General features: G+C 69.4%; 47 protein-coding genes and 1 rRNA gene. 27 read left to right on the top strand and 21 right to left on the bottom strand.

Annotated features, from left to right (window positions below; genetic code table 11):
- Positions 1-97: ribosomal RNA gene (rrf, locus tag C5B96_RS07360) — 5S ribosomal RNA — on the top strand; the annotation flags it as partial.
- A 71-nt stretch (positions 98-168) separates the two neighbouring features.
- A complete protein-coding gene (locus C5B96_RS07355; protein ID WP_146078109.1) occupies positions 169-813 on the top strand; it encodes a hypothetical protein in 645 nt (214 codons plus the stop codon).
- On the opposite strand, the gene pucL is transcribed toward C5B96_RS07355, so the two are convergent.
- Complete coding sequence (gene pucL, locus C5B96_RS07350; RefSeq protein WP_104244437.1) at positions 810-1718, bottom strand: factor-independent urate hydroxylase; 909 nt, start codon at positions 1716-1718, stop codon at positions 810-812. The two genes, C5B96_RS07355 and pucL, sit on opposite strands and share 4 nt — an antisense overlap.
- A gap of 10 nt (positions 1719-1728) precedes the next feature.
- Positions 1729-3291, bottom strand: coding sequence for an allantoinase AllB (gene allB / locus C5B96_RS07345; RefSeq protein WP_104244435.1), 1563 nt, complete (start codon positions 3289-3291; stop codon positions 1729-1731).
- A gap of 46 nt (positions 3292-3337) precedes the next feature.
- Here allB and C5B96_RS18010 point away from each other — a divergent pair, with 46 nt between their 5' ends.
- Entirely contained in the window at positions 3338-4531 is a 1194-nt protein-coding gene (locus tag C5B96_RS18010) for a methylenetetrahydrofolate reductase C-terminal domain-containing protein (RefSeq protein ID WP_304466022.1), read from the top strand.
- On the opposite strand, the gene C5B96_RS07335 is transcribed toward C5B96_RS18010, so the two are convergent.
- The 8 genes from C5B96_RS07335 to C5B96_RS07300 form a co-directional block, all read right to left on the bottom strand.
- The gene (locus tag C5B96_RS07335; RefSeq protein ID WP_104244433.1) at positions 4528-5097 is read right to left on the bottom strand and encodes a pyridoxal 5'-phosphate synthase; all 570 of its coding nucleotides are present in this window, start codon (positions 5095-5097) and stop codon (positions 4528-4530) included. The genes C5B96_RS18010 and C5B96_RS07335 overlap by 4 nt on opposite strands.
- Complete coding sequence (locus C5B96_RS07330; RefSeq protein ID WP_104244431.1) at positions 5097-6422, bottom strand: FAD-binding oxidoreductase; 1326 nt, start codon at positions 6420-6422, stop codon at positions 5097-5099. The genes C5B96_RS07335 and C5B96_RS07330 overlap by 1 nt, the downstream gene beginning before the upstream one ends.
- Positions 6419-7204: a creatininase family protein gene (locus C5B96_RS07325; protein ID WP_104244429.1), complete on the bottom strand. Its 786-nt coding sequence runs from the start codon at positions 7202-7204 to the stop codon at positions 6419-6421. The genes C5B96_RS07330 and C5B96_RS07325 overlap by 4 nt, the downstream gene beginning before the upstream one ends.
- An 83-nt stretch (positions 7205-7287) precedes the next feature.
- Positions 7288-8064, bottom strand: a complete 777-nt coding sequence (locus tag C5B96_RS07320; protein ID WP_104244427.1) for an SDR family NAD(P)-dependent oxidoreductase — start codon at positions 8062-8064, stop codon at positions 7288-7290.
- Between the two features lie 4 nt (positions 8065-8068).
- Positions 8069-9238 carry a nitrate ABC transporter substrate-binding protein gene (locus tag C5B96_RS07315; RefSeq protein ID WP_104244425.1) on the bottom strand — a complete coding sequence of 390 codons (1170 nt, stop codon included), beginning with the start codon at positions 9236-9238 and terminating at the stop codon, positions 8069-8071.
- Positions 9239-9338: 100 nt separating this feature from the next.
- Positions 9339-10223, bottom strand: coding sequence for an ABC transporter permease (locus C5B96_RS07310; RefSeq protein WP_104244423.1), 885 nt, complete (start codon positions 10221-10223; stop codon positions 9339-9341).
- A complete protein-coding gene (locus C5B96_RS07305; protein WP_104244421.1) occupies positions 10220-11005 on the bottom strand; it encodes an ABC transporter ATP-binding protein in 786 nt (261 codons plus the stop codon). Before C5B96_RS07305 ends, C5B96_RS07310 begins: the two co-directional genes overlap by 4 nt.
- 7 nt (positions 11006-11012) lie before the next feature.
- A complete protein-coding gene (locus C5B96_RS07300; protein ID WP_104244419.1) occupies positions 11013-12320 on the bottom strand; it encodes an amidohydrolase family protein in 1308 nt (435 codons plus the stop codon).
- A 182-nt stretch (positions 12321-12502) separates the two neighbouring features.
- Here C5B96_RS07300 and C5B96_RS07295 point away from each other — a divergent pair, with 182 nt between their 5' ends.
- On the top strand, positions 12503-13126 hold the full coding sequence (locus C5B96_RS07295; protein ID WP_104244417.1) for a helix-turn-helix domain-containing protein: 624 nt from the start codon (positions 12503-12505) through the stop codon (positions 13124-13126).
- Positions 13123-14088 (top strand): PDR/VanB family oxidoreductase, encoded by a 966-nt coding sequence (locus C5B96_RS07290; protein ID WP_104244415.1) that lies wholly within the window; start codon positions 13123-13125, stop codon positions 14086-14088. Before C5B96_RS07295 ends, C5B96_RS07290 begins: the two co-directional genes overlap by 4 nt.
- Positions 14089-14166: 78 nt before the next feature.
- Here C5B96_RS07290 and C5B96_RS07285 read toward each other — a convergent pair whose 3' ends face one another.
- Positions 14167-15519: an amidohydrolase family protein gene (locus C5B96_RS07285; RefSeq protein ID WP_104244413.1), complete on the bottom strand. Its 1353-nt coding sequence runs from the start codon at positions 15517-15519 to the stop codon at positions 14167-14169.
- A gap of 67 nt (positions 15520-15586) precedes the next feature.
- Between C5B96_RS07285 and C5B96_RS07280 the strand changes: the two genes are divergently transcribed.
- A complete protein-coding gene (locus tag C5B96_RS07280; protein ID WP_104244411.1) occupies positions 15587-16777 on the top strand; it encodes an XdhC family protein in 1191 nt (396 codons plus the stop codon).
- 24 nt (positions 16778-16801) lie between these two features.
- Here the strand turns inward: C5B96_RS07280 and C5B96_RS07275 are convergent, their stop codons facing one another.
- The 6 genes from C5B96_RS07275 to glp form a co-directional block, all read right to left on the bottom strand.
- Entirely contained in the window at positions 16802-19849 is a 3048-nt protein-coding gene (locus C5B96_RS07275) for a molybdopterin cofactor-binding domain-containing protein (protein WP_104244409.1), read from the bottom strand.
- A gap of 28 nt (positions 19850-19877) precedes the next feature.
- The gene (locus tag C5B96_RS07270; RefSeq protein WP_104244407.1) at positions 19878-20681 is read right to left on the bottom strand and encodes an FAD binding domain-containing protein; all 804 of its coding nucleotides are present in this window, start codon (positions 20679-20681) and stop codon (positions 19878-19880) included.
- A 151-nt stretch (positions 20682-20832) separates the two neighbouring features.
- Positions 20833-21219, bottom strand: a complete 387-nt coding sequence (locus C5B96_RS07265; protein WP_104244445.1) for a molybdenum cofactor biosynthesis protein MoaE — start codon at positions 21217-21219, stop codon at positions 20833-20835.
- A 208-nt stretch (positions 21220-21427) separates the two neighbouring features.
- Positions 21428-22009 carry a molybdenum cofactor biosynthesis protein B gene (locus C5B96_RS07260; RefSeq protein ID WP_199176580.1) on the bottom strand — a complete coding sequence of 194 codons (582 nt, stop codon included), beginning with the start codon at positions 22007-22009 and terminating at the stop codon, positions 21428-21430.
- On the bottom strand, positions 22006-22521 hold the full coding sequence (gene moaC / locus C5B96_RS07255) for a cyclic pyranopterin monophosphate synthase MoaC (RefSeq protein ID WP_104244405.1): 516 nt from the start codon (positions 22519-22521) through the stop codon (positions 22006-22008). The genes C5B96_RS07260 and moaC overlap by 4 nt, the downstream gene beginning before the upstream one ends.
- Positions 22514-23926, bottom strand: coding sequence for a gephyrin-like molybdotransferase Glp (glp, locus tag C5B96_RS07250; protein WP_104244403.1), 1413 nt, complete (start codon positions 23924-23926; stop codon positions 22514-22516). The genes moaC and glp overlap by 8 nt, the downstream gene beginning before the upstream one ends.
- A gap of 97 nt (positions 23927-24023) precedes the next feature.
- Here glp and moaA point away from each other — a divergent pair, with 97 nt between their 5' ends.
- Genes moaA through C5B96_RS07235 form a run of 3 tightly spaced genes read left to right on the top strand, consistent with a single transcriptional unit; the run spans position 24024 to position 26102 of the window.
- Positions 24024-25133, top strand: a complete 1110-nt coding sequence (gene moaA / locus C5B96_RS07245; RefSeq protein ID WP_104244401.1) for a GTP 3',8-cyclase MoaA — start codon at positions 24024-24026, stop codon at positions 25131-25133.
- Positions 25134-25140: 7 nt separating this feature from the next.
- Entirely contained in the window at positions 25141-25380 is a 240-nt protein-coding gene (locus C5B96_RS07240; protein WP_233189060.1) for a MoaD/ThiS family protein, read from the top strand.
- Between the two features lie 8 nt (positions 25381-25388).
- Positions 25389-26102: a 3-keto-5-aminohexanoate cleavage protein gene (locus C5B96_RS07235; protein ID WP_158507136.1), complete on the top strand. Its 714-nt coding sequence runs from the start codon at positions 25389-25391 to the stop codon at positions 26100-26102.
- 10 nt (positions 26103-26112) lie between these two features.
- On the opposite strand, the gene moeB is transcribed toward C5B96_RS07235, so the two are convergent.
- The gene (gene moeB, locus C5B96_RS07230; protein ID WP_104244397.1) at positions 26113-27312 is read right to left on the bottom strand and encodes a molybdopterin-synthase adenylyltransferase MoeB; all 1200 of its coding nucleotides are present in this window, start codon (positions 27310-27312) and stop codon (positions 26113-26115) included.
- A 188-nt stretch (positions 27313-27500) separates the two neighbouring features.
- Here moeB and C5B96_RS07225 point away from each other — a divergent pair, with 188 nt between their 5' ends.
- Entirely contained in the window at positions 27501-31196 is a 3696-nt protein-coding gene (locus tag C5B96_RS07225) for an AAA family ATPase (RefSeq protein WP_104244395.1), read from the top strand.
- 53 nt (positions 31197-31249) lie between these two features.
- Entirely contained in the window at positions 31250-32023 is a 774-nt protein-coding gene (locus tag C5B96_RS07220; protein WP_233189059.1) for a barstar family protein, read from the top strand.
- A 9-nt stretch (positions 32024-32032) separates the two neighbouring features.
- Here C5B96_RS07220 and C5B96_RS07215 read toward each other — a convergent pair whose 3' ends face one another.
- Positions 32033-32314 carry an SHOCT domain-containing protein gene (locus C5B96_RS07215; protein WP_104244393.1) on the bottom strand — a complete coding sequence of 94 codons (282 nt, stop codon included), beginning with the start codon at positions 32312-32314 and terminating at the stop codon, positions 32033-32035.
- A gap of 159 nt (positions 32315-32473) precedes the next feature.
- Between C5B96_RS07215 and ftsY the strand changes: the two genes are divergently transcribed.
- The 4 genes from ftsY (at position 32474) to C5B96_RS07195 (ending at position 37045) form a co-directional block, all read left to right on the top strand.
- Positions 32474-33349, top strand: coding sequence for a signal recognition particle-docking protein FtsY (gene ftsY / locus C5B96_RS07210; protein ID WP_104244391.1), 876 nt, complete (start codon positions 32474-32476; stop codon positions 33347-33349).
- A gap of 12 nt (positions 33350-33361) precedes the next feature.
- Complete coding sequence (ffh, locus tag C5B96_RS07205) at positions 33362-34945, top strand: signal recognition particle protein (protein WP_104244389.1); 1584 nt, start codon at positions 33362-33364, stop codon at positions 34943-34945.
- Between the two features lie 66 nt (positions 34946-35011).
- Positions 35012-36187, top strand: a complete 1176-nt coding sequence (locus C5B96_RS07200) for a siderophore-interacting protein (RefSeq protein WP_104244387.1) — start codon at positions 35012-35014, stop codon at positions 36185-36187.
- Between the two features lie 33 nt (positions 36188-36220).
- Entirely contained in the window at positions 36221-37045 is an 825-nt protein-coding gene (locus C5B96_RS07195) for an LLM class F420-dependent oxidoreductase (protein ID WP_104244385.1), read from the top strand.
- 53 nt (positions 37046-37098) lie between these two features.
- On the opposite strand, the gene C5B96_RS07190 is transcribed toward C5B96_RS07195, so the two are convergent.
- Positions 37099-38235: a glutamate--cysteine ligase gene (locus C5B96_RS07190; RefSeq protein ID WP_104244383.1), complete on the bottom strand. Its 1137-nt coding sequence runs from the start codon at positions 38233-38235 to the stop codon at positions 37099-37101.
- Positions 38236-38459: 224 nt separating this feature from the next.
- Here C5B96_RS07190 and rpsP point away from each other — a divergent pair, with 224 nt between their 5' ends.
- From rpsP to C5B96_RS17095, 5 genes are all read left to right on the top strand, one after another.
- Positions 38460-38891: a 30S ribosomal protein S16 gene (rpsP, locus tag C5B96_RS07185; RefSeq protein ID WP_104244381.1), complete on the top strand. Its 432-nt coding sequence runs from the start codon at positions 38460-38462 to the stop codon at positions 38889-38891.
- A gap of 3 nt (positions 38892-38894) precedes the next feature.
- Positions 38895-39131 (top strand): RNA-binding protein, encoded by a 237-nt coding sequence (locus tag C5B96_RS07180; protein ID WP_104244379.1) that lies wholly within the window; start codon positions 38895-38897, stop codon positions 39129-39131.
- A complete protein-coding gene (gene rimM, locus C5B96_RS07175; protein WP_104244377.1) occupies positions 39088-39798 on the top strand; it encodes a ribosome maturation factor RimM in 711 nt (236 codons plus the stop codon). The genes C5B96_RS07180 and rimM overlap by 44 nt, the downstream gene beginning before the upstream one ends.
- Before the next feature lie 21 nt (positions 39799-39819).
- A complete protein-coding gene (gene trmD / locus C5B96_RS07170; protein WP_104244375.1) occupies positions 39820-40545 on the top strand; it encodes a tRNA (guanosine(37)-N1)-methyltransferase TrmD in 726 nt (241 codons plus the stop codon).
- 167 nt (positions 40546-40712) lie between these two features.
- Complete coding sequence (locus C5B96_RS17095) at positions 40713-40850, top strand: SEL1-like repeat protein (RefSeq protein ID WP_146078108.1); 138 nt, start codon at positions 40713-40715, stop codon at positions 40848-40850.
- Positions 40851-40874: 24 nt separating this feature from the next.
- Here C5B96_RS17095 and map read toward each other — a convergent pair whose 3' ends face one another.
- Complete coding sequence (gene map / locus C5B96_RS07165) at positions 40875-41642, bottom strand: type I methionyl aminopeptidase (RefSeq protein WP_104244373.1); 768 nt, start codon at positions 41640-41642, stop codon at positions 40875-40877.
- A 76-nt stretch (positions 41643-41718) separates the two neighbouring features.
- Here map and C5B96_RS07160 point away from each other — a divergent pair, with 76 nt between their 5' ends.
- From C5B96_RS07160 to C5B96_RS07130, 7 genes are all read left to right on the top strand, one after another.
- Positions 41719-42216 carry a hypothetical protein gene (locus C5B96_RS07160; protein WP_104244371.1) on the top strand — a complete coding sequence of 166 codons (498 nt, stop codon included), beginning with the start codon at positions 41719-41721 and terminating at the stop codon, positions 42214-42216.
- Positions 42217-42399: 183 nt separating this feature from the next.
- Positions 42400-42747: a 50S ribosomal protein L19 gene (gene rplS, locus C5B96_RS07155; RefSeq protein WP_104244369.1), complete on the top strand. Its 348-nt coding sequence runs from the start codon at positions 42400-42402 to the stop codon at positions 42745-42747.
- Between the two features lie 160 nt (positions 42748-42907).
- Entirely contained in the window at positions 42908-43681 is a 774-nt protein-coding gene (gene lepB, locus C5B96_RS07150) for a signal peptidase I (RefSeq protein WP_104244367.1), read from the top strand.
- Complete coding sequence (locus C5B96_RS07145) at positions 43678-44436, top strand: ribonuclease HII (protein ID WP_104244365.1); 759 nt, start codon at positions 43678-43680, stop codon at positions 44434-44436. The genes lepB and C5B96_RS07145 overlap by 4 nt, the downstream gene beginning before the upstream one ends.
- A gap of 12 nt (positions 44437-44448) precedes the next feature.
- Positions 44449-44772, top strand: coding sequence for a DUF2469 domain-containing protein (locus C5B96_RS07140; protein WP_104244363.1), 324 nt, complete (start codon positions 44449-44451; stop codon positions 44770-44772).
- Between the two features lie 103 nt (positions 44773-44875).
- Positions 44876-45232, top strand: a complete 357-nt coding sequence (locus tag C5B96_RS07135) for a YraN family protein (RefSeq protein ID WP_104244361.1) — start codon at positions 44876-44878, stop codon at positions 45230-45232.
- A complete protein-coding gene (locus C5B96_RS07130) occupies positions 45229-46764 on the top strand; it encodes a YifB family Mg chelatase-like AAA ATPase (RefSeq protein ID WP_104244359.1) in 1536 nt (511 codons plus the stop codon). The genes C5B96_RS07135 and C5B96_RS07130 overlap by 4 nt, the downstream gene beginning before the upstream one ends.
- Positions 46765-46864: the final 100 nt, after the last annotated feature.

The raw sequence follows: 46864 nt of genomic DNA, 5'->3' as shown, positions 1-46864 counted from the left end.
GGAAACGCCCGGCAACATTCCGAACCCGGAAGCTAAGACTCGCAGCGCCGATGGTACTGCAAGGGAGACCTTGTGGGAGAGTAGGACACCGCCGGACCCCTTTCAGACAGAATGCCCGACACCCCAACAGGTGCCGGGCATTCTGCGTTTAACACGTACGGTGAGGTAATGGTTCAGAGACAGGTGAAGACCGCGCTGGCGCTTGCCGTCGTCTCCGCCGCAGTGATCGTCGGGGCCACAAGCACCGCCGCAGTGCGGAGCGAGCCGGCGGAGGTGCCGCAGAGCGCGACGGTCGTCAGTCCGTTCCTGCCTCCGACCTCGGCGATGGGTGCTCCGAGTGCTGCGCCCTGGGACCGTCCGGACGATCCGACGGCGCGAGCTGCTTTGGCCGGACTCCGGATGCTCGGAACAGAGGGCACGGCGCTGCATCTGCACGCACACCTCTGCATCACCGTCGACGGTCAGAACGAGACCGTGCCCGCGGAGATCGGTATCGATAACCCCGCAGGTACGGTGTCACCGCTGCACACGCACGACACCACCGGCATCATCCACGTCGAATCCCCGGTGCAGGCCGACTTCACCCTCGGACAGTTCTTCACCGAGTGGAACGTCGCGCTCGACGCCGACCGTATCGGGATGTACACCGAGTCTCAGACCGAGACCTTCACGGTGTTCGTCAATCAGCAGCCGTTCACCGGCAACCCCGCGTCGATCGTCTTCACGAACAAGATGGACATCGAGATCGTGGTGGCTCCGACCGGCACGGGCGTGGCCCCGGGCATCCCGTTCGACTGGCCAGAACAGTACTAGACGAGGCCGGTGTAGCTGTCCCAGGCCTCGGGGGGTGCGGCGGCGACGTCGTCACGCAGCACAGACGCCTGGATGAGCCCGTAGGGGCGATCATCCGCGTTGAACACTTCGTTGTTGTTCTCGACGCCGAAGGGTTCGAGGTTGTAGAGGAAGTGGTGCTTGTTGGGGGCTGAGAAGCGGATCTCGACGATGTCTTCGAACGCTTCGAGCACCGCTCTCCCCATTTCGTAGAGCGTCTGCTGCAGGGCGAGGGAGTGCAGCTGGGCGAAGGTCGACACGAGGAGCTGTTTCACGGCGGCGTAGCGGTCGTTCCAGTCTGCGGGAGCGGCGGTGAAGCGCCACTGCGCGACGAGGGAGGTCGCCATGATGCGGTCATGGGTCGGCTCGAGCACGGTGTAGGGATCTTCGTAGAAGCCGGCGAACTCCGAGCCCGTCGACTTCAGGATGACCAGGTCTTTGAACCCGGCGATGACGGTGGTGGCGCGGGCGTCCCCTCGGCCGGTGACCGTGACGGCTGCGGTTCGCACCTCCTGGCCGGAGCGCAGCCAGGTGTGGTCGTGCTCTGCGCCGTCGACCAGCACCCGCTGCCAGGCGAACTCCTCGATCTCGACCCGCGCGCTGTCGACATGCTCGACGGTGTCGACGAGGTGGCTCGCGAGGGTGGTTCCGTACTCTTCGATCGAGACGATGCCCTTCTCCTTGGCGAACGCGTAGGCGGTCTGCTTCTGGCTGTCGGTGGGCAGCACCTTCGACTGGTCGCCGAAGAGGTGCGCGCCGGCGAAGTCGCCTCGAAGGGCGGTCGAGACGTTGATGTCACGGATCTCGTGGCGCGCGTCGTCGCGGTAGATGCGCACGACGCGGCTCTCTGCTTTGCCGTAGCGGTTGGGGCCAAGAACGATGGACACGGGAGTCTCCTCAGAGTTCGGTGCGGGATGCGGCGGGTGCGGCGGCGCCGGCGGGGGAGCCGGGTGCGGTGGCGCCAGCGGGGGAGCCGGGTGCGTCGGCGCCGGCGGGGTCGGCGGGTGCGGCGGCGACGGCGGGGGAGGCGACGAGCAGCCGGCCTCGAAGCGGTTCCACGGTGACGGCGGCTTCACGGGAGAAGACCGGCACCCCGGCGAGCCAGGTGGCGTGCACCACACCGTGGAGCTCGGCCCCTTCGAAGGCCGTGAGCTTGTTCCTGTGCTGCAGTTGCTCTGCGTGCACGGTGAAGGTCTCGTCGGGGGCGAACGCGATGACGTCTGCGTCGGTTCCGGCGGCGAGCGACCCCTTCTGGGGCAGGTTCACGAGGCGCGAGGTGCCGCCGATCATCCACTCTGCGACGCGTTCGAGCGGGATGCCGCGGGCCCGCGCGGCGGTCCACACGGCGGGGAGGCTGACCTGGAGGCCGGAGATGCCGCCCCAGGCCAGGCCGAAGTCGCCGTCGTGGGCGAGCTTCAGTTCGCGGGTGCTGGGCGAGTGGTCGGAGGCGATCAGGTCGATGTCGCCGTCGACGAGCGCCTGCCAGAGCGCGTCGCGGTTGCTCTCGTCGCGGATCGGCGGACAGCACTTGTACTCGGTGGCTCCGTCGGCAATTCCCTCGGCCGAGAAGCTGAGGTAGTGCGGGCAGGTCTCGACGGTGAGGCGGAGCCCCTCGGCGCGGGCGGCGCGGATGGCGGGGAGGGCGGGGGCCGCCGAGAGGTGCAGGATGTGGGCGCGGGCGCCCGTCATCCGCAGGCCCTCGATGACGTGATCGATCGCCGTGAGCTCGGAGGACTCCGGGCGGCTGGCGACGAAGGCGCCGTAGCCAGTACCGCCGGCGTGCTCGTGCTCGGCGAGCACCGCCGGGTCTTCGGCGTGCACGATGAGCAGGCCGTCGAACGCAGCGAGCTCGGCCAGCGCTTCGTGCAGTTGCGCCGTGCTGAGGTGCGGGAACTCGTCGACGCCCGAGGGGGAGAGGAAGGCCTTGAACCCGAAGACTCCCGCCTCGTGCAGGGAGCGGAGGTGGCCGAGGCTCGACGGGATGGCGCCTCCCCAGAATCCCACGTCGACGGAGGCCTGGCGGGCGGCGGCGGCGCGCTTCTGCTGCAGGGCATCCGGCGTCGTGGTGGGCGGGATGCTGTTCAGGGGCATGTCGATGACGGTCGTGACCCCGCCGGCCGCTGCGGCCCGGGTGGCGCTGGCGAAGCCCTCCCAGTCGGTGCGGCCCGGTTCGTTGACATGGACGTGGGTGTCGACGACTCCGGGCATCAGCACCTGGTCGTCGGGAAGGGTGAGGTCGGTGAGGGCGACGAGGGGCGCGTCGATGTCGGCAACCGCCTGGATGATGCCGTGGTGCACCACGAGGGCGGCGGGGCGGAAGGTTCCGTCGGCCAGAACACGGTGTGCTCGCACGATGAGGTCGTAGGGGGCCGGCTGCGTGTCGGGTGCGGGTGCGGGCGCGTGCACGGCGCCCGGTGCCGGCTCGGTAGCCGGCTCGGTGGGGGTGGAGTGTGGTGCCATAATGCTGGGGATCGCCCTATCTATCGGTCTGAGGAGTGTGCTGCGCGTGACGACTCTGGCGAGCGAAGGGTTCAGCTGCCCGAAGAACATGGAGTACGGGCCCTGCGGCGGGGTCGAGTTCGACGGCAGCTGCGAGGTGTCGGTGCATCGGTGCGTGTTCGTGGATGCGCCCGTCGTGAGGTGGGGTGGCGCGATGCGCGGCAGGGCCGAGGGAGTGGGCGCTGCGGGAGCGGGCGCGGCAGGGGACGGCGCTGTGGGGGACGGCGCTGTGGGGGACGGCGCTGTGGCGGATGGCACTGTGGCGGACGGCTCCGAGGGGGATGGCGCTGAGGGTGCAGGCGGCGGAAGCGCGGGCGGCGCCGCCATGCGGGCGCTGCTCGGGCGACGGCCGATCGTCGTGGCGGACTTTCCGGCGCGGGCCCTCGACATCCGCTCGCTCGAGGCCTGCGCAGACGTTTTGGTGGGGCGGGTCGATGCGGTGCTCGCGGGCGACTCCGGAGCCGAGCGCGTGCAGTTCTCGCCGACCTACCGGGCGTCTCTCATCCAGGCGCGGGGGCTCGCGGTGTTCAGCGGCCTGAACTGCCGCGACCGCAACAGGGTGGCGATCGAGGGAGAGCTCGCGGGGCTCGCCGCCGTCGGTGTGGCGGGCGTGCACTGCGTCACAGGGGACCACACCCGCGCCGGTGGGCGGCCGGATGCTCAGCCGGTGTTCGATCTGGACTCGACGCGGGTCGCGGCTCTGGCCCACGCCGCAGGGCACCTGGTGTCGGTCGGGGAGTCTCCGGCCACCCCGCCGGTGGGTGAGCGTGCGGCACGGCTGGTCGAGAAGGAGCGGGCGGGGGCCGAGGTGGCGTTCGTGAACCACGCGGGCGGGGTGGGGCCGGTGGCGCGCTTCGTGGCCGAGGTGCGGCGGCTCGAGGTGGCGGCCGGGCTGCGGTTCGTCGCGTGTGTGCCGGTGGTCGTCGACCGCGGAAGTGCGGAGCTGCTGAAGACCTTCACCACGCTGGTGCTGCCGGAGGGGTACCTCGACCGCATCCTCGGCGCGCGTGATGTGTACGCGGAGGGGATCGCCGCCGCCGTCGAGCTCAGCCGGGAGCTGCTCGGGATCGAGGGCGTCGCGGGCGTCAACCTGTCGGGCGGCCCGGAGCGGGGACGCGAGGTGGCCTTCGCCGAGGCGCTGGCCGCCATCTCCGCGAGCGTCGGCGTCGGCATCGGTGGCGCGGGGCGCGGAGGGAGTTAGCCCGGCAAGGTTGCGAGGCTCCATGAGCCGTCGGCCTCCCGGGTGTATTCGGTGCGCTGGCTCGCGGTGTCGGGGCGCCCGTGCCAGAAGGTGACGCGTCGGGGGCGGAGGTGGATGCCGGTCCATGTGGCGGGCGGCGTGAGGGTGCCCGTCGGGTGCGCGGCGGTGAAGGTTGCCCACCCGGAGAGCCGGGCATCCAGAGCCTGCGCCGCGAACGACGCATCGTTGAGGTGTGCGAGCACCTGCAGGTAGGGTGACCTGCCGTCGTAGACGCGGGAAAGCTCGGCGTCGTCGGCCTCGCTGGTGTCGCCGACGACGGTGAGCTGGCGGCCGAGCTCCGGCCACGCGATGGTGAAGGATGCGCGGGGAGCGGCCGCGAGCTCGGCGACCTTGCGGGAACGCGCGTCGGTGTGGAAGAAGAACCCGGTCGCATCGAACTCGCTGAGCAGCACGTGGCGCACGTCGGGGTAGCCGTCGAGCCCGAGTGTCGCGAGGGCGACGAGCGGGCGTGCGACCGCATCGTTCGGCGGCAGCCACTCCGCCAGTTCGGCCGCGAAGGGTTCCATCAGGTGACCTTGCCCGCGCCCGCCACCGCCACCTGGCCCTCGGCCGGCAGCTTGCCGGGGTTCAGCAGGCCGTCGGGGTCGGTGTGCACCGCAAGCCGGCGGGTGCGCTCCACCTCGTGGTCGACCTCCCAGTGGTGCGGGTTGTGCGACCCGACGCCGAGCGCGTCGAGGGCGGCGAAGCCCGCGTAGACCTGTTCGGGGCTCTCGTAGATTCCGGCGAGCATCCCGATCGGCCGACCGTGCTGGGCTTCGATGTGGAGCATTCCTCCGTTATATACCGCGTGCACCTCATCGATGCGCTCGACGAGCGCGTCGCCGGCGACTTCGATGTGGAAGTACTTGCCCGGATCGCTCTTCTGCAGCCACTCGATCGGGTGGTTGTAACTCAGCATGCTGATCTTCATCGAGGCCTGCGGGCCTTCGCGCACGTCTTCGATACGCCCGCCGGCGCCGAAGATGAGAGCACTCGCAGCTTCGACCGTCGTCTCGTCGAGGATGGCGCGGAGGCTGGCGCGATCCTTCGGGATGGCGGCATCGTCAGGGAGGGCGTTGGCCAGAACAGGAAGGTCTGCGGAGACGAGGCGCGGGGTGGGTTCGAGGTCACCGATCTCGCGGATGACGCTCAGCGCGTCGTCGAAGGTGTCGAAGCTGGCGTAGAGGCCCCTCCAGTTCTGCAGCGGCTCGAGCTGCAGAGTGGCCCGCGCGATGATGCCGAGGGTGCCGTAGGTGTGCACGTACGGCTCTGCGGCCTCGCCTTCGACGTGGATGAGCCGGGCATCCGGAACCGCGTGCACGACGTCGAGCGCCGTCACGAAACCGGTGTGGTTCGAGCCGTGCTTGATCGAACCGGTACCGCCCGACCCGCCCGAGAGGAACCCGCCGATCGAGGACTGCGCTGTGGAGGGGTACATCAGGATCTGCTGGCCGGCGGCGTTCGCGGCCTGCTCGATCATCACCATGGGAGTGCCGGCCTCGACCGTGATGAAGCCGTCGCCGACCTCGATGACGCCGCGCGCCTTCGACATGTCGAGCACGAGACCGCCCTGCATCGGGATGCCCTGGCCGTAGTTGCCCGTGCCCTTGCCCCGGGGGGTGATGGCGACGTGGTGGCGCACGGCGGCGCCCACGACGGCCGCGATCTGCTCGGCGGAGGTCGGGAAGGCGACGAGGTCGGCGAGGCCGAGAGGAAGCTGGGCCATCAGGATGGGGGAGAGGTAGGCGCCGTCGAGAGAGGCCTTCTCACGGGCGCGGAGTTCGGTGGTGACACCCCTGTCGCCGAGCAGTTCGCGGAGTTCTGCGGCCAGAGCGTCGGTGTTGTCAGTCATTTCGGGTTCCTTGCGTGAGGGGTGAAGCGGGCGATCTCGGCCAGGGCGGCCGCGGCCTGGGCGACGTTGTTCTCGAAGTGGTCCCTGCCGAACTCGGCCGTGGCGGTGGTCGGGTCGCCGACGACGCCGCCGGGTGCGAAGTCGTTGCTGACCCAGCCGAAGCTCACAGGCTTGCCGAAGCCGACGTATTCGTAGTCGAGGAGGTGTTCGGGAACGCTGCGCACGGCGAGGTCCATGTCGACGAGGTCGGGGCGGAGGTGGAGTACGACGCTCGTCTCGACGTGGCCGCCGTGGATGCCGAGGCCGAACTCGGTCTGGCCCGACTTCGCGCCGCCGTTGGCCGGCATCTGGCCGCCGATGAGGAAGGTCTGCAGGCCGAAGCGGCGGCGGAGCTCGCGGCAGGCGACCTGCAGCAGGGCGACGTTGCCTCCGTGCCCGTTGTGGAACACGAGCTTCGTGCAGGGCGTCTCGGCGATCGATTCACCGATCTCGACGATGGTCTGCATCAGCGTCTCCCAGCTGAGCCAGACCGTACCGGGAGCCCAGTGGTGCTCGTCGGACTTGGTGTAGGCGAGACCGGGGAGCAGCCAGGCGTTGACGCCGTCGGCGGCAGCGAGTTCGACGGCCGCCTTCGCGGACTCCTCGGCGATCAGATAGTCGGTGAACAGCGGCAAGTGTGGGCCGTGGTGCTCAATCGCGCCGGTCGGCAGCACGACGATCGAGTCGTCCCGCAGGGCTTCGACGGCGGCGACGCTCGAGAGTTCGACGAGATTGCGGGGCATGGCTTCGATCCTTGGCTGGTGGTGCGGGTGGGGCCTGGTTCGGGGCGGCGGCGTGGCGCGGCGCGCTCCGGGGGCGCGTCTACTCAGTGCATGATCATGCCGCCGGTGACGTTGACCGACTGGCCGGTGAGGTAGTCGGCGTCTGCCGAGGCGAGGAAGGCGGCGACGCCGGCGACGTCTTCGGGCTGCGCCAGGCGGCCGAGCGGCGAGTAGCTCGACCATTCGGCGACCATGGCGTCTGTACGGGTCGCGGCGCCCATCTCGGTGAGCACATATCCCGGGCAGATGCAGTTGGCGGTGATGGCTTCGGGGCCGAGTTCGAGGGCCGTGACGCGGGTGAGGGCGATCACGGCGGCTTTGGATGCGGCGTAGTGACCCTGGCCGGCACCGCCGGTCTTGCCGCCCATGCTGGCCATGTTGATGATCTTGCCGCTGGTGACGACCCCGGGCCGACGGTCGGCGATCATGCGCTTCGCGGCGACCTGGGTGGTGGTGAGCATGGCGCGAGTGTTGATGCGGAACATCTCATCCCACTCCTCTGCCGTGATCTCGAGCAGCGGGCCGAAGCGCAGGATGCCCGCGTTGTTCACGAGCACGTCGATTCCGCCGAGTGCATCTATCGCGTCGGAGAGCACGGTGCGGGTCTCGGTGTCGTCGGTGAGGTCGACGCGATGGAACGAGCCGCCGATGGCGGCGGCGGTGGCGCGGCCCGGCTCGTCGAGCAGGTCGAGGATCGCGACATCCGCCCCCTCACTGGCGCAGCGGCTCGCTATGGAGGCGCCGATGCCGCGGGCTCCGCCGGTGACCACGATACGACGCCCCTGGAGGCGGAGGGCGGGCACCGGCGGAGTCTGGGTCATTGCTCTACTTCATTCCGATGGAGGTGTCGATGAACTCGTTGGTGGCGATGTCAACTGCAGTGAGCCCGGTCTTCACGGCCTTGCCGCCGGCGGCGTAGATCGGGGTGTCGATGTCGATCACCTTCTGGATGTTGGCCGCATCCATGTCGCCGAGCGTGCTGTTGTCGCCGTTGCCGACGATGCCCTTCTCGACCTGGGTCTTGACCGAGTAGTCGGCCATGCCCTGCGAGTAGACCCAGCCGGTGTTGAACTGGGTGACGAGGTCGAGGATCATGCTGTTGACCGCGTCGGGGCTGGCGAAGTAGTCGACCTCGGCCTGCTGCAGCACGGGCACGAGGGCGGCGAGGCAGCCCGAGAGCTTCTCCTTGTCGCCACTGCGGATGGACATGGCGGAGGCGTAGACCGGGTAGCCGGCCTCGTCGAGCGTCTGGTAGGCGACGGGCTTGCCCCAGGCCGGTACCTCGTACTGGTACTGGTACGGCTCAGCGCTGGCGAAACCCTGCTGGCCCGACTTGCCCTGGTCGGCGACGAAGCTCGCGGGGGTGCCGTCGTAGCTGCCGTCGGTGTTCTCCTTCTTCAGGATGCCGGCGCTGATCAGGTACTCCATGTAGGCCGAACCACCGAAGTAGCGAACGACGGCGTCGGTCTTGCCGAGGTCGGCGATGGTCTTGACGTCGGGGTAGGTGGCCGGGTCCCACATGATCATCAGTGGTGTCTTGTCGAGCGGCGCGAAGACGGCGGTCGTCGGCTGGTCGGCGGAGAGCTGCACGGCCTCGTCGGTGGTGACGTAGCCGAGGGTGATGTCGGGGTCGGCGTACATCTGGCTGGTCACGGTCTGGAAGCCGATGGCCGGGCCGCCGGAGCGGATCTCGACGTTCACGCCCGTCGCAGCGCCCTTGGAGTACAGCGGGCCGGAGACCGACTTCTGGTCGGCGTTGACGACCGGGTCGGGGCCGAGCAGCTCGTACAGGTGACCGTGCTCGGCCTCCGGGTTCCAGTCGGTCTGGATCACGACGGTCGCGGGGCAGCCGGCCGCGGCCAAGTCGACTCCGCCGGCGGCGGCGCTCGCCGCGGGCGTCGTGGTGGCGGCACCTGAGCTGCAGGCCGCGAGGGCGGCCATGCTCAGAATGGCGAGACCGCTGGCGAGGGCGATCCTCTGTGTCTTCGTGCGCATGAGTTCTCCTTGGGAAGGTGTGCGGGTGCTGTGCTGATGGTGCGGGTGGAACGGAGGGGGGAGGGATGCCGTGGCCCACGGGCATCCCTTGATGCGGCGATCAGTTGAAGTCGTACCACTTGCCGACAGCGCGTCGACCGATCAGACCGAAGAGCCAGAAGATGAGCACGCCGAACAGAGCTGCGGTGATGATCGTCGCGAACAGCTGTTCGCCCTGCAGGCGTGAGCTGTAGTTGCTGATCAGGATGCCGAGGCCGGGGGTTCCGCGGCGGAAGAACTGGTCGCCGACGATGGCGCCCACCACGGCGAGGCCGGCGGAGATGCGCATTCCGGCGAAGATCGCGGGTAGGGCGGCAGGGAACGAGAGCTTCACCAGGGTGGTGAGGCGGCCGGCGCCCTGCAGCTTGAACAGTTCCCGGTGACCCTTGTCGACGGACTGGAGGCCGAAGAGGGTGTTGTTCACCATCGGGAAGAGGGCGATCATCACGCAGACGAGCACCCGCGACTGGAACTCGTACCCGAACCAGAACCCGATCAGGGGCACCAGAGCGAGGATCGGAATGCACTGCAGGATCACGGCGTAGGGGAAGAGCGAGCGCTCGATCCACTTGGCCTGCGACATGGCCACGGCCCAGACGATGCCGATCACGATCGCGATCGCGAGGCCGAGCATGCTGACGATGACGGTCTGGTAGAGCGCCACGATGAGGGCGTTGAACGAGAGCGGGTCGATCAGGCCCTTGATCAGGATGTCCTGCGGGAGCGGGAGCAGGAAGCGCAGGTGCGGGTCGAGCACGAAGAGGCTGATCAGGTACCAGACGCCGACGATTGCGAGGAAGACCAGAACCGGGGGCACCCAGCGGCCGGCGCGGTTCTTGCCCTTGGCCTTCGGGATGGTCGCCGTGACGGGAAGCCCGGGGGTGGGGTGGGCATCCAGCGCCTCGACACTGTCACTGACGATCGTTTCGTTCGAGATGGTGGTCATGAGTGGCCGTGTCCCTTCCGGAGGGCGTGTGCGACTTCGCCGACGAGAGCGGCGTATTCGGGGGTGAAACGGATCTCGGGGTCGCGCGGCTGGGCGAAGGGCACGTCGAAGGTCTCGACGATCGTGCCCGGGCGACCGGACATCACCACGACCTTGGTCGACATGTAGACGGCCTCGGAGACGGAGTGGGTGATGAAGAGGCCCGCGAAGTTCTTGGCGTTGAACAGACGGATCAGCTCATCGTTCAGGCGCTCGCGGGTGATCTCGTCGAGCGCGCCGAACGGCTCGTCGAAGAGGAAGAGTTCGGGGTCGAGGGTGAGGGAGCGCGCGAGGCTCGCGCGCATCTTCATGCCGCCGGAGAGGGCCTTCGGCAGGTGCTTCTCGAAGCCTTTCAGGCCGACCATGTCGATGGCTTCGAGGGCCTTGGCGGCGCGCTCCTTCTTGCTCTCGCCGTGCAGCTCGGCGAGCAGTTCGACGTTGGCGGTGACGTTCCGCCAGGGCAGGAGGGTCGCATCCTGGAACACGTAGCCGATGCGGTCGGTTCCGAGGGTGGCGGTTCCGTCGGAGGCGGTCTCGAGGCCCGACGCGATGCGGAGCAGGGTGCTCTTGCCGCAGCCCGAGGGACCGACGACGGTGACGAACTCACCGCGCCTGACGACGAGGTCGACGCCCTGGAGGGCGATCGTGCCGTCGGGGAAGGTCATCTCGACGTTCGAGAAGTCGAGCAGGGTGTCGGTTCGGGCTGCGGTGGTGGCTGATGGTGCAGGCGCTGTGACGGTCATAGCGGCTCTACCTCGTTTCCAGTAGGGAGGGGTGGCGTGCGGGGGTCGGCTCGGCGACGCTGTAGCTCACCGTGCTCTGGGCAACAAGGTTGCCGGCGTGGATCACGTAGCGGTCGGCGGAGGCGTTCGCCACGGCGTCGGAGAGGTTCGTGGCGCGGATCGCGAGGAACTCGGCCCGCGCGCCGACGGTGGCACCGGCCTTCGGGAGCGCCATCACGTCGCGGGCACCGTCGGCGACGGCGGTGTACGCCTCGTCGAGGGTGAGGTGGCCGGCGATGACGAGCAGCGAGGCGGTCTCGAGCGCGTCGCTGCGGCCGACGGGGTTGAACGGGTCGCGCACGTTGTCGGCTCCGGCGGCGAAGCGGATGCCGCGGTCGAGCACGGCGCGGGCGGCAGTGAGTCCGCGGGGCATCGAGACCGGGTGCTCCCAGCCCTGCAGGTAGAGGTTCGTGATCGGGTTGCTTATTATGCCCACGTTCGACGCTTCGACCTCGTCGAGAACGTCGGAGAGATCATCCAGAGCCAGCGTGCCGAGCCGAACGCAGTGACCGGCGCTGCGGTTGCGGTCGGCGGGCCAGTCGCGCACCTCGCGGGCGAACTCGGCGAGCGTCAGGGCCCCGGTCAGGTTCTCATCGGTGTGGATGTCGACGCCGACGCCCTTGCGCTCGGCGAGACGCAGCAGGCGCCGGAGGTCGTGGCCGGGGTCGAGCGCGAGGTGCGGCGAACCGCCGACGAGGTCGATGCCGAGGTCGATGGCCGCCTCGATGTCGGCGTCGGGAACGTCGGAGCCGGCGAGGGCGACGAGTTCGATGTCCATCAGCCCGCGGAGTTCGTCGCGCACCTGCACGAGGGCGCGCGCGCCCCGCAGAGGGTCGTCGCCGAGCAGGATGTCGACGTGGCTGCGTACGGCGGTCGTGCCCTGGCGGAGCATCAGCAGCGCCGCAGCGCGCGCCCGCTCGACGATGCTCTCGGTGGTCATCGTGGCGGCGTAGGCGCGCCAGGCGAGGATCGCGGAGACGAGGTCGCCCATCGGCGGGTCGATCGCGTCCCAGGAGAGGGCTTTGTCGAGGTGGGAGTGCGGATCGGCGGGAGCGGTGAGGAGGAGGAAGCCGGTGAGATCGAGCGTGGCGTCGTCTGCGGCGTGCGGTGTGGCGCGTGCTGCGGTGTGTGCCTCAGCGTGTGCCTCGCCCGTGGCGAAGGAGTGTGCGGGCGAGACGGCGGCGACCGTGTCGCCGTCGAGCAGCACGTCGCAGGTCGACCCGTCTGGCAGGGTCGCGTTCTGCAGCAGGGTGATCCGGCGAGGTAGTGCATTCACAGTGGTGGCGGCTCCTGATCGCACGCGGATGTTGATGTGTTCAACATGCCAAAACTTACGGTTGGTGCGTTTCCATCGTGTAACGCGAGCATTTCGCTGTGTTAAGAGACGGGTGGGGTGAGTGCCGGAACAGCTTGGCGGGCGGTTACTGTCTGAGGGTGAGGCGTCGAAGGGAGGCCGTGATGTCACCGGTCACCGAGGCCATCGACCCGCAGACGCGCCAGCTGGGTGCGGCCATCCGCGCCGCCCGGCTCTCGCAGGCGCTGACCCTCGTGGAGCTCGCCCGGCTCGCCGGTCTGTCGCATCCCTTTCTCTCGCAGCTCGAACGGGGCCAGGCCCGGCCGAGCATGGTGTCGCTCGAACGCATCGCACGCGCACTCGAGACGAGCCAGTTGGAGTTGCTGGCGAGCGCATCGGAGCCGTGGGGGCCGGTGAGCGTCACGGTCGACGCTCGCGCGGGCGGCTCCGGTTCGGCTGCGCTCGTGCGGGCCCACGAGGGGGTGCGCGGACCCTACGCGGAAGGAGAGGCGCGGCTGCTGGTGGGGCGACGGGCCTCGTTCCAGCCGATGGAGTTCACGGGATCGAACACGGAATACGGCGACTTCTACCACCACCCGGAAGACGAGTTCGTGACGGTCATCGCGGGTAGAGTCGTGATCGACCTCGCAGGCGACGGCGAGTTCGTGCTCGACTGCGGGGACTCGGTCTACTACGACGGCGACACCCCCCACCGGTGGCGCTCGGCCGACCGAGGCGCGTACCGGCTGCTCATCGTGAAGCAGCGCCTGCAGAAAGAGCCCGTGTGAACATCCATCCCCTCCCCGAATTCGACTGCGTGGTGGCGAACCGCCTCGAAATCGCCGACGACATCGTGCTGCTCGACCTCGTGCGGGCCGACGGCGGGGCCTTTCCCGAATGGACGCCGGGCGCGCACATCGACCTGGTACTGCCGAACGGGATCGAGCGCCAATACTCGCTCTGCTCGACACCGACCGAGACGGCGCGGTGGCAGGTCGCCGTGCTGCGCGAGGCCGCGGGGCGCGGCGGGTCGTCGTACGTGCACGAGTCGGTCGCGGTGGGAACGTCGGTGCACGTGCGGGGGCCGCTCAACCACTTCGCGTTCGAGCCGGCACCGGCGTACCTGTTCGTCGCCGGCGGGATCGGCATCACTCCGCTGCTGCCGATGATGCGGGCAGCGTCGGCGGCCGGGGTGCCCTGGACGCTGGCGTACGCCGGGCGGTCGGAGGGGTCGATGGCTTTCGTTCGAGAGCTTCGGGACGAGCATCCCGCTCAGGTGCGTGTGTACGCGAGCGAAACGGGAGAGCGCCTGGCGCTCGAATCCCTCTTTGCCGAGACGGCGGCCGGCACGCTGGTCTACTGCTGCGGCCCGTCGCGGCTGCTCGACGCGGCGCAGGCGTCGGCGACGGCGAACGGATGGCCGGCCGGGCAGCTGCACATCGAGCGCTTCGAGGCGAAGGAGGCCGGTGAGCCGGTTCTGGCAGACGCGTTCGAGGTCGAGCTCGAGCTGTCGGGGATGACGCTCGAGGTGCCGCCGGACCGCAGCATCCTCGAGGTGGTGGAGGAGGCCGGCGTGCTGGTGCTGTCGTCGTGCCGCGAGGGAACCTGCGGAACCTGCGAGACGCCGGTCGTGTCGGGCGAGGTCGACCACCGTGATTCGGTGCTGACCCCGGAGGAGCAGGCCGAGAACGAAGTGATGATGATCTGCGTGTCGCGGGCGGCGTGCGCCCGGCTGGTGCTCGAGCTGTAGGTCGCGGCTGGCGCCGCCCGCCGCTGGCGCCGCCCGCCGCTGGCGCCGCTCGCCGCTTGCGCGGGTGGGCGGGGCGGCTCAGCGGGCGTGGCGGTCGGCGAGCAGGTTCTCGAGGTCGGCGGCGATGGTGCGCTGGTCGCAGCCTACGAGCTCGTAGTCGCGCACGACGACACGGCCGGCGACGACGACATGCCGGGGCTTTCGACCGGGGTTCGCCCAGAGCAGGCCCGCGACCGGGTCGGCGACCGCCGCATCGGCGACGCCCGACACGTCCCACACGCAGAGGTCGGCGGCATCCCCGAGCCTGAGCGATCCGAGCTCCGGGCGGCCGAGCCCGAGCGCCGAGCCCTTCGTGGCCATGCCGAGCACCTCGCGCGCCGTGATCGGTTCGCCGACGAGGGGCGCGATCTGCATCGCCAGGCGGGCGTCGGCGAGCAGGTTCGATGCGTCGTTGCTGCCGCCTCCGCTGGTGCCGAGCCCGACGGCGATTCCGGATGCCCGCAGAGCCGAGACTGGCGCAATGCCCCAGCCCATCGGCAGATCACAGGCGGGCGCATGGGTCGCGGTGACGCCGTTCGCGGCGAGACGGCGGATCTCGTCCTCGGTCACGGCGCAGAGGTGAGCGAGCGTGACGTCGGGCGCGATCCAGCCCCACTCCTCGAGCAGGTCGATCGGTCGGCGGCCGTACTTCTCGAGGGCGATCGCGACGTCGACCTGCTCGTTCGCCTGGGTTCGGCGCCGAAGACCGTGGCGTGCGGCCACCTCGCCGAGCAGCCGGAACGTCTCGGGGCTGTCGCTGTGAACGCCGGCGGGGCCGACGGCCACCTGCAGCAGGCCGTCGGCGCGCACACCGCCGACGGCGCCGGGAACGAGGGCGTCGACGATGGCCTCCGCCGACGCGGCGGCCTGCTCGGCGTCGTCCCGGGCGGAGCCGCGCACGAAGACGAGGCGTGCCCCGAGATCGGCGGCCGCCGCTGCGGCCGCGCGTGCGATGCCGACGGTGAGTTCGACATCCGTGTTGCCGGGCCCGCCCGGCCAGTTCAGGTGGTGGTCGGCGACGGTGGTGACGCCGGCGAGGAGGCTCTCGGCGAGGCCGGCGCGAGCCGCGGCATGCTCCAGCTCGGGATCTATGCCGGCGCGGGCATACGCTGCGGCCATCGTGGGCAGCCAGGTCGCCATCGGCACTCCGCGGGTGCCCGGCAGGGTGCGGAAGGCGGTCTGCAGCAGGTGGTGGTGGGCGTTCACGAGCCCGGGGGTGACGACGCAGCCCGTTGCGTCGAGGCGCTCGGCCGGGGTGCCGGTGCTGGTGCCGCGGCCCGTGCCGGTGGGAGCATCCGGAGCCATCACGACGCCGTTCTCGACGAACAGGTCGCCAGCGGTCTCTGACGATTCGTCGATGACGGTGGCGAGGGCGTTGTGAATGGTCAGCATGAATGAGTTCTAACATTCTTTTATGTCGCGCTCGTGACGGCGGCCCAGATGCAGGGAAGGACAGCGGATGCTCGAGCTTGCTGCAGCGCTGCTCGAACGGCTCGACCGCGGTGAAACGGTCGCGGTGGCGACGGTGACGCGCATCAACGGGAGTGCTCCGCGCACGCTCGGTACCGCGATGGCGGTCGACGCGCGGGGCGCCGTGATCGGCAGCATCTCGGGCGGGTGCGTGGAGGGCGCGGTGTACGAGACCTGCCAGGAGGTGCTGGCCTCGGGTGCGCCGACGCTGCAGGAGTTCGGCTACACCGACGACGACGCCTTCGCGGTGGGGCTGGCCTGCGGCGGGCGCATCGAGGTGCTCGTGCTGCGCCTGGGCGGCGCCGGCTGGGCGATGGAGGCCGCCGACGGCGGAGTGGAGACGGACCGCGGGGGCGATGACGCGCTGCGGGCGGAGCTCGAGGCCGCGGCGGCCGGGCGGCCCGCGGGCGTGGCGCTCGTGACGGCAGGGGTTGCCCTGGGCGCAGTCCTGACCGTGGGCGGTGGGGGTGGCAGTGGTGGCGGTGCGAGTGGCGGCCAGGCAGACGGCGCGGATGGCAGGCTGAGCGACGACAGCGCGCGGCGGCTGCGGGCCGAGGTGGCGGCGCGGGTGGGCGCGGGTCGGCCGGGGGTCGCGGTGGTCGAGTGCGAGGAGGGTCCGGTCGAGGCGCTCTTCGTCGTGGCCGCGACGCCGCCGCGCATGATCGTGTTCGGCGCGGTCGACTTCTCGGGTGCGCTGGCAGACGCTGCTGCGCTGCTCAGCTACCGGGTGACGATCTGCGACGCGCGACCCGTCTTCGCCACGGCCGAACGGTTTCCCGCCGCAGCCGAGGTCGTCGTCGAATGGCCGAGCGACTACCTCTCGCGAACCGAGGTCGACGCCCGCACCGCTGTGGTGGTACTGACACACGACGACAAGTTCGACATTCCGCTGCTCGAGGTGGCCCTCCGGATGCCGGTGGCCTACGTCGGTGCGATGGGATCCCGCCGCACCCACGACCGTCGGCTCGACGCCCTGCGACCGCTCGTCGGCGACGACGACCTCGCGCGGCTGCACTCACCGATCGGGCTGGACATCGGTGCGAGCACCCCCGAGGAGACCGCCGTCTCGATCCTCGCCGAGATCATCGCGGCCCGGAACGCCGCATCCGGCACGAGCCTCCGCGCCCTGGCCGGCCCCATCCACCGCGGTGCACCGGAGCATGCCCGCAGCGGCATATAGCCGGCGGGGGCATGCAGCGGTGGGTCAGGCGTTCAGCAGGCGCCAGACGCGGTCGCGGGAGATCGGCAGCTCGTGGGGGCGAACCCCGACGGCGTTCCGCACGGCGTTCGCCAGTGCCGCGGGCACCGGGTTGTAGGGGGACTCGCTCATCGACTTGGCGCCGAACGGCCCGAGACCGTCGGTGGTCTCGGCGAAGTACACCTCTGTCGGCGGCACGTCGGAGAGCGACGGCAGATGGTAGTTGCGGAGCACCGACGTCAGCACCTCGCCCGCCTCACCGATGATCAGCTCCTCGAACATTGCGGTTCCGATGCCCTGGGCGACACCGCCCTCGACCTGGCCACGGCACTGTTCGGGGTTGATCACGAACCCGGCATCGGCGCCGTGCACGGACTGCAGGATGCGCACTTCGCCCGTTCCGGTGTGCACGGCGACGCGGAAGGCGTGCACGTTGAAGGCGAGCGAGCGCTGTGCGCCGTCGTGTTCGCCGGTGGCCGTGATGCCGACGGGGGTGGCCACCACCCGGGCCCGTCCGCCCGGGATCGAGACCGTCTGCGGAACGGGAGCGGGAACCACTGACGCGGCCACGTCGGCCAGCGGGACGAAGCGGCTGCCGGCCCGCAACCCGTCGGCTTCGAGCATCCATTCGTCGACGGGGATGCCCGTCAGCGACGCAGCGCCCTCGCGGAGCTTCAGCGCCAGCGCGGTCGCCGCGGCGAGCACCGCCTTGCCGGCGACCACCGTGCCGGCCGAACCGAACGCACCCGTGTCGTAGGGCACGACATCGGTGTCGCTCTGGCGGATGACGAACTCTGCCGGGTCGGTGTTCAGCGCGGTAGCGGCGAGCTGGGAGTGCACTGTCGTCGTGCCGTTGCCGAACTCCGCCGTGCCCACGCTCAGGGTGTAGCGCCCGTCGAGACCGAGGGTGACGGACGCCTCCGAGAAGTGCCCTCGGGGCGGGATGGTGGCGATCATCGCGGTCGCCATGCCCTCGCCGACCTTCCATTCGTCGCCGGAAGGAGCCGCGACGCCGTTTCCCCGCGCGAGCGCCGACTGCGTGAGATCGAGCACCTGGTCGAGCCCGTAACTGCCGCCGAAGACGAGGTCGTCACCCTCGACGTGCGTGATGACGAGAGGGTCGTTCGGGCCGACGGCGTTCAGGCGCCGCAGGTCGAACGGGTTCATGCCGAGGGCGATGGCCAGGTCATCCATCGCCGACTCGACGCCGAAGATCACCTGGCCGAGGCCGTACCCGCGGAAGGCGCCGGAGGGCATGTTGTTCGTGTAGACGGCCTCGGCGTCGACCCGCTTGTTCGGCGAGTTGTAGAGACTGACCGACTCGGCGCAGCCGTGAAACATCGTGCCGGGCCCGTGGTTGCCGTAGGCGCCGGTGTCACTGAGCAGCTCGACGTGCATCGCCGTGAGGTGGCCGTCGCGCGTGGCGCCGAGGGTGACGCGGGTGCGCATGGGGTGTCGGCAGGGCACGACGGTGAGCTCGTCGCTGCGCGTCATCTCGTACTGCACCGGTCGCCCGGTGGCGAGAACGGCGAGCGTCACGAGGTCTTCGGTCTGGATCTCCTGCTTACCGCCGAAGCCGCCGCCGACGCGGGTGGTGAACACCCGCACCCGGTCGAGTTCGAGGTCGAAGATGCGGGCGATCTCCGTCTGCACGAGAAAGGGCACCTGCGAGCTGGTGCGCAGCACGAGACGCCCGTCGTCGTCGAGCCAGCCGACCGTTCCGTGCGTCTCGAGGGCGCTCGCCGAGATGCGCTGGGTCTGCCAGGTGCCGCTGACCGTCACGTCGGCCTCGTCGAGTCCCTTCTGCAGGTTGCCGTACTCGCCGTGCATCTCGGCGACCAGGTTCGTGGTGGGGTCGGCGATGCGCGACTCGGTCGCGTCTTTGTCGGCGTGGAGGAGCGGGATGCCCGGCTTCTGGGCGAGCGAGGGGTCGAAGTTCGCGGGCAGCACCTCGTAGGCCACGTCGAGCAGGCGGCAGGCCTCCTCGGCCACGCCGATCGACTCGGCGACGACGACGGCGACGCGCTGGCCGCGGAATCGCATGACGCTGTCGAGGATGAGCGTGTCGTCGGGGTCTTCGGTGCGGTTCTGGTGCCGGGCGGTCGAGAACAGGGTCTGCGGCACGTTCTCGTGGGTGAACACGGCGGCGACGCCGTCGAGCGCGGCGGCGGCCGCCGTGTCGATCGACGTGATGCGGGCGTGGGCGTGCGGGCTCCGCAGCACGACGAGGTGCAGCAGGCCGGGCACGGCGAGGTCGAGTGTGTACCGCTCCTGCCCGGTGACGATGCGGGCGCCGGCGGGGGCCTTCACCGAGGTTCCGACCGAGCGGATGATCGGGGTGGGCGCCGTGCGCCCGGTGTCGGCGGGGGCGTCGGTGCCCGCGGGGGTCGAGGGGTCGGCGGTCTCGGCGAGCAGGGCGGTCGCGCCCGTGACGGGCTCGCCTGAGGTGCCGGGTGCTGCGGTGCCGGGTGCTACGGTGCCGGGTGCTGGCGCAGTCGTGGAGGCGCTGCCGGCGCGCGCGGCCGCGGCCGGGCATCCAGAGCCGTCGTGCCCGGCGCAGCCCGCACCCGACGCGGCGCCTGAAGCCCCGTCGCCCGAGCGACCCGCGCAGCCGGGCTGCGCCACATTCGACACGCCGTGCAGCGCGTCGTTGATCGCCCGGTAGCCGGTGCACCGGCAGAGGTTGCCCTTCATGAGGCGGGGGAGGTCGGCCGGGTCGGCGTCGGTGAGCGTCGACGCCGTGACGACCATGCCGGCGGTGCAGAACCCGCACTGGAACCCTGCCGCGTTGACGAACCGCTGTTGCACGGGGTGCAGGTCCTCGGGGGTGCCGAGCCCGGCGACCGTGGTCACGGCTCGACCCTCGGCGCGGTGCGCGGGAAAGACGCAGGAGTGGATCGGTGTGCCGTCGACGAGAACGGAGCAGGCACCGCAGTCGCCGGTGTCGCAGCCCTTCTTGACCTCGAAGTGCTCGTTGTCGCGGAGGAGGGTGCGCAGGGACTGGCCGGCCCGGGGCGAGACGTCGAGGGTCTCGCCGTTGACGTCGAACTTCATGACAGCTCCTTCAGGGTGGCGGTGAACATCAGGCGAGCTCCTCGAGGATCTCTTCGGCCAGCAGCGCACTCACGCCGCGACGCCAGTCGGCGGCGCCGTGCGCGTCGGTGAACCACTCGGTGATAGCGAGCACGTCGGCGCGCAGGGTGGCGGCGGTCGGGCGGGCGTCGTAGCGCAGCTGGATCGGGCGCACTGTTCCGCCGGTGACGGTGAGCACGAACGTGCCCTCGGGCGAGAGCCGGCCGAGCAGCACGGCGCCCGATCGACCGAGAGGTGACAGCGCGATCTTGCGGAAGGCGACGCGGGAGCGCACGGCGTCGATTGGGAGGGTGATCGAGCGCAGTACGTCGCCGGGGTTCAGCACGGTGGTCTTGTTGCCGGTGATGAAGGAGGTCACCGGCATCCGTTCGTCGCTGCCGTCGGCCCGCCAGATGAGCGCTTCACCGTCGAGGGCGGCCGTCAGCGAGGTCATCGGGCCTGCGGGCAGCGCCGCGCAGAGGTTGCCGCCCACGGTCGCGACGTTCCAGACCTTGAACGACCCGTACAGGGCTGTGCAGCAGTCGAAGAGGGCGTGGTGCGCCTCCCAGCCGGGCTGCGCCGGGAAGCGGGAGAGGTCGGCGAGGGTGCAGGTGGCCGCGATCTCGAGGCCGGCCTCGGTCACGGTGAGGGCGGGCCAGCCGAGGGTGGTGAGGTCGACGACGGCCGTGAGGTGGTGCTGCGGCTCACCGTAGAGAGCCGACCCGCCGGCCAGCACCGCGACGGTGGGACCGAGGGCACTGAGGTCTGAGCGGGTTCGGGCGAGGCGGACTTCGGTGACGGTGTTGAGATCCACGCCGACCTTTCGGTGGTTCTGAAGGCTCGAACCCCGGCGGCTCGACGTCGGGCCGCCCGGCGGTGTTCCCGCGAGCCCGGCCCCGCGGTGCGGGCCGTGGTCCCAGTGAACAGGATGAAGATGACGAACGTGTAAACCGCCGCGCCGTCGGTCAGCCGATCGCGCCGACCCATTCCGTGGAGCCGTCGGTGAAGTACTGCTCCTTCCAGATGGGCACCTGGGCCTTGACCTCGTCGACGAGCTCGGCGCACGCGGCGAAGGCGACACCGCGGTGGGCGGCAGCGACGGCGCAGGCGAGAGCGATGTCGCCGATCCCGAGATCGCCGGTGCGGTGGGCGATGGCCAACCGGGCGCCGGGGTGCTTCGCCGCGACAGCGTCGGCGACCCGGCGGATGACCTCGCCGGCCGACGGATGCGCGGTGTAGCTCAGGCGGGTGACGCCGCGGCCGTCGTCGTGGTCGCGCACGACTCCGCTGAAGGTGACCACGGCGCCTGCGCTGTCGGAGGCGACGTTGTCGGCACACCACTCGACGGTGATCGGGGTGTCGCTGACGTACGCGAGGGCGACTTGGCCGGGGGCGCTTCGGTCGTCGAGCGCGAACCCGCGGATGTCGCCGCCGCCGGTCGCGTCGCCGCTGCTGATCGTTCCTCCGCTGCCGGTCGCGTCGCTGCTGCCGGTCGCGCCTCCGCTGCCGGTCGCGTCGCCGTCGCCGGCGGTGCCGCTGTTCGGGGTGCCGCCCTGGGCATCAGTCGGTGCGTCGATGGTCGCCTCCGTGCAGTTGGTCGACCATGTGGTCGAGAACGTCGTCGAGCAGGCCCAGCCCGTCACGCACACCGCCGGTCGAGCCCGGCAGGTTCACCACGATGCTCGAGCCGGCGACCCCGGCGAGCCCCCGCGAGAGCAGGGCGCTCGCGACCTTCTGGCCACCGCGCCGACGCAGTTCTTCGGGGAAACCGGGGATCTCGTAGTCGAGCAGCGGCCGGGTCTGGTCGGGGGTGCGGTCGTGGGGGTGGATGCCCGTTCCGCCGCTGGTGACGACGAGGTCGGGTGCCGCCCGCAGCAGCTCAGCGATAGCGGGGCCGACCCCCGGGCCGTCCGGTACGACGAGGCGGTTCGCCACCGACCATCCACGAGCCGTCGCCCACGCCTCGATGAGCGGGCCGGTGCGGTCGTCGTAGGTACCCGCGGCGGCGCGCGTCGACACGATGAGGATGCCGACACTGCCCGCGCGGCCGACACTGCCCTCGCCGCCGACACTGCCCGCGCTGCCGACTCTGCCCGCACTGCCGACTCTGCCCGCGCCGCCGCCGCCCTCGCCGCCGCTCACGGCGCCACCCAGTCGCCGCTCTTGCCGCCGCTCTTGGCCAGCACCCGGATGCCGGTGATGCTGGCGTGCCTGTCGACAGCCTTGATCATGTCGTAGAGCGTCAGTGCCGCGACCGAGGCCGCCGTGAGCGCCTCCATCTCGACCCCGGTGACGCCCGTCGTCTTGACCGTGGTGCGGATCACGACGCGGGTCTCCTCGGGCGTGAAGTCGACGGTCGCCCCGGAGAGCGGAAGCGGATGGCAGAGCGGGATCAGGTTCGACGTCTGCTTCGCCCCCATGATGCCGGCGATGCGGGCCGTCGCCAGCGCCTCGCCCTTGGGCAGTTCGCCGGCCACCAGCATCGCGATGACGTCGGCTCGCGTGTTGAGCACGGCCTCGGCGTGGGCGACGCGCTTCGTCACCGCCTTGTCGGTCACGTCGACCATGAGCACAGCGCCGTCAGGGCGTACGTGTGTCAGGGCATCGGCCTCGTCGGGGCGCACGTGGGTCAGTGCATCGGCCTCGTCAGTCATCGATCCTCCACACCATCACGGGGTCGCCCGTGTCGAGGTGGGTCACCTCTGCGGGAATGTGCACCAGCGCGTTCGACGACGCATACGAGTGCAGCAGATGGGAGCTCGGGCCGCCGATCAGGGCGACCGTTCCGTCTTCCCTCACGAAGCCGCGCCGCACCTGGTACGTCTCGGCCGGCGAATCGACGGCCTCTGCCAGCATGGCGACCTCGCGCACCCGTTCGGCGGGCTCGAACTGCGCGAAGCGCCGCAGCACCGGGCGCACGAACATCTCGAACGACACCAGCGCGCTCACCGGGTTGCCCGGCAGGCAGAGCGTCGGCCGTGAGAGCGGCGTGCTCGGCGCCGACGACGGGATCACGGCGAGCCCGAGGCCCTGCGGGCCACCCGGCTGCATCGCCACCGAGCGGAACTCGACCCCGAGCGGCGCGAGCGCGTCGCGCACCACTTCGCGCGCGCCCGCGCTGACCCCGCCCACCGTGATGATGAGGTCGGCCTCCGGCCCGTGCTGGTTCAGGATGCCGAGTAGCACCGGCGCGTCATCCGACCGGCAGGCGACCGCCGTGACCTCGCACCCCGCCTCGATGAGCGCGGTGCTGAGCGCCACACTGTTGGAATCGTAGATCTGCCCGGCCGCGAGCTCAGACCCGGCGTCGCGGATCTCGTGGCCGGTCGACACCAGCAGCACACGCAGCCGCTTCACCACCTCGACCTCTGTGAGGCCGGTGCCAGCGACCACGCCGAGCTGGGCGGCGCCGAGCGTGCTGCCCTCGGGCAGCAGAACCGCGCCCGCCTGTACGTCGCTGCCCGTTCGCCGCACGTAGGCGCCGGGCGTGACCGGGGAGGTGAAGCTCACGCTGGGGCGAGCCGTCGTCTCGTTGCGCACTCCGCTACCGAGGATGAGGTCGGGCTCGCTGCCGCCGGGCTGCTCCGCCTCGGTCGTCACGCCGGGCGCCCCCGCCTCCTCCAGGTCGAAGGCCAGCTGCAGGGCATCGGGATCGGGGAACACCGGCGGAACCGCCTGCTCGATCGGCACGATCGCATCCGCCCCGGCCGGAACCGGCGCGCCCGTCATGATCGGCGCGGCGGTGCCGGCCACGAGGGGAGCCCCGCCCTCGCCGGCGGCGATCTGGGGCGCGACGCGTAGGGCGACGGGCTGCTCGGGCGACGCGGTCACGAGGTCGAACCACGAGACGGCGTACCCGTCCATCTGGGAGTTGTCGAACGAGGGCAGGTCGGTCGGCGAGAGAACATCGGCGGCAAGCACCCGGCCCCGGTAGTCGCCCGGGCGCGCGGCCAGGCGCGCGGGAGACACCACGAGCGTCTCGCTGGCGCGGTTCTCGGCCAGCGGGGCGAGCAGGCGCTCGACGGCTGCGCGGTGTTCTTCGAGGGGGCGGCGGTTCACACGTCCATCCTGCCGCACTCCTCCGACATGCCGAAGGTGCGCACCCAATCACGCGCCGAAGTCCGCGCGCACAGGGGAGCGCTCTTACACTGAGAGCATGACCGTCATGCTTCCCGTGCCGCAGATGCGGTCGGGGTCGTCTGCCGCCTCGGGTTCTGCCGAGACCGCGGCACGCGGCATCCGCCCTGCCGCAGCCGGGCTGCTCGACAGCTACGGTCGCACGGCGACAGACCTGCGCATCTCGCTGACCGACAAGTGCAACCTGCGCTGCACCTACTGCATGCCCGCAGAGGGGCTGCCCTTCCAGCCCGCGTCGAAGCTCATGCAGCGCGACGAGATCGTGCGTCTCGCCCGCATCGCCACCGAGGTGCTCGGGGTGCGCCAGGTGCGTTTCACCGGGGGCGAGCCGCTGCTGCGCAAAGACCTGGTCGAGATCATCCGCGACGTCGCCGCTCTGGATGCCCGGCCCGAGATCTCGCTGACAACCAACGCCATCGGGCTCTCCGGTCGCGCGGTGGCGCTCGCCGACGCCGGTCTCGACCGCGTCAACGTCTCTCTCGACACGATCTGCCCCGAGACGTTCGCCATCATCACCCGGCGGCCGTTCCTCGAGCGGGTGCTGAAGGGTATCGATGCGCTCGCTGAGGCGGGCATCCGCAACACCAAGATCAATGCGGTGCTGATACCCGGGGTCAACGACGACCAGGGCGCCGACCTTCTCGAGTGGGCGCTCGCGGGCGGCCACCAGCTGCGCTTCATCGAGCAGATGCCGCTCGACGCCGACCACATCTGGGACCGTGACGTCATGATCACGGCTGCCGAGATGCGCCGTCGGCTCTCCGAGCGCTTCGAGCTGACTCCGGATGCGGCGCCCCGCGACGGTGCTCCGGCCGAGCTCTACCGGGTGAAGCGGCGGGGAGCCGCCGCCGACGGCCCCGAGCTCGGCACGGTGGGCATCATCGCTTCGGTCACCGAGGCGTTCTGCGACGACTGCCGCCGCACCCGGCTGACCGCCGAGGGGGGAGTGCGCAGCTGCCTGTTCTCGCACACCGAGACCGACCTGCTCGGCCCGATGCGGGCGGGCGCCGGCGACGACGAGGTCGCCGACCTCTGGCGACAGGCCATGTGGGCCAAGCCGTCGGGCCACGGTATGTCGCTCGCGGGTTTCCAACAGCCCGACCGGCCGATGAGCGCGATCGGTGGCTGACGCGGCGATGAACGTGACGGTGCGCTACTTCGCGGCAGCCAAGGCCGCCGCCGGCGTCTCGGAGGAGACGAGAGCCGTGCCGCACGGAACCACGATCGACGGTCTGCTCGCCGATGCAGGGCTCGCCGGCATCCCGGTCTTCACCCGCAGCAGCTTTCTCGTGAACGGAATCACCACCCCCGACCGCAGCAGCAGCCTCGGCGACGGAGACACGCTCGACGTGCTGCCGCCGTTCGCGGGAGGGTGAGTCGACCGGTGATCCAGGCAAGCCTCAATGGCCCTTTCGCGAAGGTCGACCACCCCCAGGTTCCCGCCACGGCCGCCGAGCTCGCGGCGGATGCCCGGGAGTGCGTTCGTGCGGGGGCGCAGGCGTTCCACGTGCATCCGCGAACCGCCTCGGGGGCCGAGACCCTCGCCGCCGACGTCACCGACGAGGTGGTGCGCACGGTGAAGGCCAGCCAGCCGTACCCGGTCGGCGTGGGCACCGGGGCCTGGATCGAGGGTGACACCGCTCGCCGGCTCGACTACGTCTCCGGCTGGAGCGAGCCCGACTTCGCGTCGGTGAACCTGGGCGAAGAGGGTGCGATCGAGCTGATCATGCGCCTGAACGAGCGCGGAATTCCCGTCGAGGCCGGCGTGTGGACGGTCGCCGAGGCCGAGTTCCTGGTGGCGAGCGAGATCACGCCCTCCCTGCTGCGCGTGCTCATCGAGCCGGTCGAACTCGATGTGGCCAGGGCGGTCGACATCGTGGGGGAGATCCACCGGGTGCTCGACCACGGTCGCGTGGAGGTGCCCCGGCTGCAGCACGGCGACGGTGAGGCGACCTGGGTGCTGCTCGAAGACGCCGCGCGGCGCGGGGTCGACATGCGGGTCGGCTTCGAAGACACCTTCCTGCTGCCCGATGGTACGCAGGCGCAGTCGAATGCCGAGCTGGTTCGCGCCGCGGTCGAGATCGCCGGCGGGCGCTGAGGCGCTGAGGCTAGTACCGAGCGACCTCGGGGTCGACCTCGCGCGACCACGCTTCGATGCCCCCCTCGACGAACACCACGTTCTGCCAGCCCGACTGCAGCATCACGTCGCGCGCATACTGCGAACGCACGTCGAGGTGACAGTGGACGAGAATCTCCGCGCTCTTCGGCAGCACCTCCTCGGCGGCCGCCGACAGCAGCGACTGCAACGGCACGAGAACCGAGCCTTCGATACTGGCGACCTCGCGCTCCCACGGTTCGCGCACGTCGAGCAGAATGAAGTCGTCGGTTCCGGATGCCCGGCCCTCCAGTCGCGTGGCCAGGGCTGTGACGCTGATCGAGGCGGGCCTGCGGGCAGGGGTTGCGGGTGCGGCTGCCGCCGCTGTTGCCGGAGCCGCTGCCACCGCCGGGTCGGTCACGGGTGCCGCCGCCGGTGCCGCAGCGAACGGCACCTCGGTGGAGCTGCCCTCCAGCGCGTCGATCACCAGGATACGCCCGATCAGCGGTTCGCCGAAGCCGACGATGAGCTTCATCGCCTCTGTCGCCATCGCGGCGCCCACCGTTCCGCAGAGCGGGCCGAGCACCCCCGCCACCGAGCACGATTCGGCCTCATCGTCGGCGATCTGCTGCGGAAAGAGATCTCGCAGCGTCAGGCCGCTGGCGGGCATCCCGTTCGCCGCCCGCTCGCGCCAGAACGTCGAGACCTGCCCGTCGAAGCGCAGCACCGATCCCCAGACGTAGGGCATTCCGAGTTCAGCCGCCGTGTCGTTCGCGACGTAGCGGGTCGCGAAGTTGTCTGTGCCGTCGACGATGAGGTCGTAGCCGGCGAAGATCGCGGCGGCGTTGCCGGCGTCGAGGCGCCGTTCGTGCAGCTCGACCCGCACGAACGGGTTCAGTCGCTCGATGGCGTCACGGGCCGATCGGGCCTTGGGGGTGCCGACGGTCGCCGTCGAGTGGATGATCTGCCGCTGCAGGTTCGAGTCGTCGACCGTGTCGTCGTCGACGATGCCCAGCGTGCCGACCCCGGCTGCGGCGAGGTAGAGCAGCACCGGGGACCCGAGACCGCCGGCGCCGAGCACCAGAACCCGGGCCGCCTTCAGGCGGCGCTGCCCGTCGAGGCCGAGCTGCGGCATCCGGAGCTGGCGAGAGTACCGGGCGAGCTCTCGTTCGTCGAGCGGATCGCCGATGCCGACCAGCGGTGTGCGTGCCATGCCCCGAGTGTATCGCCGCCCGTCTCGGCGCCTGCTGTTGGGCGGTGGGCCGCCTGCGCCTGGTGGCCTGCGCGGCTGGTGGAAAGCGCGGCGGGCTGCCAGCGCGGCACGGCGGCCACGGGCATCCGGTTCGGTAGCCTAGAGCACCACGCGACAGAGCCACCGACGACGACCGGAAGGGGTGGGCCGTGCATCTGAAGAGCCTCACCCTCAAGGGATTCAAGTCGTTCGCGCAGCCGACGACCTTCGCCTTCGAGACGGGGGTCACCTGCGTGGTCGGGCCGAACGGCTCCGGCAAGAGCAACGTCGTCGACGCGCTCGCCTGGGTGATGGGCGAGCAGGGCGTGAAGACGCTCCGCGGCGGCAAGATGGAAGACGTCATCTTCGCGGGCACCTCGACGCGCGGCCCGCTCGGCCGGGCAGAGGTGGTGCTGACGATCGACAACGCCGACGGCGCCCTGCCGATCGACTACTCCGAGGTGACGATCAGTCGCACCCTGTTTCGGAACGGCGGCAGCGAGTACGCGATCAACGGCGACCAGTGCCGGCTGCTCGACGTGCAGGAGCTGCTGAGCGATTCGGGGCTCGGCCGGGAGATGCACGTCATCGTCGGGCAGGGGCAGCTCGACGCCGTGCTGCACGCCACCCCAGAGGGCCGTCGCGGCTTCATCGAAGAGGCGGCCGGCATTCTGAAACACCGTCGCCGCAAGGAGAAGACCGAACGCAAGCTCGAAGCGATGCAGGCGAACCTCACCCGCCTCAGCGACCTGGCGGGTGAGTTGCGACGCCAGCTGAAACCGCTCGGTCGGCAGGCCGAGGTCGCGAAAGAGGCGCAGACCATCGCCTCGGTGGTGCGGGATGCCCGGGCCAGGCTGCTCGCCGACGAGGTCGTGGCGCTGCGCACCGCGCTCGACGACCACAGTCGCACAGAGAACGAACGACGCACCGAACGCATCGTGCTGCAGGAGCGGCTCGAACAGAACCAGTTGCGCATCAACCGCATCCTCGAGGCGCAGGACGGGGATGCTGTCGACCTTGCCCGGCGAACGGCATTCGGCCTCGAGTCGGTGCAGGAGCGCCTGCGCGGCCTCTACACCCTTGCCAACCAGCGCCTGGCCCTGCTCGGAACGGAGCCGGCCGAGCGCGCCTCTGGCCCGGGCGTGACGCCCTCGATGGTGGCCGATTCGCGCGAGGAGGCCGAGCGGCTGGCCGGGGGAGTCGTGGCGGCGGAGGCGGCCTGGCTCACCGGGCAGCAGCTCACCCGGGCGGCTCGGCAGGCCCTCGACGACGCCGACGAGCAGATCGCCGCCCAGAGCGCCCTCGTCTCGCGGCACGACCTCGAGATCTCGAAGCTGGCCGGCCAGCTGGAGTCGGCCAACTCCCGGCTCGCAGCCGTGCGTGGAGAAGACCTCCGGCAGGCGAACGCGCTCGACGCTGCCGCCCTGCGCCGGGAACGGTTGCAGATCGAGTTCGTCGAGCTCGAGGCGTCCGCGGCCCTGGCCGACGCGGGGGAGACCGACCTCGACGAAGCGTACGAGTTCGCCCAGGCGGCGGTGTTCGAGGCGGAGGCCGAGATCGAACGGCTGCGGGATGCCCTGCACGGCCACGAGCGGGAACGCGACGCCCTCGCGGGCAAGGCCAGCGCCCTCTCGATGGCGCTCGGCCAGAAAGACGGGTCGAGCGAGCTCGCGGCGGCAGGCGTCGCGGGCGTGCGCGGACTCGTGGCCGACCACGTGCAGGTCGAGCCGGGCTTTGAGGTCGCGATCGCGGCGGCCCTCGGGTCGCTGGCCGACGGGGTGCTCGCCGAGACGGCGGGCGACGCGTTCGCGGCGCTCGCGCGGGCCCGGGACGGCGACATGGGGCGCGTCGAGGTGATCGTGGCGCGCGGCGGGGCGGATGCGGACGCGGGTGGCTTGGCGGATGCGGGTGGCTCGGCGGGTGCGGGCGGCGGCGCCGTGCATGGTGCGGCCGCCGCGAGCGACGGCGACGGGCGGGGGAGCCGCCGGTCCGGAACGGGCGGCGCGCCGCAGTTCGCGGGCGTTGGGCTGCGCTTCGCCGGCGAGGTCGTCACCGCGCCGGGCGGCGTGCACGCGCTGCTCGCGGCGACCCTCATCGCCGACGACCTCGACGCTGCGCGCGACGCCTGGCCGAGCATCCGGAGCCTGCAGCAGGGTGAGACCGGGGAAGCTGCTGCCACGCCCTCGACCGGAGCGAAGGGCGAGGCGGAGTCCGTCGCCCATCCCGCCATGCCTCTGACCGTGATCACGAAGGCGGGCGACGTGCTGACCGAGTTCGTGCTGCGCGGGGGGTCGGGCGCGAAACGGTCGCGGCTCGAACTGGTGGCTGAGCGCGACTCCGCCGCCGCCCGCCTCGAGACGGTGACCGCGGAGATCGACCGGGCGAAGTTCGCGCTCGCCGAGCAGCGCGGCATTCTGCAGAACGCGAAGCAGCAGTCCCAGGCTGCGCTCGCAGCGCTCCGCGAGTTCGACTCGCGTCTCGCAGCCCAGACCGAACGGCTCTCCCGCCTGAAGGCCCAGGTCGACGCGAGCCGGGGCGAGTACGAGCGCCTCGAACGCAGCCGCGCGCTCGCCGGGGAGACCGTGGCCACGGCGCTCGCCGCCGCAGACAAGGCCCGCGCCGAGCTCGAAGCGGCACGCTCCCGCCCGAGGCCCATTCTCGATGTCAGCTCGCGCGACGATCTGCTCGGGGCGCTTGAGCGAGCCCGGGAGGGCGAACTGGATGCCCGGCTGCAGCTCGAGACCGTGCGCGAGCGCGTGCGCGCCGAGCAGGCCCGCGTGCTCGACCTCGAGCGCCAGCTGGTCGCCGAGCGGGCGGCGGCGGAGGAGGCCGCCCGGCGGGAGGTGCTGCGCCGTCGGCAGGTGGATCGTGCGACCGCCGTCACGTCGAGCCTCCCCGACGTGCTCGACTCCGTCGACCGCAGCGTGGCCGCCGCCCGGCTCGAACTCGCCCAGCGCGAGGCCGAACGGGCCGAACAGAACGCCGAGCTCGGCGAGCTGCGGCGCGAAGAGGGCGGGCTGCGCGACCGGTTGCAGGGCATCACCGAGAACGTGCACGGGCTCGAACTGCAGATCTACGAGAAGAAGCTGCACCTGTCGAGCGTGCTGGAGCGCGTCGGTTCAGAGCTCGGGCTCGTCGAAGACGACCTGGTGGCGGAGTACGGCCCCGACCAGCTGATCCCCGATGACGGCCCCACGGGCATCCCGTTCGAGCGGGAGGCGCAGAAGCGCAGGCTCGCGAAGGCCGAGCGGATGCTCGCAGAGCTCGGCAGGGTGAACCCGCTCGCGCTGGAGGAATTCGAGGCGCTCGAACAGCGGCACCGGTTCCTCACCGAGCAGCTCACCGACCTGACGAACACGCGCAAAGACCTGCTGACGATCATCGACGAGATCGACGACAAGATGAAGTTCATCTTCGAGAGCGCCTTCCTCGACACGCAGAACGCCTTCGCCGAGGTGTTCCCCGTGCTGTTCCCGGGCGGCACCGGCAGCATCTCGCTCACCAACCCCGACGACCTGCTCACCACCGGCGTCGAGGTGTCGGTGAAGCCGGCCGGCAAGAAGATCGAGCGCCTCTCGCTGCTCTCGGGCGGCGAGCGCTCCCTCGCGGCGGTCGCCCTGCTGATCGCGATCTTCAAGGCCCGCCCCAGCCCGTTCTACATCATGGACGAGGTGGAGGCCGCCCTCGACGACGCCAACCTCGGGCGCCTCCTGACGATCTTCCAGGACCTCCGGAAGACCTCCCAGCTCATCGTGATCACCCACCAGAAGCGCACCATGGAGATCGCGGACGCGCTCTACGGGGTGTCGATGCGGCAAGACGGCGTCTCGGCCGTCATCGGCCAGCGCGTCGAGGTCGCCTCCTGAGGGTCTGAACCCGTCCTATACTGAGGCTTTGTCGTTTCTTCGAACGGTGGACGATGCAGCTCTCTCATGACGAAGCCGTACTCCGGCACATTGCGTTCGACGAATTCCTGCAGCGGATGGCGGAAACGCCCGATGTCGCAGGGGTGTCACGCAGACCGCCGACGCTGATCGTGCAGCATCCCGTTCGTCGGGACCAACGAGTCGGGGTGGCGGTGCCTCCGGCCCTCCTCCTGGCCGCGCATCCGGCCCTTCTCGGAACACCCGGTGAGCGCGAGGCGGAAGTGGTCGCGATCAGCGTTTGCCTCTTCGAGGCACTGATGCTCGCCTGGCAGCCCGGATCGACGATCCGCCTCGACCCACGTGGAGGGGGCTTTGTCGTCGACCCCTCCAGACCGGAAGGATCGGCGCCCTCGTTCGCGAGCGATCCTCCGCCGGTGAGGCCGCACCTCGACGACTCCGCGTTCACCGGTGTCGTCTACACCATCGAAGGGCTGGCGGTGTCGGGATGGGAGTCGTTCTTCACAGTGATCGGCGAGGCGGTCAATGGGCCCGGCGGGTACTTCGGCCGAAGCCTCGACGGCCTGGCGGATTGTCTGAACGGCGGGTTCGGCACGCCAGAGCAGCAGTTCGCCTTCGAATGGATGCGCTCCGCTGCCAGCAGGCGTCAACTCGGCTACGCGGAGGCGGTTCGGCTGCTCAATCGACAGCCGACGAGCCGCGAACGTCGTGCACGGCTGCTCGACGCGGAATGGATGCGCGGCCCGACGCCTTTCGACTGGATCGTCAGTGTGTTCGACAGCGAGAAGGTGCCCCTTCGGCTCAGCTGAGCGCGGGCGTCACTGCCCGCTGAGCACGCGCTCGCGGGCCCGCACGTACTCCTCGGCCGAGATCACGTGGCGGTGCTGCAACTCGTCGAGTTCGTGCAGGCGGTCTTCGGCGGTCCGAGCCGGGGCGAGCATCGCGCTGTTCAACGCGCGGGTGGTGAGGTCGGCCTGCAGGGTGAACGGATCGTGGCCCGATCGCCGAACCTTTCGCACATTCCTGAACATCAGGGCGATCGTGGCGACGAAGCCGACGGCGACCAGAACGCAGACCGCGACGAAAAGCAGAGGAAACACATCTGCTGCTATGGATGTTTCGGGCATCGGGTGCCCCCTTTCCTTGCTGAACCACACAACTCTTCTGCCACACCGATGTCAATGACCTTCCCAGCCCGTTCCCAGCTTGAATGCCATGCTCTGGTTCTGCGGGCACCGGCCGACGAATAGTCTGGTGTCATGGCAGAACGAACTCCGTGGTCCCTCTCCGGTGCCCTGCGCGGCATGTTCGCGAAGCGCACCATCGACCAGGACACCTGGGACGACCTCGAGACCGCCCTGATCACGGGCGACTTCGGCATCGACGTCACCGACCAGATCGTCGACGACCTCAAGGCGAAGGTCTCGCGTTACAACACGACCGACCCGAAAGACCTCCAGCGGATGCTGCGGGAGACCCTCGAAGAACGGTTCTCCAAGCTCGACTCCACACTCAAGCTCACCGAGCGGCCGGCGATCGTGCTTGTGGTCGGCGTGAACGGTGTGGGCAAGACGACGACGATCGGCAAGTTCGCGAAGTTCCTCGCGAACTACAACCGCAGCGTCGTCGTCGGTGCCGCCGACACCTTCCGAGCGGCAGCGGTGGAGCAGGTCGCGACTTGGGCCCAGCGGGCCGGCGCGCACATCGTGCGGCCGCAGCAGGAGGGTCAGGATCCGGCATCCGTCGCCTTCCAGACGGTGGAGTACGCCAAGCGGAACAGCATCGAGATCGCCATCATCGACACTGCGGGCCGCCTGCAGACCAAGGGCGGTTTGATGGACGAGCTCACGAAGATCAGGCGCGTCATCGAGAAACAGGCCCCGGTCGCGGAGGTGCTGCTCGTGCTGGATGCCACGACGGGCCAGAACGGACTGCTGCAGGCGGAGGCGTTCATCGAACACGCCGGGGTGACCGGGCTCGTGCTCACCAAGCTCGACGGCTCGGCCAAGGCCGGGTTCGTGCTGGCTGTGCAGGAGCGCACCGGCATCCCGATCAAGCTGATCGGCCAGGGTGAGGGCATCAACGACCTCACCGGTTTCACGCCGCACGTCTTCGTGCAGAACCTCATCGGTTAAACTCGTCTCACCATGGCAACTTTTGGAAACCTGTCTGACCGCTTGGCGGAGACGTTCAGAAACCTCCGCACCAAGGGCAAGCTGAGCCCGGCCGACGTCGATTCGACCGTTCGCGAGATTCGGCGCGCCCTTCTCGACGCCGACGTCGCGCTCGATGTCGTCAAGGACTTCACGGGCAAGGTGCGTGAGCGCGCCCTCGGCGACGAGGTGAACAAGGCGCTGAACCCGGCCCAGCAGGTCGTGCAGATCGTCAACGAAGAGCTGATCGGCATCCTGGGTGGCGAGGCCCGCCAGATCATGTTCGCTAAGCGGCCGCCGACCATCATCATGCTCGCCGGGCTCCAGGGTGCGGGTAAGACGACTCTCGCCGGCAAGCTGGCGAAGTGGCTCGCGAAGCAGCAGCACACACCGCTGCTCGTCGCCGCCGACCTCCAGCGCCCGAACGCGGTGCAGCAGTTGCAGGTCGTCGGCGGGCAGGCGGGGGTGGCCGTGTACGCGCCGGAGCCCGGCAACGGCGTCGGCAACCCGGTCAAGGTCGCGAAGGACTCCATCAAGTGGGCCGTCGACAAGCAGTACGACGTGGTCATCGTCGACACCGCCGGCCGTCTCGGTGTCGATGCCGACATGATGAAGCAGGCTGCCGACATCCGTAAGGCCGTGCAGCCCGACGAGGTGCTGTTCGTCATCGATGCGATGATCGGGCAAGACGCGGTCGCGACCGCGAAGGCCTTCCAGGCGGGCGTCGACTTCACCGGTGTCGTGCTCACGAAGCTCGACGGTGACGCCCGCGGTGGCGCGGCGCTCTCTGTGGCGTCGGTGACCGGGCGACCGATCATCTTCGCGTCGACCGGGGAGTCGCTCGACGACTTCGAGCCGTTCCACCCCGACCGCATGGCGTCGCGCATCCTCGATCTCGGCGACATCCTGACCCTCATCGAGCAGGCGCAGGGCGCCTTCGACGAGGAGGAGGCGAAGAAGGTCGCGGAGAAGTTCCGCACCGATTCGTTCACGCTCGACGACTTTCTCGGCCAGATGCAGCAGTTGCGTGGTGCCGGTTCGCTGAAGAAGATGATCGGCATGCTCCCGGGCGCCGGGGCCATGAAGGAGCAGCTCAACAACTTCGACGAGCGCGAGATCGTGCGCACCGAGGCGATCATCCAGTCGATGACCAAGGCCGAGCGCACGAACCCGAAGCTTCTGAACGGATCGCGCCGCGTGCGCATCGCGCGGGGCTCCGGCATGACCGTGACCGACGTGAACCAGCTCGTGCAGCGCTTCGAGCAGGCCTCGAAGATGATGAAGACGGTCGCGAAGGGCGGTGTGCCGCAGATTCCCGGCATGGGCCCGATGGCGGGTGCAGGATTCGCCGGCGGTCGCGGCAAGAAGGTTCAGGCGAAGAAGGGCTCCAAGTCGGGAAACCCGGCGAAGCGTGCCGCAGAGAACGCGGCGATCGCCTCGGGGGAGAAGGCGCCGGGCGCCGGTTCCGACGCTCCTGCCGGGTCGGGCTTCGGTCTGGGCGGCGGGCGGGGTTCCGCGCCGGAGGGCGGCCCCTCGGAGAAGGAACTCGAGTCGTTGCAGAAGTTCCTGCGCCGCTGATCCCCTTCTCGGCCTGTGCACAGGGTCTTTACTTAGGATAGCCTTACCTACAGAGGGAGGCGATCCATGCCCAGCACAAGCACGACGACTTCGGTCACGACGACGCCCGGGGGCGGTACCGCTGACGCCGATCGCGGTTCAGATCGAGACGGAGCGCGAGGAGCAGCGCAGTCGCAGAACGCGCAGTCGCAGTCGCAGTCGCAGTCGCAGAGCGCACAGTCGCAGAAGGCACAGTCCCAGTCGAGTTTTCGGGTCTTCGATGTCTCGGTCGTGCGAGTGCGGGCGCTCAGCCCGAACCTCTCCCGCTTCACCTTCGGGGGCGGCGACCTCGATGACTTCGCCGAGACCGGGTACGACCAGCGCATCAAGCTGATTCTGCCCCTGCCGGTCGTCGGCCTCGCCCCCATGCCCCGCACCGAGAACTGGTACGGAGACTGGCGTGCGCTGCCGGCGGAGCTTCAGAACCCGATCCGCACCTACACCGTGCGTGCCGTTCGGCGGCAGCTCGCCGAGATCGACGTCGACATCGTGATGCACGGCGACTCGGGCCCGGCATCGGCCTGGGCTTCTACGGCCCGCCCGGGTGACCCGCTCATCGTCGTCGGACCCAACCACCACTTCGACGGCGACTGCGGTGGCGTCGACTTCGCTCCGCCCGCCGAGACCGGCCTGCACCTGTTGATCGGAGACGAGACCGCTCTGCCGGCGATCGCCGCGATCCTCGAGAAGTTGGCTCCGGATGCCCGGGGGATCGCCCTCGTCGAGACCCCGCATGCCGACGACCGCCTGGCCCTCGGCTACCACCCCGGGGTCGAGGTTCGGCACGTCGAACGGGGTGACGGCCTGCCGGGCTCGGCGCTCGTACCGGCGGTCAGGGCGGCAACGGAGCTGCTGTTCGGCACGGGCACCCGCGCCGGCGCCGGCGCAGTGGAGGACGGTGCCGCATCCGCGCCCGCCGGTGGCGCTGCGCACGCGGGTGCCGACACTCGGAATGCCGACTCCGCGCGCGCAGCAGAGGTCGAACTCGACGACGTCGACGTGGACTCGGCCGTGCTGTGGGACGTGCCGGGGGAGTACAGCGGCATCCCGCTCTGCGATCGCACCGACGTCTACGCCTGGGTCGCGGCCGAGGCCGGCGTGGTGAAGGAACTGCGCCGCCACTTCGTGCGCGACTGCGGTCTCGATCGCTCCTGCGCCGCCTTCATGGGGTACTGGCGGCTCGGCCGCGCCGACCTCGCCTGACGGGCGCCGACCCTCTCGTCGTAGGCTACTTCCATGACCACTTCGAGCATCCGCCCTGTGCGCATCGGCGTGCAGATCGCCCCCCAGCACTCCACGTACACCGAGATTCGCGACACCCTGGCGTCGCTCGAAGAACTCGGCGTCGACATCGCCTTCAACTGGGATCACTTCTACCCGCTCTCGGGTGACCCGGAGGGCACCCACTTCGAGGGTTGGAGCATGCTGGCCGCCTGGGCCGAGCAGACCACGACCATCGAATTCGGTCCGCTTGTGACCTGCAACACCTACCGCAACCCCGACCTGCTGGCCGACATGGCCCGCACGGTCGACCACATCAGTGCCAAGAACGGAGCGGCCGGTCGCCTCGTCTTCGGCATCGGTGCAGGCTGGTTCGAGCGTGACTACGACGAGTACGGCTACGAGTTCGGTACCCCCGGCCAGCGTCTGGATGCCCTGGCCGAGGCCATGCCGCGCATCGAGTCGCGCTGGTCGGTGCTGAACCCGCCGCCCACCCGCAAGATCCCGGTGCTGATCGGTGGCGGCGGCGAGAAGAAGACGCTGCGTATCGTGGCGAAGCACGCCGACATCTGGCACAGCTTCGCCGACGCCGAGACCCTGGAGCGCAAGCTCGGCATTCTGCGCTCGCACTGCGAGGAGATCGGCCGCGACTTCGACGAGATCGAGATCTCCGCCGGCGCCAGCGTTCGCGCCGGAGTCGGGGACACCTCGATGGACTCCCTCGAAGCCCAGCACGCACTCGGCGCCACCCTCTTCACCCTCGGCATCACCGGCCCGAACATCGACACCTCGCAGGTCGCCGACCTTCTGGCCTGGCGAGACGCCAAGAACGCCGAGTAGCTCGCAGCGCGGTCGCAGCAGCACCCACGCCGTGGCCGCGCCCGAAACCGGGCTCAGCGCACCAGGCCGTGCCTCAGCTCGTGGGTGAGTGACGACACGACGGCCTTCAGGCTGCCGCCGTTCTGATCGGCCACCCGCAACTGCCGCTGGTAGCTCGCGCCCAGGTCGAGAATGAGCTCGACCTGGGCGAGCTCGGCCGAGCATCCCAGCTTCTCCGCCGTCGGCGCGAGCGTGACGAGCAGGTCGCGGATCTCGTCGGTCACGAGCCGCTCGTCGCCCGCCGGGTTCAGGATGATCTCGGCGTCGAGCCCGTAGCGGGCCGCACGCCACTTGTTCTCGCGTACGAACCACGGCTGCAGGGTCACGAGGTCTTCGCCCGCGTCGAGCTTCTCGCTCATGTGCTCGACGAGGCACTGGATGAGCGCCGCCACGGCGCCGATCTCCTGGGGGCTCGACAACCCATCGCAGGCGCGCATCTCGACAGTGCCCCACTGCGGGGAGGGGCGGATGTCCCACCGCACCTCCGTGTGGTCGTCGATGATGCCCGTCGTCATCATGTCGGCGACGTACTCCTCGTAGTTCGCCCAGCTGCCGAACTGGTAGGGCAGCCCCGCCGTCGGCAGCTGCTGGAACATCAGCGCGCGGTTCGACGCGTATCCCGTGTTCGCCCCCGCCCAGAACGGACTCGACGCGCTCAGAGCCTGGAGGTGCGGGTAGTAGGTCAGCAGGCCGTTCAGCAAGGGCAGCACCTTGTCGCGGCTCTCGACCCCGACGTGCACGTGGATGCCCCAGATGAGCATGTTGCGACCCCACCACTGGGTGCGGTCGACGAGGCGGTGGTACCGCTCCTTGTCGGTGACCTGCTGGTCGTACCACTGGGCGAATGGATGGGTTCCTGCGCACATCAACTCCACGTCGAGCGGGTCGGTGATGGCCCGCACTTCATCCAACATCCCGAGGAGATCAGCCACAGCATCCGGAACCGATCTGTGCACTTTCGTCACCAACTCGACGGTGTTGAGGAGAAGTTCGCCCGTGATCTGCGGATGCTCGGAGCCGTCGGCCCCGCGGAGGGCCTCGAGCACGTCGCCGGCGACGGACACGAGATCGCCGGAGCCCTGGTCGACGAGGGCGATCTCCCATTCGATACCGAGTGTCGATCGCTCGGAGTGTGCGAAGGTGATCTCCATCGGCATGCCTCTGACTGTGTCGGTGCCCGCGCAGCAGTCGCACGGTACGGATTTGCGGTCGTGATTACTCTATGGCCAATTTTTCTGACAGAATGGTCAGTCGAGTCTGCCCCCGCCCGACCCTCTAATCAGGCGTCGCGCAGATCCTTAGAACTTATTCTTGGCCGAGTGTGCCCCCACGCTCACGGCCGGCAGTTCGCCCCATAAAAATACTCAGGAGAATTGTGGCTGTAAAAATCCGTTTGAAGCGCATGGGCAAGATCCGCGCTCCGTACTACCGTATTGTCGTCGCCGACGCCCGCACCAAGCGTGACGGCCGTGTCATCGAGGAGATCGGCAAGTACCACCCGACCGAGGAGCCTTCGCTCATCGAGGTCGAGTCCGACCGTGCACAGTACTGGCTCAGTGTCGGCGCTCAGCCGACCGAGCAGGTCACCGCGCTGCTGAAGCTGACCGGCGACTGGGGCATCTTCAAGAAGGATGCCGCGACCTCCGTCTCGACCGTTCGCGTCAAGGCCCCGAAAGAGGCCTTCGTCGCCGACGAGAAGAAGAAGCCGGTTCTCCGCCCCAAGGCAGAGGCTCCTGCAGCCCCCGCCGCTGCGCCTGCTGACGACGCGGCCCGGGCCGACTCCGACGCCGCATCGACCGAGGCGTAAGTCTTGCTCGCACCGGCTCTCGAGCACCTCGTCAAGGGGATCGTCGACAACCCGAACGACGTTCACGTCGTGGCAAAGAACTCCCCGCGCGGCGAGGTTCTCGAGGTTCGTGTGAACCCCGACGACCTCGGCCGGGTGATCGGTCGTTCAGGTCGCACCGCCAAGGCGTTGCGCACGCTGGTCGCAGCACTTGCCGATGGCAAGCGCGTTCGTGTCGACGTGGTTGATACCGATTTCTAAGAACGAAACGCAACTGAGAGTCGGTCGCCTCACCAAAGCCCACGGGCTGAAGGGGGCGATCAAGCTCGAGCTGTTCACCGATGACCCGGAACGACGATTCGTTCCGGGCGCGGTGTTCACGCTGCAGGTCCCCACGACCTCACCCTGGCACGGCAAGACCCTCGAACTGGCTGAACTCCGCTGGTACAACGGGCATCCGGTCGGTTTCTTCGTCGGCGTTCCCGACCGAACTGCCGCCGAATCGCTGGCGAAAGCGATCCTCTGGATCGACCACGACATGAGCGAGACCACCGATGAAGAAGACGCGTGGTTCGACCACCAGCTCGTCGGTCTCGCCGTCATCCGCGACGGCGTGCGCATCGGCACCATGACGCAGATCGACCACCTCTCCGCGCAGGATCTGCTGCACGTCTCGACCGAGACGGGCGAGGTGCTGGTGCCCTTCGTGAAGGCGATCGTTCCGTCGGTGGATGTCGCGGGCGGCACCATCACGGTCACGCCCCCGCCCGGCCTCTTCGAGGAGCTCCCCGCGGCCGACACTGACGACGCTGCCCTCGACGCAGACGAAACCGCCCCCGACGCCGCCGCCGCCGACGGCGCCCCCGCCGCCGACGACGCCGAGGTCGAGCCCACCGCGGCGCCTGATTCAGCGAAGCCCGCGGAGTAGCCTTCGCGCTAGGGTTTTCTGATGCGCATCGACATCGTCACGATCTTTCCCACGTTCTTCGATGCGCTCGACATCTCCTTGCTCGGCCGTGCTCGGGAAGACGGCATCCTCGAGGTCGGGGTGCACGACCTCCGCGACTTCACCCACGACCGGCACCGCACGGTCGACGACAAGCCTTACGGCGGCGGCGCCGGCATGGTGATGAAACCCGAGCCGTGGGGCGAGGCGCTCGACGCGATCCTCGGTGAGCAGGTTCCGGATGATGGGGCCGACCGTGAGGGCGGCCCCATCGTCATCTTCCCGTCGCCGGCGGGGGAGGTCTTCACGCAGGCGATGGCGCGGGAGCTCAGCGCAGCCGATCACCTCGTGTTCGGCTGCGGGCGTTACGAGGGCATCGATCACCGCGTCTTCGATTACGCCGGCAGCCGGGCATCCGTTCGCCTCGTGAGCCTGGGCGACTACGTACTGAATGGTGGCGAGGTCGCGGTGATGGCGATGATCGAAGCGATCGGACGCCTCATTCCGGGAGTCATCGGCAACCCGGAGAGCCTCGTCGAGGAGTCGCACGAAGACGGGCTGCTCGAGTACCCGAGCTACACGAAGCCGGCGTCGTGGCGTGGGCTCGACGTTCCTCCGGTGCTCATGGGAGGCAACCACGGCGCGATCGCAACCTGGCGGCGTGACGCGCAGATCGAGCGCACGAAGAGCGTGCGACCCGATCTGCTGCCACCCGCCCAGAGTCCCTAGATGTCATAGCTGAGGAATGCTAATCTTCGGGCAGGCACCCTCAGCCCGCCATCGACGCCTCGATACTCAGCCTGCTCCTTGCCGAAGACGCCGGTTCGAGCTGCGCCGAGCAGGCGCTGATCGAGTACTCGAGAGTCGACCCCGAAGCCAGTAGGAGCCTCGCGGCCGTGGAGTACTCGCTCGCACTCCGGTATCTGAACGGTGAGGGCGGGGCCGTCGACCTCGCGCGGGCGCGACGCCACTTCGAGAACGCGGCAGTGTTCGGGCATCCGTTTCCCGACGCCCTGCGGTGGGTGGAGTGCTGATGCCGGGGCAGGGCCTGAAGCTGTCTAGGCGCGCGCCGTCAGTACGAGCGGGCCCTCCGGGGTGATCGCGATGGTGTGCTCGGCGTGCGCGCCGCGCGAGCCGTCGGCGCTCCGCAGCGTCCAGCCGTCGGGGTCGGTCACGATCTTGTCGGTGGTCTCGAGGAACCACGGTTCGATGGCGACCACGAGGCCGGGTTTGAGGTGCACACCGCGGCCCGGCCGGCCGTTGTTCGGGATGTGCGGGTCGCCGTGCATGGTGCGGCCTACGCCGTGCCCGCCGAAGTCGGTGTTGATCGAGTATCCGTCGGCGTGCGCGACGGCAGCGATGGCGGCGGAGATGTCGCCGATACGACCGCCGGGCTGGGCGGCCCGGATGCCCGCCTCCAGTGCCCGGTTCGTGGTGTCGATCAGCCGAGCATCCGCGGGCCGAGGCGTGCCGACGATGAGCGTGACGGCCGAATCGGCGACCCACCCGTCGACAGAGGCGGCGAAGTCGAGGGTGAGCATGTCGCCGTCGCGAAGCCGGTAGTCGTGGGGGAGGCCGTGCAGCACGGCGTCGTTCACCGACGTGCAGAGCACCTTGCCGAACGGGCTGGCGCCGAAAGAGGGGTGGTAGTCGATGTAGCAGGACTCGGCGCCGCGCGCGCGGATCATCTCGTGCGCGATCTGGTCGAGCTTCAGAAGATTGACCCCGACGGCCGCTCGTGATGCGAGTTCGGTGAGCACCTCGCCGACGAACGCGCCGGCCGGCCGCATCTCGTCGAGCTCGGCGGGCGTACGGAGTTCGATCATGGTGATTCCCTTTGACTTGCCTGTGTTTCAGTGGCCTGCACTGCCGTCACCACGTTACTCGCCGTACTCTTGAGGCATGTTCGTTCGCCGGGCTTTCTACTACTGGCAGGTCGCTGCTTTCGTCGTGCTTCCGCTCTGGGTTCTGATCGGGTGGTCGGTCTTCGGCGGGCAGGTCTGGCAGTTCCTCATCGTGATGCTCTCGTGCGGTGTTCTCGCGCTCGCCATGGCAGCCGTCGCCCTGCTCACCTTCGCCCGCAAGGGCGTGCGACAGACGCGTACACTGTCGTGGCTCGACGTCGGGGTGCTCAGCGCCTGGCACCTCTCGATCATCGCGGTCGGCTTCTTCCTGCCGGCCGGTTCGATCATCGCGGTTGCCGCCCTGCTTCTCGGTCTGGCGGCCTTCTGGAGTTCCATCGCCCAGTTGGTCGGGGAGACGAAGCGCCGGGTGCAGAGCGTCTTCGACACCTTCCAGTACGCGGCCGAGATGGGCGCGGCTCCCCAGCAGACGCGGGAGCCGTTGGTCGCCGATGGCGAGTACATCGTGATCGAGACCGGTCGCAGCCCGCAGAAGTAGGCGGCGGGCATCCAGTCGCCTTTGCTAATGGCGGATGCTCGTGGCAGAATGTTCGATTGTGCCACCGCCAGGCTCTGCCACAGGGGAGTTCTGCATTTTCGATCGCACACCCATTCACTGACGGGCCCGATGAGGGCCCTTAGAACGTAGTCGACCTGTGGCGGTTACAGAGAGAGATACACCATGCATATTCTCGACAGCGTCGACGCGGCATCACTGCGGAGCGACGTTCCCGACTTCCGCGCCGGCGACACGGTGCGCGTGCACGTGAACATCATCGAAGGTACGCGTTCGCGCGTGCAGGTCTTCCAGGGCATCGTCATCGGCCGTTCGGGCGAAGGCGTTCGCGAGACGTTCTGCGTTCGCAAGGTCAGCTTCCAGGTCGGCGTCGAGCGTACCTTCCCGGTGCACTCCCCGATCATCGACCACATCGAGGTCGTCACCCGCGGCGACGTGCGCCGCGCGAAGCTGTACTACCTGCGCGGTCTTCGCGGCAAGAAGGCCAAGATCAAAGAGAAGCGCGACGCCTAGGCTCTCGCCCCTCGGTTCGACGCTGGCATCTGCCCGCTTTTCCGCACAGCCTTCCTGACATTCGATCGGGGTCGCTGGGAAAATGCCGGTATCGGCTTGCGACACGAACAAACCACTGAGCTCCTGCCCCATAAAATGGGTCGGGAGCTCAGGCGGTTAAATGACAGAAACAACGTTGCGGCCACGAACGGATCGTGGTGGCAGACGCCGGGGGCGACGCCAGAAGAGCGCTGCCCTCTTCATCCGCGACATCGTCGTCATCTTCCTGATCGCGCTTCTGGCGTCGGTTCTCATCAAGACCTTCCTCGTGCGGTCGTTCTACATCCCGTCGGGGTCGATGGAGAACACGCTGCAGGTGGGCGACCGCATCCTCGTGAACGAACTCGAGCCCGGCCTGATCCCGATCGAGCGCGGCGATGTCGTCGTCTTCAAAGACCCGGGTGGCTGGCTGCCCGCTCACGTCGACCCGCCGACGACGCCCCTGGTCAGTGCGGTGAACTGGGTTCTGGATGCTGTGGGCCTCGCCGCGACAGACAGTAACGATCACCTGATCAAACGGGTCATCGGCCTGCCGGGCGACCATGTGGAGTGTTGCAATGCCCTCGGCCAGATGATGGTCAACGGCGTGCCCCTGAACGAGCCGTACCTGAAACTTCCCGACGGCATCACCAAGGTCTCCGACCTGGCCTTCGACGTCACGGTGCCCGAAGGGTCGCTCTGGGTGATGGGCGACAACCGCTACAACTCGGCCGACTCCCGGTACAACCAGACGAATCCGGGCGGCGGGTTCGTACCTGAGAGCGACGTCGTTGGCCGGGCGCTCTGGATCACCTTCCCGATCGGGCGGTGGAGCTTCCTCGACAACTACTCGTCGGTCTTCCGGGGGGCCAAGGAAGCGGCGCCCTCTTCAGCGTCGTCGGGCGGGTCGGGATGACGCCCGTCAGTGATCCGCACCTGCGGCACGAACGCGCGATGGGTCGAGCGGGAGCGTCGCTCGTGATCGGTGTCGACGAGGTCGGTCGCGGGGCGCTTGCCGGCCCCGTTGCGGTCGGCATGTGCGTCATCAATCCGGCGCGGCCGGGTAAGTTCCCGGTCGGGCTCCGCGACTCGAAGCTGCTCTCGGAGGCGAAGCGCGAGCAGCTTGCGCCTCTCGCCTCGGCGTGGGCGTGGGCATCCGCCGTCGGCCTCGCCAGCGCCGACGAGGTGGACAGGCACGGCATCATCGCGTGCCTCGGACTCGCCGGCGCGCGTGCTCTGTCGCAGCTGCAGGCCGTCGGCATCGAGCTGAACGATGCGGTGCTGCTGCTCGACGGCAACCACAACTACCTCTCCGCACACATTCACGACGAGGTGCAGGTCACGACACGCATCAAGGCCGACCGCGACTGCGCGTCGGTCGCAGCGGCCTCTGTGGTCGCGAAGGTGCACCGTGACCGGCTGATGATCGGGCTCGACTCCGAGCACCCCGGGTACGCGTGGGCGAGCAACAAGGGGTACGGCAGCGCGGCTCACTTCGAGGGTCTCGAGCTGCTCGGGCCGACCGACCATCACCGCCGCACCTGGTTGAAGAGCGAGCGGATGCTCGTTCCCCTCGATTCGGATGCATCGGTCGATGAGGCGCGCGACTCCGAGGGCACGGCTCTGGATGCCCGGATCGACGGCGTCTCGGCAGCCAACGTGCTGGCATAGACTTGTCGCACCATGGAAGAAGATGAGTTCGAGGATTACGACCGCGAGGTCGAGTTGGCCCTCTACCGCGAATACCGTGACGTCGTGTCGCAGTTCAAGTACGTCATCGAGACGGAGCGGCGGTTCTATCTGGCGAACGACGTCGACCTCGTGCGCCGCGACACCGAGCACGACTTCTACTTCGAGTTGACCATGAGTGACGTCTGGGTGTGGGACGTCTATCGCTCCGACCGCTTCGTCAAGTCGGTTCGTGTGCTGACCTTCAAAGACGTGAACATCGAAGAGCTCTCGTCGAAGGACTTCGAGCTGCCCAAGGAGCTCGCGCTCGACGAGTAGTCCCCTCCTCCACAGCCCGGCAGTCTCCGCCGTTCTCCACTGATCGGGCTCACCCCGGTTTCCGCTTCGTTCTTGCTTGCCATTCTGATGGCGGAGGCAAGAAATGAAGGCAAAAGACATACTCGGCAGGCAGGGCGAAGAGCTCGCGTCGGAGTACCTGGTCGAGCACGGCTACCGCATCCTGGAGCGCAACTGGCGATGTCGCCAGGGTGAGATCGACGTCGTCGCCGAGCGCGAGGGCGTGACGGTGTTCGTCGAGGTGAAGACGCGCTCGGGGCTCCGGTACGGGCATCCGTTCGAGGCGATCACGATCGCCAAGATGGCGCGCCTGAGACGGTTGGCGAGCGCGTGGTGCGAGGCCGCAGAGACGCGGCGCCGGCAGATCCGCATTGATGCGATCGGTGTGCTCGTGCCCCCGCGCGAGCCGGTGACCATCGAGCACCTCGAGGGCATCTTCTGATGGTCGCGCGCACGCACTCGGTCGCCCTGCTCGGCATGACCGGTTCGATGGTGGAGGTCGAGGCCGACATCGGCAACGGGTTGCCCACCCTGATGATCATCGGCCTCCCCGACACTGCTCTGTCGGATGCCCGGGATCGGGTTCGGGCGGCGGCGAACAATTCCGACTGCCCGCTGCCCACCAGCAAGATCACGGTGAACCTGTCACCGGCCGCGCTGCCGAAGCACGGCTCGACCTTCGACCTCGCCATCGCGATGGCGATCCTCGCCGCCGCCGGAACCATCTCGCCGGAGTCGGTCGAGCGCGTCGTGCACCTCGGCGAACTCAGCCTCGACGGCCGTCTCCGACCGATGAGTGGAGTGCTCCCGGCGATCGCGGCCGCGGCCCGCGCGGGGTTCCAGACCTTCGTCGTTCCGGCCGGCAACCGGCAGGAGGCGTCGCTCGTGCCGGGGGTTCGCATCGTGCCGGTCGTGTCGGTGCGCGACGCGGCGATCCACCACGGAGCGACCTTCGAGCCGGTGGTTCTCGACGTGCTCGAGGGTGCAGAAGCGCAGAGCTCTGACGAGCCCCACCACGAGCTGGCCGACGTGATCGGCAACAACGACGCCGTGCTGGCGCTGGTGGCCGCGGCGGCGGGCGGCCACCACCTGTTCATGCTCGGGCCGCCCGGTGCGGGCAAGACCATGCTCGCGATGCGACTGCCGGGCCTGCTGCCCGACCTCGACGCGGCGTCGGCGCTCGAGGTGAGCTCGGTGCGATCGCTGGCGGGAGCATCCGTTCCCCGTTCGCTCGCCACCCGGCCACCGTTCGAGAGCCCGCACCACACCGCCTCGGCCGCTGCGCTGATCGGCGGTGGTTCGAAGCAGATCCGCCCGGGCGCCGCCGCGCGTGCCTCGCACGGCGTGCTCTTTCTCGACGAAGCCCCGGAGTTCGCGGCCAACGTGCTCGACACGCTGCGGCAGCCACTCGAATCGGGGGTGATCAGCATTCACCGGGCCAACGCGGTCGCTCGGTTCCCGGGTCGCTTCCAGCTCGTGCTCGCGGCGAATCCGTGCCCCTGCGGGCAGTATGGGGCGGCAGAGATGCACTGCCTGTGCACCCCCAACGCACGCCGAAAGTACCTGGCGCGGCTCTCGGGCCCGCTTCTCGACCGCATCGACATCCAGGTGCAGGTGCGCCGCGTCACCGCTGCCCAGTTGCGACTCGGCGCGATCGAGGAGCGGCTGACGACCGCGGAGGCGCGGGCGAGGGTGGCGGAGGCGCGGTCACGCATGAGTCGGCGGCTGAGCGGCACCCCCTGGCGCCTGAACGGCGAGGTGCTCGGAACCTGGCTGCGCACCGGGCCGGTGAAGCTGGCCCGCGAGACGACCGTCGTTCTCGATCGTGCGCTCGAACGCGGGCTCATTTCGATGCGGGGGTACGACCGCATTCTGCGGGTGGCATGGACGTTGGCTGACCTCGACGGTGTCGATCAACCGGGATCCGATCAGATCGGTCGGGCCCTCTATCTCAGAAAGTCGTCGGCAGCATGAAGATCTTCTCGTTGGATGAACAGGTGGTCGTCGAGGCCGTGCGCTCGGTGAGTGCAGGCTGGGCTGCTGGGCCGGGCGCGGCTGCTCCGCGGGGTGGGCC

The organism is Subtercola sp. Z020, assembly GCF_002931235.1.
Taxonomy (GTDB): domain Bacteria; phylum Actinomycetota; class Actinomycetes; order Actinomycetales; family Microbacteriaceae; genus Subtercola.
This window is presented reverse-complemented; position numbering and strand designations above follow the sequence as displayed.

Bases quoted from the DNA above. Each gene is read 5' to 3' on its own strand.
- C5B96_RS07295 (WP_104244417.1), top strand. From the start codon at position 12,503: ATGTCACCGGTCACCGAGGCCATCGACCCGCAGACGCGCCAGCTGGGT.
- C5B96_RS07190 (WP_104244383.1), bottom strand. From the start codon at position 38,235: ATGGAGATCACCTTCGCACACTCCGAGCGATCGACACTCGGTATCGAA.
- C5B96_RS07195 (WP_104244385.1), top strand. From the start codon at position 36,221: ATGACCACTTCGAGCATCCGCCCTGTGCGCATCGGCGTGCAGATCGCC.
- C5B96_RS07315 (WP_104244425.1), bottom strand. From the start codon at position 9,238: ATGCGCACGAAGACACAGAGGATCGCCCTCGCCAGCGGTCTCGCCATT.
- C5B96_RS07335 (WP_104244433.1), bottom strand. From the start codon at position 5,097: ATGGAACCCTTCGCGGCCGAACTGGCGGAGTGGCTGCCGCCGAACGAT.
- ftsY (WP_104244391.1), top strand. From the start codon at position 32,474: ATGGCAGAACGAACTCCGTGGTCCCTCTCCGGTGCCCTGCGCGGCATG.
- C5B96_RS07325 (WP_104244429.1), bottom strand. From the start codon at position 7,204: ATGCCCCGCAATCTCGTCGAACTCTCGAGCGTCGCCGCCGTCGAAGCC.
- lepB (WP_104244367.1), top strand. From the start codon at position 42,908: ATGACAGAAACAACGTTGCGGCCACGAACGGATCGTGGTGGCAGACGC.
- trmD (WP_104244375.1), top strand. From the start codon at position 39,820: ATGCGCATCGACATCGTCACGATCTTTCCCACGTTCTTCGATGCGCTC.
- C5B96_RS07330 (WP_104244431.1), bottom strand. From the start codon at position 6,422: ATGACTGACAACACCGACGCTCTGGCCGCAGAACTCCGCGAACTGCTC.
- allB (WP_104244435.1), bottom strand. From the start codon at position 3,291: ATGGCACCACACTCCACCCCCACCGAGCCGGCTACCGAGCCGGCACCG.
- rimM (WP_104244377.1), top strand. From the start codon at position 39,088: ATGGCAAGCGCGTTCGTGTCGACGTGGTTGATACCGATTTCTAAGAAC.
- C5B96_RS07240 (WP_233189060.1), top strand. From the start codon at position 25,141: ATGAACGTGACGGTGCGCTACTTCGCGGCAGCCAAGGCCGCCGCCGGC.
- rplS (WP_104244369.1), top strand. From the start codon at position 42,400: ATGCATATTCTCGACAGCGTCGACGCGGCATCACTGCGGAGCGACGTT.
- C5B96_RS07280 (WP_104244411.1), top strand. From the start codon at position 15,587: ATGCTCGAGCTTGCTGCAGCGCTGCTCGAACGGCTCGACCGCGGTGAA.
- map (WP_104244373.1), bottom strand. From the start codon at position 41,642: ATGATCGAACTCCGTACGCCCGCCGAGCTCGACGAGATGCGGCCGGCC.
- moaC (WP_104244405.1), bottom strand. From the start codon at position 22,521: ATGACTGACGAGGCCGATGCACTGACCCACGTGCGCCCCGACGAGGCC.
- C5B96_RS07145 (WP_104244365.1), top strand. From the start codon at position 43,678: ATGACGCCCGTCAGTGATCCGCACCTGCGGCACGAACGCGCGATGGGT.
- moaA (WP_104244401.1), top strand. From the start codon at position 24,024: ATGACCGTCATGCTTCCCGTGCCGCAGATGCGGTCGGGGTCGTCTGCC.
- C5B96_RS07200 (WP_104244387.1), top strand. From the start codon at position 35,012: ATGCCCAGCACAAGCACGACGACTTCGGTCACGACGACGCCCGGGGGC.
- C5B96_RS07305 (WP_104244421.1), bottom strand. From the start codon at position 11,005: ATGACCGTCACAGCGCCTGCACCATCAGCCACCACCGCAGCCCGAACC.
- C5B96_RS07220 (WP_233189059.1), top strand. From the start codon at position 31,250: ATGCAGCTCTCTCATGACGAAGCCGTACTCCGGCACATTGCGTTCGAC.
- C5B96_RS07135 (WP_104244361.1), top strand. From the start codon at position 44,876: ATGAAGGCAAAAGACATACTCGGCAGGCAGGGCGAAGAGCTCGCGTCG.
- C5B96_RS07285 (WP_104244413.1), bottom strand. From the start codon at position 15,519: ATGCTGACCATTCACAACGCCCTCGCCACCGTCATCGACGAATCGTCA.
- C5B96_RS07275 (WP_104244409.1), bottom strand. From the start codon at position 19,849: ATGAAGTTCGACGTCAACGGCGAGACCCTCGACGTCTCGCCCCGGGCC.
- moeB (WP_104244397.1), bottom strand. From the start codon at position 27,312: ATGGCACGCACACCGCTGGTCGGCATCGGCGATCCGCTCGACGAACGA.
- C5B96_RS07355 (WP_146078109.1), top strand. From the start codon at position 169: ATGGTTCAGAGACAGGTGAAGACCGCGCTGGCGCTTGCCGTCGTCTCC.
- C5B96_RS07310 (WP_104244423.1), bottom strand. From the start codon at position 10,223: ATGACCACCATCTCGAACGAAACGATCGTCAGTGACAGTGTCGAGGCG.
- C5B96_RS07160 (WP_104244371.1), top strand. From the start codon at position 41,719: ATGTTCGTTCGCCGGGCTTTCTACTACTGGCAGGTCGCTGCTTTCGTC.
- ffh (WP_104244389.1), top strand. From the start codon at position 33,362: ATGGCAACTTTTGGAAACCTGTCTGACCGCTTGGCGGAGACGTTCAGA.
- C5B96_RS07320 (WP_104244427.1), bottom strand. From the start codon at position 8,064: ATGACCCAGACTCCGCCGGTGCCCGCCCTCCGCCTCCAGGGGCGTCGT.
- C5B96_RS07140 (WP_104244363.1), top strand. From the start codon at position 44,449: ATGGAAGAAGATGAGTTCGAGGATTACGACCGCGAGGTCGAGTTGGCC.